The organism is Microbacterium sp. SORGH_AS_0888 (assembly GCF_030818905.1).
Classification (GTDB): domain Bacteria; phylum Actinomycetota; class Actinomycetes; order Actinomycetales; family Microbacteriaceae; genus Microbacterium.
Genome location: NZ_JAUTAZ010000001.1, coordinates 285,902 through 342,330, shown reverse-complemented (window position 1 = coordinate 342,330; position 56,429 = coordinate 285,902). Strand labels below are relative to the sequence as shown.

Annotated in this window: 55 protein-coding genes, 1 pseudogene and 1 riboswitch (2 of these 57 running past the window's edge); of the genes and pseudogenes, 29 read left to right on the top strand and 27 right to left on the bottom strand. The window is 71.3% G+C overall.

Annotation, left to right across the window (positions count from 1 at the left end; all coding sequences use genetic code 11):
* Nucleotides 1–1,291: the 5' portion of an ATP-dependent DNA helicase gene (locus tag QE381_RS01630; RefSeq protein WP_307214892.1), read on the bottom strand. 1,745 nt of this gene lie to the left of the window's left edge; the window shows 1,291 of its 3,036 coding nt (coding positions 1–1,291); it begins with the start codon at nt 1,289–1,291; the stop codon falls past the left edge of the window.
* 124 nt (nt 1,292–1,415) lie between these two features.
* Between QE381_RS01630 and QE381_RS01625 the strand changes: the two genes are divergently transcribed.
* From QE381_RS01625 to QE381_RS01615, 3 genes are all read left to right on the top strand, one after another.
* Nucleotides 1,416–1,640, top strand: a complete 225-nt coding sequence (locus QE381_RS01625) for a DUF3107 domain-containing protein (RefSeq protein ID WP_307214890.1) — start codon at nt 1,416–1,418, stop codon at nt 1,638–1,640.
* A 5-nt stretch (nt 1,641–1,645) separates the two neighbouring features.
* Nucleotides 1,646–1,936 carry a hypothetical protein gene (locus tag QE381_RS01620; RefSeq protein WP_307214889.1) on the top strand — a complete coding sequence of 97 codons (291 nt, stop codon included), beginning with the start codon at nt 1,646–1,648 and terminating at the stop codon, nt 1,934–1,936.
* A 385-nt stretch (nt 1,937–2,321) separates the two neighbouring features.
* Nucleotides 2,322–2,807, top strand: coding sequence for an endonuclease domain-containing protein (locus QE381_RS01615; protein WP_307214888.1), 486 nt, complete (start codon nt 2,322–2,324; stop codon nt 2,805–2,807).
* Nucleotides 2,808–2,894: 87 nt separating this feature from the next.
* Here the strand turns inward: QE381_RS01615 and QE381_RS01610 are convergent, their stop codons facing one another.
* Entirely contained in the window at nt 2,895–3,617 is a 723-nt protein-coding gene (locus QE381_RS01610) for a ferritin-like fold-containing protein (protein WP_307214886.1), read from the bottom strand.
* Between the two features lie 131 nt (nt 3,618–3,748).
* On the opposite strand from QE381_RS01610, the gene QE381_RS01605 reads away from it, so the two are divergent.
* Nucleotides 3,749–5,164, top strand: a complete 1,416-nt coding sequence (locus QE381_RS01605; protein WP_307214884.1) for a DEAD/DEAH box helicase — start codon at nt 3,749–3,751, stop codon at nt 5,162–5,164.
* Nucleotides 5,165–5,244: 80 nt separating this feature from the next.
* Here QE381_RS01605 and QE381_RS01600 read toward each other — a convergent pair whose 3' ends face one another.
* A complete protein-coding gene (locus tag QE381_RS01600) occupies nt 5,245–6,126 on the bottom strand; it encodes a PHP domain-containing protein (protein WP_307214882.1) in 882 nt (293 codons plus the stop codon).
* A 63-nt stretch (nt 6,127–6,189) separates the two neighbouring features.
* Between QE381_RS01600 and QE381_RS01595 the strand changes: the two genes are divergently transcribed.
* Together QE381_RS01595 and QE381_RS01590 are read left to right on the top strand one after the other, a co-directional pair.
* Nucleotides 6,190–7,209 carry an endonuclease/exonuclease/phosphatase family protein gene (locus QE381_RS01595; RefSeq protein ID WP_307214880.1) on the top strand — a complete coding sequence of 340 codons (1,020 nt, stop codon included), beginning with the start codon at nt 6,190–6,192 and terminating at the stop codon, nt 7,207–7,209.
* Between the two features lie 51 nt (nt 7,210–7,260).
* A complete protein-coding gene (locus QE381_RS01590; protein WP_307214878.1) occupies nt 7,261–8,661 on the top strand; it encodes an aminopeptidase P family protein in 1,401 nt (466 codons plus the stop codon).
* Between the two features lie 3 nt (nt 8,662–8,664).
* Here the strand turns inward: QE381_RS01590 and QE381_RS01585 are convergent, their stop codons facing one another.
* On the bottom strand, nt 8,665–9,303 hold the full coding sequence (locus QE381_RS01585; protein WP_307214876.1) for a general stress protein: 639 nt from the start codon (nt 9,301–9,303) through the stop codon (nt 8,665–8,667).
* Between the two features lie 63 nt (nt 9,304–9,366).
* On the opposite strand from QE381_RS01585, the gene QE381_RS01580 reads away from it, so the two are divergent.
* The 3 genes from QE381_RS01580 to QE381_RS01570 are packed head-to-tail and all read left to right on the top strand — an operon-like array spanning nt 9,367 to nt 12,366.
* Complete coding sequence (locus tag QE381_RS01580) at nt 9,367–10,629, top strand: magnesium transporter MgtE N-terminal domain-containing protein (protein ID WP_307214874.1); 1,263 nt, start codon at nt 9,367–9,369, stop codon at nt 10,627–10,629.
* On the top strand, nt 10,629–11,225 hold the full coding sequence (locus QE381_RS01575) for a DUF1003 domain-containing protein (protein WP_307214872.1): 597 nt from the start codon (nt 10,629–10,631) through the stop codon (nt 11,223–11,225). The genes QE381_RS01580 and QE381_RS01575 overlap by 1 nt, the downstream gene beginning before the upstream one ends.
* Nucleotides 11,215–12,366 carry an Mrp/NBP35 family ATP-binding protein gene (locus QE381_RS01570; protein ID WP_307214870.1) on the top strand — a complete coding sequence of 384 codons (1,152 nt, stop codon included), beginning with the start codon at nt 11,215–11,217 and terminating at the stop codon, nt 12,364–12,366. The genes QE381_RS01575 and QE381_RS01570 overlap by 11 nt, the downstream gene beginning before the upstream one ends.
* A 72-nt stretch (nt 12,367–12,438) precedes the next feature.
* Here QE381_RS01570 and QE381_RS01565 read toward each other — a convergent pair whose 3' ends face one another.
* Nucleotides 12,439–12,831 carry a Sec-independent protein translocase TatB gene (locus QE381_RS01565; RefSeq protein ID WP_307214868.1) on the bottom strand — a complete coding sequence of 131 codons (393 nt, stop codon included), beginning with the start codon at nt 12,829–12,831 and terminating at the stop codon, nt 12,439–12,441.
* 72 nt (nt 12,832–12,903) lie between these two features.
* Between QE381_RS01565 and QE381_RS01560 the strand changes: the two genes are divergently transcribed.
* Nucleotides 12,904–13,545, top strand: coding sequence for an O-methyltransferase (locus QE381_RS01560; protein WP_307214867.1), 642 nt, complete (start codon nt 12,904–12,906; stop codon nt 13,543–13,545).
* Between the two features lie 57 nt (nt 13,546–13,602).
* Here the strand turns inward: QE381_RS01560 and QE381_RS01555 are convergent, their stop codons facing one another.
* The 3 genes from QE381_RS01555 to dapE form a co-directional block, all read right to left on the bottom strand.
* A complete protein-coding gene (locus tag QE381_RS01555) occupies nt 13,603–13,773 on the bottom strand; it encodes a DUF3117 domain-containing protein (RefSeq protein WP_124293549.1) in 171 nt (56 codons plus the stop codon).
* Between the two features lie 73 nt (nt 13,774–13,846).
* Nucleotides 13,847–15,076 (bottom strand): hypothetical protein, encoded by a 1,230-nt coding sequence (locus tag QE381_RS01550; protein WP_373426972.1) that lies wholly within the window; start codon nt 15,074–15,076, stop codon nt 13,847–13,849.
* Nucleotides 15,061–16,134, bottom strand: a complete 1,074-nt coding sequence (gene dapE / locus QE381_RS01545) for a succinyl-diaminopimelate desuccinylase (protein WP_307214860.1) — start codon at nt 16,132–16,134, stop codon at nt 15,061–15,063. Before dapE ends, QE381_RS01550 begins: the two co-directional genes overlap by 16 nt.
* A gap of 43 nt (nt 16,135–16,177) precedes the next feature.
* Here dapE and dapD point away from each other — a divergent pair, with 43 nt between their 5' ends.
* Nucleotides 16,178–17,131 (top strand): 2,3,4,5-tetrahydropyridine-2,6-dicarboxylate N-succinyltransferase, encoded by a 954-nt coding sequence (gene dapD, locus QE381_RS01540; RefSeq protein WP_307214858.1) that lies wholly within the window; start codon nt 16,178–16,180, stop codon nt 17,129–17,131.
* A 32-nt stretch (nt 17,132–17,163) separates the two neighbouring features.
* Nucleotides 17,164–17,967: a polyphosphate kinase 2 gene (gene ppk2 / locus QE381_RS01535; RefSeq protein ID WP_307214856.1), complete on the top strand. Its 804-nt coding sequence runs from the start codon at nt 17,164–17,166 to the stop codon at nt 17,965–17,967.
* Nucleotides 17,968–17,981: 14 nt separating this feature from the next.
* Here ppk2 and QE381_RS01530 read toward each other — a convergent pair whose 3' ends face one another.
* The 10 genes and pseudogenes from QE381_RS01530 to QE381_RS01485 form a co-directional block, all read right to left on the bottom strand.
* A complete protein-coding gene (locus tag QE381_RS01530) occupies nt 17,982–19,307 on the bottom strand; it encodes a citrate synthase (RefSeq protein WP_373426889.1) in 1,326 nt (441 codons plus the stop codon).
* A 133-nt stretch (nt 19,308–19,440) separates the two neighbouring features.
* Entirely contained in the window at nt 19,441–20,550 is a 1,110-nt protein-coding gene (dapC, locus tag QE381_RS01525; protein ID WP_307214852.1) for a succinyldiaminopimelate transaminase, read from the bottom strand.
* 1 nt (nt 20,551) lies between these two features.
* Entirely contained in the window at nt 20,552–20,872 is a 321-nt protein-coding gene (fdxA, locus tag QE381_RS01520; protein ID WP_307214850.1) for a ferredoxin, read from the bottom strand.
* Nucleotides 20,873–20,881: 9 nt separating this feature from the next.
* Nucleotides 20,882–21,253, bottom strand: a complete 372-nt coding sequence (locus QE381_RS01515) for a DUF6113 family protein (RefSeq protein WP_307214848.1) — start codon at nt 21,251–21,253, stop codon at nt 20,882–20,884.
* 2 nt (nt 21,254–21,255) lie between these two features.
* Nucleotides 21,256–23,166, bottom strand: coding sequence for a translational GTPase TypA (gene typA / locus QE381_RS01510; RefSeq protein WP_307214846.1), 1,911 nt, complete (start codon nt 23,164–23,166; stop codon nt 21,256–21,258).
* Nucleotides 23,167–23,247: 81 nt separating this feature from the next.
* The gene (locus tag QE381_RS01505) at nt 23,248–23,817 is read right to left on the bottom strand and encodes a PH domain-containing protein (protein ID WP_307214844.1); all 570 of its coding nucleotides are present in this window, start codon (nt 23,815–23,817) and stop codon (nt 23,248–23,250) included.
* A gap of 8 nt (nt 23,818–23,825) precedes the next feature.
* Entirely contained in the window at nt 23,826–25,484 is a 1,659-nt protein-coding gene (locus QE381_RS01500) for an ABC transporter ATP-binding protein (RefSeq protein ID WP_307214842.1), read from the bottom strand.
* Nucleotides 25,481–26,425: an ABC transporter permease gene (locus tag QE381_RS01495; RefSeq protein ID WP_307214840.1), complete on the bottom strand. Its 945-nt coding sequence runs from the start codon at nt 26,423–26,425 to the stop codon at nt 25,481–25,483. The genes QE381_RS01500 and QE381_RS01495 overlap by 4 nt, the downstream gene beginning before the upstream one ends.
* Nucleotides 26,415–27,345 (bottom strand): annotated as a pseudogene (locus QE381_RS01490) (ABC transporter permease). Before QE381_RS01490 ends, QE381_RS01495 begins: the two are co-directional and overlap by 11 nt.
* A gap of 169 nt (nt 27,346–27,514) precedes the next feature.
* Nucleotides 27,515–29,134 (bottom strand): ABC transporter substrate-binding protein, encoded by a 1,620-nt coding sequence (locus tag QE381_RS01485; protein WP_307214838.1) that lies wholly within the window; start codon nt 29,132–29,134, stop codon nt 27,515–27,517.
* A 322-nt stretch (nt 29,135–29,456) separates the two neighbouring features.
* On the opposite strand from QE381_RS01485, the gene QE381_RS01480 reads away from it, so the two are divergent.
* Together QE381_RS01480 and QE381_RS01475 are read left to right on the top strand one after the other, a co-directional pair.
* Nucleotides 29,457–30,263, top strand: a complete 807-nt coding sequence (locus tag QE381_RS01480) for a CPBP family intramembrane glutamic endopeptidase (RefSeq protein ID WP_307214836.1) — start codon at nt 29,457–29,459, stop codon at nt 30,261–30,263.
* A gap of 200 nt (nt 30,264–30,463) precedes the next feature.
* A complete protein-coding gene (locus QE381_RS01475; RefSeq protein ID WP_307214835.1) occupies nt 30,464–31,486 on the top strand; it encodes a hypothetical protein in 1,023 nt (340 codons plus the stop codon).
* A 45-nt stretch (nt 31,487–31,531) separates the two neighbouring features.
* Here QE381_RS01475 and gcvP read toward each other — a convergent pair whose 3' ends face one another.
* From gcvP to QE381_RS01455, 4 genes are all read right to left on the bottom strand, one after another.
* The gene (gene gcvP, locus QE381_RS01470) at nt 31,532–34,393 is read right to left on the bottom strand and encodes an aminomethyl-transferring glycine dehydrogenase (protein WP_307214833.1); all 2,862 of its coding nucleotides are present in this window, start codon (nt 34,391–34,393) and stop codon (nt 31,532–31,534) included.
* Entirely contained in the window at nt 34,390–34,776 is a 387-nt protein-coding gene (gene gcvH, locus QE381_RS01465) for a glycine cleavage system protein GcvH (protein ID WP_307214831.1), read from the bottom strand. The genes gcvP and gcvH overlap by 4 nt, the downstream gene beginning before the upstream one ends.
* Entirely contained in the window at nt 34,773–35,870 is a 1,098-nt protein-coding gene (gcvT, locus tag QE381_RS01460) for a glycine cleavage system aminomethyltransferase GcvT (protein ID WP_307214829.1), read from the bottom strand. Before gcvT ends, gcvH begins: the two co-directional genes overlap by 4 nt.
* Before the next feature lie 143 nt (nt 35,871–36,013).
* A riboswitch (glycine riboswitch) is annotated at nt 36,014–36,110 on the bottom strand.
* A 90-nt stretch (nt 36,111–36,200) separates the two neighbouring features.
* A complete protein-coding gene (locus QE381_RS01455) occupies nt 36,201–37,382 on the bottom strand; it encodes a MarP family serine protease (RefSeq protein WP_307214827.1) in 1,182 nt (393 codons plus the stop codon).
* Nucleotides 37,383–37,486: 104 nt separating this feature from the next.
* Here QE381_RS01455 and QE381_RS01450 point away from each other — a divergent pair, with 104 nt between their 5' ends.
* Genes QE381_RS01450 through QE381_RS01420 form a run of 7 tightly spaced genes read left to right on the top strand, consistent with a single transcriptional unit; the run spans nt 37,487 to nt 44,274 of the window.
* On the top strand, nt 37,487–38,239 hold the full coding sequence (locus tag QE381_RS01450; protein WP_307214826.1) for an NUDIX domain-containing protein: 753 nt from the start codon (nt 37,487–37,489) through the stop codon (nt 38,237–38,239).
* The gene (gene nadA, locus QE381_RS01445; RefSeq protein ID WP_307214824.1) at nt 38,236–39,549 is read left to right on the top strand and encodes a quinolinate synthase NadA; all 1,314 of its coding nucleotides are present in this window, start codon (nt 38,236–38,238) and stop codon (nt 39,547–39,549) included. The genes QE381_RS01450 and nadA overlap by 4 nt, the downstream gene beginning before the upstream one ends.
* A complete protein-coding gene (nadB, locus tag QE381_RS01440; RefSeq protein WP_307214822.1) occupies nt 39,546–41,120 on the top strand; it encodes an L-aspartate oxidase in 1,575 nt (524 codons plus the stop codon). Before nadA ends, nadB begins: the two co-directional genes overlap by 4 nt.
* Entirely contained in the window at nt 41,114–41,980 is an 867-nt protein-coding gene (nadC, locus tag QE381_RS01435; RefSeq protein ID WP_307214821.1) for a carboxylating nicotinate-nucleotide diphosphorylase, read from the top strand. Before nadB ends, nadC begins: the two co-directional genes overlap by 7 nt.
* Nucleotides 41,981–41,984: 4 nt before the next feature.
* The gene (locus tag QE381_RS01430) at nt 41,985–43,127 is read left to right on the top strand and encodes a cysteine desulfurase family protein (RefSeq protein WP_307214820.1); all 1,143 of its coding nucleotides are present in this window, start codon (nt 41,985–41,987) and stop codon (nt 43,125–43,127) included.
* Entirely contained in the window at nt 43,124–44,074 is a 951-nt protein-coding gene (locus QE381_RS01425) for a glycosyltransferase family 2 protein (RefSeq protein WP_307214819.1), read from the top strand. Before QE381_RS01430 ends, QE381_RS01425 begins: the two co-directional genes overlap by 4 nt.
* A gap of 17 nt (nt 44,075–44,091) precedes the next feature.
* Nucleotides 44,092–44,274, top strand: coding sequence for a hypothetical protein (locus QE381_RS01420; RefSeq protein ID WP_307214818.1), 183 nt, complete (start codon nt 44,092–44,094; stop codon nt 44,272–44,274).
* Between the two features lie 24 nt (nt 44,275–44,298).
* On the opposite strand, the gene QE381_RS01415 is transcribed toward QE381_RS01420, so the two are convergent.
* Nucleotides 44,299–44,871 carry a DUF1345 domain-containing protein gene (locus tag QE381_RS01415; protein WP_307214816.1) on the bottom strand — a complete coding sequence of 191 codons (573 nt, stop codon included), beginning with the start codon at nt 44,869–44,871 and terminating at the stop codon, nt 44,299–44,301.
* Between the two features lie 169 nt (nt 44,872–45,040).
* Here QE381_RS01415 and QE381_RS01410 point away from each other — a divergent pair, with 169 nt between their 5' ends.
* The 3 genes from QE381_RS01410 to adhP all read left to right on the top strand — a co-directional run bounded on the left by QE381_RS01410 (nt 45,041) and on the right by adhP (nt 48,458).
* Entirely contained in the window at nt 45,041–46,543 is a 1,503-nt protein-coding gene (locus QE381_RS01410) for a DHA2 family efflux MFS transporter permease subunit (RefSeq protein WP_307214814.1), read from the top strand.
* Between the two features lie 50 nt (nt 46,544–46,593).
* On the top strand, nt 46,594–47,124 hold the full coding sequence (locus tag QE381_RS01405; RefSeq protein ID WP_307214812.1) for a type 1 glutamine amidotransferase domain-containing protein: 531 nt from the start codon (nt 46,594–46,596) through the stop codon (nt 47,122–47,124).
* Nucleotides 47,125–47,447: 323 nt separating this feature from the next.
* A complete protein-coding gene (gene adhP / locus QE381_RS01400; protein ID WP_373426971.1) occupies nt 47,448–48,458 on the top strand; it encodes an alcohol dehydrogenase AdhP in 1,011 nt (336 codons plus the stop codon).
* A 97-nt stretch (nt 48,459–48,555) separates the two neighbouring features.
* Here adhP and QE381_RS01395 read toward each other — a convergent pair whose 3' ends face one another.
* From QE381_RS01395 to QE381_RS01380, 4 genes are read right to left on the bottom strand one after another with little or no spacing between them, the layout of a single operon-like run.
* Entirely contained in the window at nt 48,556–48,924 is a 369-nt protein-coding gene (locus tag QE381_RS01395) for a YchJ family protein (protein ID WP_307214808.1), read from the bottom strand.
* Nucleotides 48,921–50,573 carry a ribosomal protection-like ABC-F family protein gene (gene abc-f, locus QE381_RS01390; protein ID WP_307214806.1) on the bottom strand — a complete coding sequence of 551 codons (1,653 nt, stop codon included), beginning with the start codon at nt 50,571–50,573 and terminating at the stop codon, nt 48,921–48,923. Before abc-f ends, QE381_RS01395 begins: the two co-directional genes overlap by 4 nt.
* Nucleotides 50,570–51,454 (bottom strand): DUF817 domain-containing protein, encoded by an 885-nt coding sequence (locus tag QE381_RS01385; RefSeq protein WP_307214804.1) that lies wholly within the window; start codon nt 51,452–51,454, stop codon nt 50,570–50,572. Before QE381_RS01385 ends, abc-f begins: the two co-directional genes overlap by 4 nt.
* Before the next feature lie 39 nt (nt 51,455–51,493).
* Nucleotides 51,494–52,060 carry an alpha/beta fold hydrolase gene (locus QE381_RS01380; protein WP_307214801.1) on the bottom strand — a complete coding sequence of 189 codons (567 nt, stop codon included), beginning with the start codon at nt 52,058–52,060 and terminating at the stop codon, nt 51,494–51,496.
* Between the two features lie 124 nt (nt 52,061–52,184).
* On the opposite strand from QE381_RS01380, the gene chrA reads away from it, so the two are divergent.
* The 5 genes from chrA to QE381_RS01355 all read left to right on the top strand — a co-directional run.
* Nucleotides 52,185–53,399, top strand: coding sequence for a chromate efflux transporter (chrA, locus tag QE381_RS01375; RefSeq protein ID WP_307214799.1), 1,215 nt, complete (start codon nt 52,185–52,187; stop codon nt 53,397–53,399).
* A gap of 23 nt (nt 53,400–53,422) precedes the next feature.
* Nucleotides 53,423–54,043 carry a TMEM175 family protein gene (locus QE381_RS01370; RefSeq protein WP_307214798.1) on the top strand — a complete coding sequence of 207 codons (621 nt, stop codon included), beginning with the start codon at nt 53,423–53,425 and terminating at the stop codon, nt 54,041–54,043.
* Nucleotides 54,044–54,205: 162 nt separating this feature from the next.
* Nucleotides 54,206–55,129 carry an ABC transporter substrate-binding protein gene (locus tag QE381_RS01365; protein ID WP_307214796.1) on the top strand — a complete coding sequence of 308 codons (924 nt, stop codon included), beginning with the start codon at nt 54,206–54,208 and terminating at the stop codon, nt 55,127–55,129.
* Nucleotides 55,126–56,169 carry an iron chelate uptake ABC transporter family permease subunit gene (locus tag QE381_RS01360; RefSeq protein WP_307214795.1) on the top strand — a complete coding sequence of 348 codons (1,044 nt, stop codon included), beginning with the start codon at nt 55,126–55,128 and terminating at the stop codon, nt 56,167–56,169. Before QE381_RS01365 ends, QE381_RS01360 begins: the two co-directional genes overlap by 4 nt.
* A protein-coding gene (locus QE381_RS01355; protein WP_307214793.1) for an iron chelate uptake ABC transporter family permease subunit crosses the window boundary here: on the top strand, nt 56,166–56,429 show its start. Its footprint extends 789 nt past the window's final position; the window shows 264 of its 1,053 coding nt (coding positions 1–264); the start codon lies at nt 56,166–56,168; the stop codon falls past the right edge of the window. Before QE381_RS01360 ends, QE381_RS01355 begins: the two co-directional genes overlap by 4 nt.

The following is a 56,429-nucleotide window of genomic DNA, read 5'->3' as shown; positions in this document are numbered from 1 at the left end:
CCGCCGCGAGGAGCTCCGCGGGGTCGGCGTCCGCGTGCGGGTCGAGGGCGGCGAGGACGCATCGCACGAGGTCGCGCACCGGCCGCAGCTCGCCGAGGGACTGCGCGGCGCCCGTCGCGCGAGCCGGCACCGACCGCGCGGACAGCTCGGCTTCGAGGGCGGCGACCTGGCGCGTGTCGTGCGCGATCACCGCGCACGAGTCCCAGGGCACGCGGTCGTGCACATGCCGCTCGCGGAGCAGCCGGGCGATGGCGTCGATCTCCTCGGCCGGCGAACGCAGCACGAAGGTCCGCAGCGACCCGTCGTCGTCCACGCCCTCGGGCGCTCGACGGTGCGCGACGACGCCGACCGCACCGATACGCGAGACGATCCGGCGGACGGCATCGCGCTGGAACGGGGTGCCGCGGTGCCCGTCTGCCAGCACGATCCGCGTGCGCCATCGCGCGTCGAGAGCGGCGAAGTTCTCGGGCCGTGCGCCGCGGAACGCACCCGAGCCGATGTCGGGGTCGCCGAACGCCACGACGTCGATGCCGCGATCGGCCAGGGCGCCGAGCAGCTCCACGCCGCCCGCCGTCAGCTCCTGCGCATCGTCCACGAGAACGGTGCGCAGCCCGGGCGGCAGCGGCGCGTGGACGTCGCGCAGGATGCCGGTGGCCTCACGGAGCATGCCGGCGGCATCGCGGTGTGCGCCGCGCATCCGGTCCCTCACCTCCGCGTAGTCGATTGCGAACGAGGCGAGCGCCGCCCAGGCGGGTCGGTCCTCCATCTCGGCGCGACGACGCAGTGCGGCGGGGGTGATCCCGAGCATCGTGCACTCGGCGAGGAACACCCGGAGCTCGGCGCGGAACGCGGGGCTCGAGCGGACCGGGGCGGCCAGCCGCTCCGGCCAGCGGGAGAACCCCGCCGCCTCGTCCTCTGCGTCGCCGCGCAGCAGATCGTGGATCAGCTGGTCCTCGTCGCCGCCCGTCAGCAGCTGCGGAACCGGCTCGCCCCGCCGTACGGCCTCGGCCCGCACGAGCGCGTACGCGAACGACGCGATCGAGCGCGCCCACGGTCCGCTCGTCGCCCGCCCGAGCTCGAGCGCGAGGTCGTCGCGCAGCGCCGTGGCCGTCGGCCGGGACGGCGTGAGCACGAGGGCCGCATCGGTGCCGTGCTCGTCGACGACGCGTCGCAACAGCGCGCGGAGCGCCGTCGTCTTGCCGCTTCCCGGGCCGCCCACGACGACGGCGCACGAGCGCAGCGCCACGACGGCGAGCTGCTCGGGATCGAGGGCGACGGGGGCGACATCCACGATCGGCGACGATACCGCGCGTCTCCGACATGCGGCGTTCGCCCTGAGCGTGCGCGGGTCCGCACCCGTGCCGGGGTGCCGTAGAGTTCCTCGTGGCCCCAAGGCCCCGGAAGGAAGGCACACCGTGGAGATCCGCATCGGCATCGCGAACACCGGCCGCGAACTCGGCTTCGAGACCAGCGAGTCCGCGGACTCCGTGAAGAAGTCGGTCGCCGACGCGCTGGCCGACGGCGCGCCCTTCATCACGTTCAGCGACGACAAGGGCAGCTCCTACCTCGTCCCCACCGCGAGCCTCGCCTACGTCGAGCTCGGCAGCGACCAGACCCGGCGCGTCGGCTTCGTCGCCTGAGCCCCGTGGACATCGTCCTCGCGTTCCTCTTCGGGCTCGCCGTGGGCCTGATCGCGCACTACGCGCTGCCCGGCCGTGCCGCCCGCGGCACGGCTCTGCTCCCCGCCGTGGGAGCCGTCGTCGGGGGCGCGGTGTGGACGCTCATGACGTGGACCGGCGCCACGACGCTGGACCCGTGGATCTGGCTCCTGTCGGCGATCGTGCCCGCGATCGTCGTGGTGCCGCTCGGCGTCGTCCTCACCCGCATCCGCGCGGCACACGACGCGCGTGAGCGCGAGCGCCTGAAGCTCGTCTGACCCGCCGGATCAGGCCGCATCGCAAAGGCAGGCAGGTTCTGCTCTGAAGCAGCCTGCCCTGGCGAGATGGCCTGATGAGGAGCGGGCGCCCGTTCCTCCCCAGGCACGTGGGGTCATGCAGTTGTCCACCGTCCCGACGCGGACGCGGCACGCGAAGCGCTCGCCTGGCTGGTGACCGCGGGATGCGACCCACGCCGCCGCGCCGCGGCATCCGTCAGCGGCCGTGTCACGTGCGTCACCGCCGCGGAGCTGCACGGATTGTGGGTGCCGCACGACCCGGTCGCCGAGCTCCACATCGCCGTCGCCCACAACGCGGCTCGCCTGCCGAGCGAGGGAATGCACCTGCACTGGGGGCAGGGGCTCGGCCCCGGTCGCCCGCAACAGCGTGGACGATCGCATCCTGAACGTGCTGTTCCAGACCGCCGGATGTCTGGGGCGCCGCGAGGCGCTCCCGATCTGGGAGTCGGCTGCCGCGGGCGGGCACGTCGACCCTGCCGAGCTCGTCCGGGTCGCGCGGCGGAGCCGAGAGGCCAGCGCCCTCGCCGCAGCCGCTTCGGCGCTGTCCGGCTCCGGCATCGAGACCGTGTTCGTCATGGGCATGAGCGCCGAGGGCGTCGATGTGCGGCAACAGGTCCGGGTGGACGGGCATCCTCTCGATGGCCTCATCGGCGATCGCCTCGGCATCCAGCTCGACGGCTTCGCCCACCACCGCGCCGCCCAGCGGCGCGGTGACCTCCGCGCCGACGCACGGCTCGTGCTCCGGGGGTTCACGCTCCTCCGCTTCGACTATCACCAGGTGATGTTCGACGGGGACCACGTGCGAGCGACGGTGCTGATGGCGATGGCGCAGGGCCTGCACCGAGCACGCTGACGCGACCGGATCAGGACATCTCGCCGCCGCAGGCGCCTCTCCCCGGCATCCCGCCTGATCTCGCGAGACGGCCTCATGCGGCGGGCGTCAGGACGACAGCCCCATCGCGGTCATGCGCGCCGCGTGCGCGCCCAGGAGCGCCGTGAACACCGGCTCGACGCGCTCGGCCGCGGCCGCCGAGCCCTCCTTGCGCAGCGCCGAGCGGGCGACCAAGAGCGTGTCCCCGACGAGCCGCCGCCCCCACAGGGCCAGGAGCGAGGCCCACTCCGGGTCGGACGCGATCGTCTCGGAGAGGATGCCGACGACCGCCTGCCGGTCGTTGTCGGCGCGAAGGATGCGGGCCACCCGGCGCCCCGTCTCGTCGTACCCTGCGGACAGGGCGAGGTAGAAGTCGTCGAGCATGCCCGCCGTGATGTGCACGGACAGCAGCGTCTCCTGGGGCCGCACGCCGTGCGTCGCATCACGGAAAGCATCGAGAGGCTCTCGGAAGGGCAGCATGACCTGCGTCGGATCGCCGCCGCGCTCACGGATGAGGGCGACGAGCTCGCGATGCTTGAGCAGCGCCGCGCCCGCCGCGCGCGAGATCGCCTCCTTCTGCACGAGCTGCGGCGTCGTCGCGATCAGCTCGCTGAGGGTCTCGAAGTAGCCCAGCTGGAGGTAGGCCGCCTGACCGAGGAAGGTGTCGACGTCCGGCGCGAGCTCCTCGAAGGAGACGCGCGGCATCGTCGCGAGCTCCTCGCGCGACCGCAGCCGCAGCGCTCTGCCCGCCGGCCGGTCTCGGCCCAGCAACCGTTCCACCCACTGCCACACGCGGTACAGCCTAGGGCTCGGGTATCGTGGAGCACGCCCCGGCACGGATCCGGGGCCACCGCGCCTGGGGCTGAGGAAGGGCGTGGACCGACTCGCGGCCATCGCCGCCGACAACCAGACAGGTGCATATTGTGACGACCTTCGCCGAACTCGGCGTCGACCAGGACATCGTCGACGTCCTCGCAGGAAAGGGCATCATCGATGCCTTCCCGATCCAGGAGCAGACGATCCCGCTGTCCCTCCCCGGACAGGACATCATCGGCCAGGCAAAGACGGGAACGGGCAAGACCTTCGGGTTCGGCATCCCGGTCGTGCAGCGGCTGGGCCCCACCCCGGAGCCCGGCGTGAAGGCGCTGATCGTGGTCCCCACCCGCGAGCTCGCGGTCCAGGTCTACGAGGACATGGACCTGCTCGCCCAGGGGCGCCCGACGAGCGTCGTCGCCATCTACGGCGGCAAGGCGTACGAGGGCCAGATCGAGCAGCTGCAGGCGGGCGCGCAGATCGTCGTCGGCACTCCGGGACGCCTCATCGACCTCGCCGGACAGCGGCTGCTCGACCTCTCGCACGCGACGGAGGTCGTGCTCGACGAGGCCGACAAGATGCTCGACCTCGGGTTCCTGCCCGACATCGAGAAGATCTTCGCGAAGGTTCCCCCGGTCCGCCACACCCAGCTGTTCAGCGCCACCATGCCGGGCCCGATCGTCGCGCTCGCACGCCGGTTCATGTCGAACCCGATCCACATCCGCGCGAACGACCCCGACGAGGGCCTCACGCAGGCGAACATCAAGCACCTCGTCTACCGCGCCCACTCGCTCGACAAGGACGAGGTCGTCGCCCGGATCCTGCAGGCGGAGGGCCGCGGCAAGACCGTCGTGTTCACACGTACCAAGCGCGCCGCTCAGAAGCTCGTCGACGAGCTCAACGACCGCGGCTTCAACGCGGGCGCCGTCCACGGCGACATGAGCCAGGAGGCGCGTGAACGGTCGATGGCGGCCTTCAAGGCCGGCAAGCGCGACGTTCTGATCGCCACGGATGTCGCGGCCCGCGGCATCGACGTCGACGACGTCACACACGTCATCAACCACACGATCCCGGACGACGAGAAGACCTATCTCCACCGCGCCGGGCGCACGGGTCGCGCGGGAAAGACAGGCATCGCGGTCACGTTCGTGGACTGGGACGACCTGCACAAATGGGCTCTCATCAACCGTGCGCTCGAGTTCGGGCAGCCCGAGCCCGTCGAGACCTACTCGTCCAGCCCGCACCTCTACGCCGATCTCGGCATCCCCGAAGGCACCAAGGGACGACTGACGAAGGCCCCGCAGACCGCGGCCGTCGCCACGACGGACGCGGCGGCGCGCGCGCCCCGCCGCCGTCGCCGCGGCTCGAGCGAACAGCCCGCGGCCTCCGCCCCTGCGGAGCGCACGGAAGGCGCCGGCACGCATGACGGCGGCGGCGCCCAGCATCAGGACGGCAAGCCCGCCCCGGCACGACGCCGGCGCCGGCGGCGGTCGAGCGCGGGCGGCGCCCCCGCCGCGGGTGCGTGACCCCCGCGCGATAACGGCTGCGGAGCGCGTTCAGCCGAGGGCAGAGGCCCTCCCCCGAGCTGCCCTCGCAAGCGCCCCCGTCACGGATAGACGGGGGCGCTTCCGCGTCCCGCCTCGATGATGCGGGCGATCATGTCGTCGGTCGTCGTGTTCTCGCCCGGCACGTTCGGCTTTCCGAGACCGTGGTAGTCGCTCGACCCGGTGACGATGAGGTCGTGGCGGCGCGCCATCTCGGCGAGCACACGACGGCCTTCCGCGGTGTTCTCACGATGCCCGATCTCGACTCCGCGGAGGCCGCGCTCGATGAGCCGTTCGAACACGGCGGGCGGCATCATCCGGTCACGCCCTGCGGTCGCCGGGTGCGCGACGACGGGCACACCGCCGGCGGCGGCGACGAGCTCGACCGCGCGCTCCGCCTCGGGGGCGTAATGCGGCTCGTAGTACGGCTCTCGCGGATGCAGGATGCCGGCGAACGCCGCCGTCCGATCGGCGGCGAGCCCGCGCGCGACGAGGGCGTCGGCGATGTGGGGCCTGCCCACCGTGGCGTCCCCGCTCGTCTGCGCCAGGACATCGTCCCAGGTGAGGTCGTAGTCGCGCGAGATGTTCGCGACGATGCGCTCGGCGCGGCCGAGACGTGCGGACCGGATGCGGTCCATCTCCGCCCGCAGCGCGGCGTCCTCCGGGTCGAAGAGATAGGCGAGCAGGTGCACGCTGCGCCACTCGTGGCGCGCGGAGAGCTCCATGCCGGGAATGAGGGTGACCCCGAGTGCCACAGCGGCGGCCGCTGCCTCCGCCCATCCCGCGGTCGTGTCGTGGTCGGTCAGCGAGAGCGTGCGCACGCCGTGTCGGTGCGCCGCCGCAACCACCTGCTCGGGCGGTTCCGTGCCGTCGGAGCAGAGCGAGTGGAGGTGAAGGTCCCCCGGGCCGTCGAACCGCCGTCTCTCGCCCGCACCGCCATCCACCTTCCGAGCGTACCGCGGGCCCTCGCCCGCCGGTTTCCCAGGCGCACTGCCTAGGCTCGACGAGTGCTTCGCCTGCTCGGGACCCTCGTGACCGTGGTGGCGGCGATCGCGGCGGCCGTCCTCACCTGGCCGGGCTTCTTCCGCGTCGGGCAGGTCTTCCCGGTCACCCAGGTCATCGCGTTCCGCGGCGTGGTGACGGCGGCGTTCGGCCTGCTCCTGCTGCTGTGCCTGCTGCTGGCCGCGGTCCGCCGTCTCCGCCGCTTCCTCCTGTCCCTCGCCTTCGTGATGGCCGTCGCGGTCGTCGCCAACCTGGTGGTGCTCGCCGGCCGCGGGCTCGGCAACGCGACCCTGCCGGACAAGACGGACGGCAGCATCCGGGTGATGACCTGGAACACCGCCGGCGACGCGACCTCCGCACAGACCATCGCGCAGACCGCCGTCGCCATGCGCGCCGACGTCGTGAGCCTGCCGGAGACGACGATCGACACCGGTGCCGCCGTCGCGGTCGCGATGCGCGAGCTCGGCCAGCCGATGTGGGCGTACCACACCGAGTACGGCGTCGACGGCTGGGCCGCCGACTCGACGACGCTGCTCATCTCGCCGGGAATGGGCGACTACGCCGTCGTCGCCTCCGCGCAGGACGGCACGAGCAACACCTCGACCGTGCCCTCCGTCGTCGCGATGCCCACGAACGGCTCGGGCCCGATCATCGTGGCGGCGCACGCGGTCGCTCCACGCCAGTCGGCGATGGCGGACTGGCGCCACGATCTGCGCTGGCTCGCGGACCAGTGCGCGGCGGACGACGTCATCATGGCGGGCGACTTCAACGCCACGCTCGACCACATGGCGGGACTCGGAACCGATGGGGGCACGCTCGGACGCTGCACGGATGCGGCCGCGACCAGCGGAACCGGCGCCGTCGGCACCTGGCCGACCTCTCTGCCCGCGCTCGCGGGCGCACCGGTCGACCACGTGCTGACGACATCCGCGTGGCGGAGCACGGGGTCGGTCGTGCTGTCCTCGCTCGACGGCTCCGGCAGCGACCACCGGCCGCTCGTCGTCCAGCTCGACCGCACCGGCTGAGCGACCTCGGGCTTCTGGTGGGACACTGGAGGCGGACAGACAGGAGTCACCATGAGCGACACCACGACGCAGGCGGAGAAGGATGCGGCGACCACGACGAACCGCAGACAGCCCTTCCCCCAGGGTTTCCTCGACACGATCTCGAACGGCTGGGCACCACGGCCCGACGAGGCCGTCGCACCCCGGGAGCAGGCGGCGTACACAGCCCGGCGCCGCGCCGCCGTCTCCGCGGCGTTCCCCGGTCGGCGGCTGGTCGTCCCGGCCGGCGAGCTGAAGGTGCGCAGCAACGACACCGACTATCCGTTCCGTGCTCACTCCGCCTTCTCCCACCTCACGGGATGGGCGGCCGACAGCGAGCCGGGCGCCGTGCTGGTGTTCGACCCGACCTCCGACGGACACGTCGTGACGCTCTACTTCCGCGAGCGGGCCGACCGCACGACGCCGGAGTTCTACGCCGACGCCACGATCGGCGAGTTCTGGATCGGGCCGCGCCCCTCGCGCGCTGCCGTCGCGATCGATCTCGGTCTGGACACCGCGCACATCGACTCCTTCTCGGCGGGACCGGACGATCTGGTCGTCGGCGAGGACGCCGAGCTCACCCGCTTCGTCTCGGAGCTCCGGCTCGTGAAGGACGAGTACGAGATCTCCGAGCTGCGCCACGCCGTCGCCGTCACCGCGGACGGTTTCGACGACATCGTCGCGAACCTCGACCGGATCGTCGCGCATCCGCGCGGCGAACGCCTCGTCGAGGGCGTCTTCCGTACCCGCGCGCGCAGCGACGGCAACGGCGAGGGCTACGACACGATCGCCGCGGCGGGTGCGCACGCCTGCTACCTGCACTGGACCCGCAACGACGGCCCCGTCGCGGGCGGCGACCTGATCCTCATCGATGCGGGCGCCGAGGTCGACAGCCTCTACACCGCAGACGTGACACGCACGATCCCGGTCTCCGGCACGTTCTCCGAGGTGCAGCGACGGGTCTACGAGACCGTCCGCGAGGCCGCCGACGCGGGTTTCGCCGCGGCACGTCCCGGCGCGCGGTTCCGCGAGATCCACGAGGCCGCCATGGGAGTCATCGCCCGCCGCACGGCCGAGTGGGGACTCCTGCCGGTCACGGCCGAGGAAGCCCTCGACGCCGACCGCGGCGGTCAGCACCGGCGCTACATGGTGCACGGCACCAGCCACCACCTCGGCATCGACGTGCACGACTGCGCCCAGGCCCGACGCGAGATGTACTACGACGGCATCCTCGAGCCGGGCATGGTCTTCACGATCGAGCCCGGCCTGTACTTCCAAGCCGACGACCTGACGGTTCCGGAGGAGCTGCGGGGCATCGGCGTCCGCATCGAGGACGACGTGCTCATGACCGCCGACGGGCCCGTGAACCTGTCCGCCGGCATCCCGCGGACCGCCGACGAGGTCGAGGCCTGGGTGAGGCGTCGACGCGGCTGATCGCTAGGCGCGGTCCGCCGAGCCCGGAGTCTCATCCGGCTCGGCGGCCGACGTCTCAGGCGTCTGCGGAGCAGACTTCGGCGGCGACGCGGGCTGCGGCGGCGCGATCCGCTCGCCGTATCTCGGCGGCTCGGAGCTCGCCGGCTGCTCCGGCGCACGCGGCGGCTCGGGCGCCCGCACCCCCAGCGCGTCGCGCGCCCGCTGGACGCTGCTCGCGGAGACTTTCACGTCGTATCGCTCCGCCGCGATCTGCATGACCGAGGCGTAGTCGCGCCGGCGCCGCACGAGCGCGTAGGAGACGAGGCTCAGCAGCATGCCCACCGCGATCCCGAGCAGCAGCACGCCGACGAACACCTGGATCGGCACGTTCGGCGTGCCGAGGACCACGACGAACGAGAACAGGATGCCGAGAACGACGCCGTTCACGGCACCCGATCGAGCGGCCGCGGCATAGCCCAGGCGTCCCGTCACCCGCTCCACGGAACGGAGTCCCTGGCCCACGATCGCGATCTCGCGAGCCGGGACGTCCCCGGCGATGAGCGCGGACACGGCCTTCTGCGCACCCTCATAGGTGCTGAACGAGGCCACCGTCGCACCGCTCTCCGCCGCCGCGGGGGAGAACGGACCGCCCATCATGCTCATGGATCCATCCTGCCACGCCGTTCCTATGGTCTCCCGGAACGGGCACCGGTCTACGCTTGACGGGTGAGCACACAACGGGTCTTCGTCGCACGTCTGGCCGGATGCGCCGTCTTCGACCCGTCGGGTGATCGGCTGGGCAAGGTTCGCGACGTCGTGGTGATCTATCGCCCGGACGGCGCGCCGCGCGTGGTCGGGCTCGTGGTCGAGATCCCCGGACGACGCCACGTGTTCGTGTCCATCGGGCGGGTGACCTCGATCGACACCGGTCAGGTCATCACGACCGGGCTCATCAACGTGCGCCGCTTCCAGCAGCGCGGCGGCGAGGTGCGCGTGCTCGCCGAGCTGGTCGGCCGCAAGGTGACCTTCACGGACGGCTCCGGCACCGCGGTGATCGAGGACGTCGCGATCGAGCGCAACAGACTGGGCGAGTGGGATGTCGGGCAGCTGTTCCTGCGCAAGCCCAAGACCAGCGCCTCGCCCTTCGCGAAGGGGCCGACGACGTTCGCCCACTGGAACGACGTGCACGAGCGCCAGCAGCCGGGCGAGTCGCAGTCTGCCGAGCACCTGGTGGCCAGCTACGCGGACCTGCGGCCGGCCGACCTCGCCAACACGCTGCTGGACCTTCCCGAGGAACGGCTCATCGAGGTGGCGGAAGAGCTGCCGGACGACCGCCTCGCCGATGCGCTCGAGGAGATGCCCGAGGACGAGCAGGTGCACATCCTCGAGGCGCTCGGCGACGAGCGGGCCGCCGACATCCTCGACCACATGGAGCCCGACGACGCGGCCGACCTCCTCGGGCAGCTCCCCGAGGAGCGTCTGGAGGAGCTCCTGGACCTCATGGAGCCCGAGGAGGCGGAGGACGTCCGCACCCTGCTCCAGTACGGCCCCGACACGGCGGGCGGACTGATGACGACCGAGCCGATCGTGCTGTCGGCCGACGCCACGGTCGCGGAGGCGCTCGCGCTGATCCGGCGGCACGAGCTGCATCCGGCTCTCGCCGCGGCCGTGTTCATCACGCTGCCGCCGTACGAGACGCCCACCGGACGTCTTCTCGGCGTCGTGCACTTCCAGCGGATGCTGCGCTATCCGCCGCACGAGCGGCTCGGCGCGATCATCGACGACACCCTGGAGCCGGTCCCCGTGACGGCGCCCGCCACCGAGGTCGCGCGTCTGCTCGCCAGCTACAACCTCGTCTCGCTGCCGGTCGTCGACCCGGCCCAGCGGCTGGTGGGAGCCGTCAGCATCGACGACGTGCTCGACTACCTGCTGCCGCAGGACTGGCGCTCCGGCGACGAGCAGGCCCCGACCGCCTCGGGGGTGCGCTGATGGCACGCTCCACCCGCACGGCATCCCTCGACGCCCCGCTCGGGCGCGGCACCCGGATCGGGCGCGCACCGCAGCCCTCGCGCGACAGGTTCGGGCGTGCGACCGAGTGGATCGCGCGCGCGATGGGGACGCCGTGGTTCCTCGTGGCGCTCACGATGTTCTGCGTCGCATGGATCGCCTGGAACACGATGGCCCCGGACACGCTCCGCTTCGACGCCGCCGCCAACGGCTTCACCGCGCTCACGCTCATGCTCTCGCTCCAGGCGTCCTACGCCGCGCCCCTGATCCTGCTCGCGCAGAACCGTCAGGACGACCGCGACCGCGTGCAGATCGAACAGGACCGGCAACGCGCCGAGCGCAACCTCGCCGACACCGAGTACCTCGCGCGCGAGATCGTGGCGCTGCGGATCGCCCTCAACGAGCTGTCGGGCGAGGTCGTCACCCGCGAGACGCTGCGCGACGAGCTGCGCGCCCTCGTGGAGGACTTCGACGCGCGCGCCTCCGGAGAGTCGGCCGACGAGACCGCGGAGCGTGAGGAGCGACGCCGCAAGGCCGAGCGACGGGAGAAGGCCGAGCGGGACGCGCGTGACCGCTGAGGAGACCCTCGCCGAGCGCGTGGGCAGCGCGGTGGGCGCCGTCTCGGATCCCGAGCTGCGACGTCCGCTGGCCGAGCTCGGCATGATCGGCCGGGTCGGCGTCGAGGGATCGTCCGCTCGGGTCGAGGTGCGGCTCACGATCGTCGGCTGCCCGGCCTCCGACAGGATCGAGCGCGAGGTGCGGGAAGCCGCATCCGCCGTCCCCGGCATCGAGGCCGTCGAGGTCGAGCTCGGCGTCATGACGCCAGCGGAGCGCACGGCGCTCACGGAGCGGCTGCGCGCGGGCCGACCGCGCGGCATCCCCTTCACCGCCGACTCGCTCACACGGGTCGTCGCGGTCACGAGCGGCAAGGGCGGCGTCGGCAAGTCGACGGTCACGGCGGGACTCGCGGTCGCACTCGCGCAGCGCGGCCTGTCGATCGGCCTGGTGGACGCCGATGTGCACGGGTTCTCGATCCCGGGGCTCCTCGGCCTCACCGACGCCGCGGGACGCACGGTGCGACCGACGCGGATCGACGATCTGATCGTGCCCCCCGTCGCGCACGGCGTGAAGACCGTGTCGATCGGCATGTTCCTGCCGGAGGGCGAGGAACGCGCCGCCGTCGCCTGGCGGGGGCCGATGCTCCATCGCACGGTCGCGCAGTTCCTCACGGATGTGCACTTCGGCGATCTCGACGTCCTGCTGCTGGACATGCCGCCCGGCACGGGGGATGTCGCCATCTCGGTCGGACAGCTACTCCCCCACGCCGAGGTGCTGGTGGTCACGACGCCGCAGGCAGCGGCCGCCGACGTCGCCGTGCGCAGCGGCCTGGTCGCCCGCCAGACGGGTCAGCGGATCATCGGCGTCGTGGAGAACATGGCACCGCTCACCCTTCCGGACGGCACCGTGCTCGACCTGTTCGGCACGGGCGGCGGGGACGCCGTCGCCGCCCGGCTGTCGGCCGACGCCGCGGAGGACGTCCCGCTGCTCGCGTCGATCCCGCTCTCCCCCGCCCTCCGGGCCGCCGGCGACGCGGGCGAGCCCGTCGTGGTCTCGGCACCCGACGATCCCGCCGCTCGGGCGATCACCGCCCTCGCCGCCGCCGTCGCCACGGCCGGCCGCGGCCTCTCGGGCCGGCCGCTCGGCGTCCGCCCGGTCTGAGACCGGCGCCGAGCCGTCACTTTCCGCGCGAAAACGGCGTGCGGAAGCGCCGTTTGTGACGGTTCGCGCGGGTCAGGTGGCCTCGGTGTCGTACGGCGGGAGCTCGCCGGAGGCGGGGTCGTGACGCGTCGCGGTGGTGGAGGACGCGGGGGACGCGGGAGCGGCGACGGTCGCTGCGAGCCCGGCCGCCCGCACGGTCGCGGTGGGCGGGTCATCGAGCAGGGCCTCGCGGATGATGCGCCGCGGGTCGTACTGCCGCGGGTCGAGCTTGCGCCAGTCGACCTCGTCGAACTCCGGCCCCATCTCCTCCTGCACGCGGGTCTTCGCGCCCTTGAGGAAGTCGCGCGCCCGCGTCGTGAAACGCGCGAGCGTCTCCGCGTATCGGGGCAGGCGCTCCGGTCCGATGAGGAAGGCGGCGATCACTCCGATCACCAGCAGCTTCTCGATCGTCAGGCCGAAGAACATGCACTCAGGTTACCCGCCGCGCCTGCGACATCCGGCCCCGACGGCGCCTTAGGCTGAACGCGGAGGAAACCCATGGGTGCATATGACGCGAACGCTCGATTCGCTCTCGAGGCGACGAGCGAGCCGGAGGCGATCGCCCGCGCCCGCACGCACGCGCTGGAGCTCGGCGCCGACCCCATCAGCGCACCGATCGGCGCGCAGTGCGCGGTCATCGCGGCCGCCTCCAGTGCGCTCAACATCGTCGAGATCGGCACGGGAGCGGGCGTCTCCGGCCTCTGGCTCATGCACGGCGCGCCGCGGGCGATCCTCACGACGATCGACAAGGAGCCGGAGCACCTCGCCGCGGCTCGTCAGGCCTTCGCCGACGCGCGTATCCCTCCGGCACGCGCGCGGTTCATCACGGGCCGTGCCGCCGACGTCCTCCCCCGTATGAACGAAGCGGCATACGACGTCGTTCTGGTGGATGCGGACCCCGACGGCGTGATCGAGTACGTCGAGCACGGGCTGCGCCTCGTCCGGCCGGGCGGCACCGTGCTCGTCCCGCGAGTGCTCGCCGGCGGCGCCGTCGCCGATCCCGTACGGCGCGACCCCGTGACGACCGCCTACCGCTCGCTCATCCAGGAGACGCAGGCCTCCCCGGCCGTCATCGGCGCGCTCTCGATCGTCGCCGAGGGCCTGCTGCAGCTGACCACGATCGCGGACACCGGGCTCTGAGAACGAGAAAGGCCGGGAATCCCCGCGGGAACCCGGCCTTTCGCAGGCTGTATCGGCTCAGGCGCCGACGACCTCGCCCAGCACGTCGTAGAGCTCCTTCGCCTCGGCGTCGTTGACCGAGACCACGAGTCGGCCACCGCCCTCGAGCGGTACGCGAACGATGATGAGGCGCCCCTCCTTCACAGCCTCCATCGGCCCGTCTCCGGTTCTCGGCTTCATGGCTGCCATCGTGGCTCCTTTTCGTCGATGTTCTGATACTGAGTTTATCCTGAGCACCGCGCCACAACGAACCGGCAGGTTACTAAGGGATCTGCCAGAACGTGTTTCCCAGCGCGTACATGTTGTAGATCCACCACCACTGGCCCGCGAGACAGACGACCAGGACGCCCGCACGCCACCACGTGCTCCGGGGAACGGCGAACGCCCCCCACAGCGGGGACACCGGGAGGAGCAGTCGGAAGATGCTCGACTGCGGGAAGAACACGGCGAGCAGGTAGAGCAGGTAGCTCGCCGACCAGAGCCTGACCTCGACGCCGAGACGGCGCACGTGCGGCTCGAGGACCAGGATCAGCGCGACCGCCGCCACGAGCAGCCCGAGCGACACGTAGCCGACCGTCGCGCTGGCCCCCCACCACCGGAACCAGAAGGCGGCCGCGGTCACGAAACCCTCGACCGGGAAGAACTCGCCCGAGGAGCTCGGGATCCAGTTGCGGCGCCAGGCCAGCTCCGTCGCGAGATAGGCGTTCGGATCCCCCGTGACCCAGCCCGCGATCAGCTGCCAGGCGAATCCTACGGCCACCGCGATCGCGCCGAGGGCCAGGATGTGGACGATCTCGCTCCGCGGCAATGGCTCCTCGCGGCGCCGGAACCATCGCCAGATGCCGAACAGCCCGAGGAACAGCGCGAACGCGAGCACGCCGGGCCTGGTCGCCCCCATGAGCGGGACCAGCAGGTAGAGCCAGCCGTACCGGCGCACCTGCACGAGCCGGAGCGCCAGGAACAGCCAGAGCAGGAACAGCGACTCGGCGTACCCCACCTGGAACATCGCCGCCAGCGGTCCCGCGCAGAAGAAGACGACGGCCCACATCGCGGCGGGTCCGTCCAGCCGGTGCCGCATCATCCGATACAGGACGAGGGCGGAGAGGTAGCCCGCCACGAGCGAGATGATCACCGCTCCCGCACCCCAGCCGCCCACGAGCCAGCCCAGGCCCCGCGCGAGCACGCCGTAGAGCGGCATGAATGCCCACTGGTTCTCGGCGACCTGTCCGGACGCCGTCAGCGGCAGCTGGCTCGGGTACCCGTTCATCGCCGCGAACCAGTACCAGGCCGCATCCCACCCCACGACGAGATCGCCGATCGTCGCGTGCGCGCCGAAACGCGACCTCGGCCCGGAGAGCGCCGCCGCCATCACGAGGAAGACGGTCGTGACGGCGCGCGCGGCGACATACAGGATGCCGATGCGCACCGCCACGGGAAGGCGCGCCCAGCCGACGCGCTGGGCCGGCGGCGCGGCCGTCACGCGCTCAGCCAGGTGCGGAGGCTGCGCTCGACGTCCTCGATCTGGGCGAACGGAACGCGCTCCTGGTCATGGTGCGCGAGGCTCGGATCGCCCGGACCGTAGTTGACGGCCGGCACGCCCAGCGCGGAGAACCGGGCGACGTCGGTCCACCCGTACTTCGGTCGCGGCTCGGCGCCGACCGAGGACAGGAACTCCTGCGCGAGGGGGGCGTCCAGACCCGGACGCGCGCCGGCCGCCGCATCCACGAGCTCCACCTCGAACCCCGCGAGGAGGTTGCGCACATGCGCCTCCGCGTCCGCGACGCTCCGGCTCGGCGCGAAGCGGTAGTTCACCTCGACCTCGCAGAGGTCGGGAATGACGTTGCCCGCCACGCCGCCCGTCACGCGCACCGCGTTCAGCGACTCCCGGTACACGAGGCCGTCGACCGCGATCTCGCGCGGCCGGTACTCGGCGAGCCGGTCGAGGATCGGCGCCGCGGCATGGATCGCGTTCTCACCCATCCACGCCCGGGCGCTGTGCGCCCGCACGCCGTGTGTGCGCACGACCATGCGGAGCGTGCCGTTGCAGCCGCCTTCGACCTGGCCGTTCGAGGGCTCGCCGAGGATCGCGAAGTCCGCGGCGAAGAGGTCCGGCCGCGCGCGGGCGAGACGCGTCAGCCCGTTGCGCTCGGAGTCGACCTCCTCGTTGTCGTACCAGAGCCACGTGACGTCGACGCGCGGGGCGACCAGCTCCGCGGCGAGCTTCAGCTGAACCGCGGTTCCGCCCTTCATGTCGACCGTGCCGCGTCCCCAGAGATACGGCTGACCGTCGATCTCGACATCCCGGGTGGGGAGGTTCGCGTTGATCGGCACCGTGTCGATGTGCCCGGCGATCGCGACGCGCCGGCTGCGTCCGAGATCGGTCCGGGCCACGATCGTGTTGCCGTGACGAGAAACCTCGAGGTGTCCGAGCGGTGAGACCGCGTCGAAGATCGCGTCCGCGAGCGATGCCTCATCGCCGGAGACGCTCGGGATGTCGCAGATCGCTCGCGTGAGGTCGACGGAGGAGACGGTCAGATCCAGCGCGGGCATGGTCCGAGTCTACCGAGCAGCATCCCTTCGATAGCCTTGAGGGATGAGCGATGAGCGGACGGTATGGGGCATCGGACTGTCGACGACGAGCGAGAACGGCACGGTGCTGGACACCTGGTTCCCCGAGGTCCGGCTCGGCGTCCCCGACGACGGCGATGCGGCAGCGGCCGCCGCGACGTGGGGCGGGTTCGCCGAGCCCGACGAGCGGCGAGCCGTGGAGGTGTCGCTCGTCACCCTCGCGATCGACCTGGACTCCGCGCCCGCCTCGACCCCGGACGCCTACCTGCGCCTCCACGCGCTCTCGCACCGCGTCGCCAGGCCGAACGAGGTCAACCTCGACGGCGTCTTCGGGTATCTGCCGATCGTGGCCTGGACGACGGCCGGCCCCATGCACCCGGACGACGCGTCGCGGCTTCGCCCGCTGCTGCAGCGCGCCGGCGTCCAGGTGCACAGCCTCGACAAGTTCCCGCGCCTGCTCGACTATGTCACCCCGCCCGGCGTCCGGATCGCCGATGCCTCGCGGGTACGCCTGGGCGCCTATCTCTCGCCCGGCACGACCGTGATGCACGAGGGCTTCGTCAACTTCAACGCCGGCACCCTCGGCGCGTCCATGGTCGAGGGGCGCATCTCGCAGGGCGTCGTCGTCGGCGACGGCAGCGACATCGGCGGCGGCGCATCCATCATGGGCACGCTCTCCGGAGGCGGCACGCACCGTGTCTCGATCGGGGCGCGCACGCTCCTCGGCGCCAACGCCGGGATCGGGATCTCGCTGGGCGACGACTGCGTCGTCGAGGCGGGCCTGTACGTCACGGCCGGCACGAAGGTCGCGCTCGCGGACGAGCCGGCGGATGCCGCGGGCGCCCGGCCGGTCATCAAGGCACGCGAGCTCTCCGGTCGCGACGGAATCCTGTTCCGACGCAACTCGGTCACGGGCGCGGTGGAGGCCGTGCGCCGGGCCGGCGTCGGCGTGACCCTCAACGAGGCGCTGCACGCCTGACGGCGTCGTGAGGCCTGCCGTATGCTCGGGAGATGACGGCTCGGCTCGGCAAGAAGATCTACGAACGCGCCCTCGCGGACCTGCAGTCTCAGCTCGTCGACATGCAGGCGTGGGTGCAGTCGACCGGTGCCCGTGTGGTCGTGATCTTCGAGGGCCGCGACGCCGCGGGCAAGGGATCCACGATCAAGCGTGTCAGCGAGTACCTGAACCCGCGGGTGACGCGCATCGTCGCGCTGCCCACCCCCACGGACCGTGAGAAGAGCCAGTGGTACTTCCAGCGCTACGTGCCCCATCTGCCGGCGGCCGGCGAGATCGTGCTGATGGACCGGTCCTGGTACAACCGCGCCGGTGTCGAGCGCGTCATGGGCTACTGCACGGCGGCCGAGTACCACCGCTTCCTCCACCAGGCACCGATCTTCGAGCGGATGCTCGTGGAGGACGGCATCCTGCTGCTGAAGTACTGGTTCAGCGTCTCCGACGCCGAGCAGGAGCGGCGCTTCCGTTCGCGTGCGGCCGACCCCATGCGGCGATGGAAGCTGAGCCCGAACGACGTCCTGTCCATCACCAAGTGGGAGGACTACTCTCGCGCGAAGGACACGATGTTCGTGCACACCGACATCCCGGAGGCTCCCTGGTTCGAGGTCGACAACGAGGACAAGCGCCGTGGTCGGGTCAACATGATCCATCACCTGCTCGGCCGCATCCCCTGGGAGCCGGTTCCGCGCGAAGAGGTCGTGATCCCCCCGCGGCCGCCCTCCGGCGGATACGAGCGCCCGCCGCGCGACGAGCTCTCGATCGTCCCCGACTACGCGGCAACGCTCGAGCGGCGCGGCTGAGGCGCGACGGCGGCTCAGACGGTGCCGGGATAGTGCCGCTCGGGAGCTCCGATGTAGAGCTGCTGCGGGCGACCGATCTTGCTCTGCGGATCGGTGACCGACTCGCGCCACTGCGCGAGCCAGCCGGGCAGCCGGCCGATCGCGAACAGCACCGTGAACATGCGCGTGGGAAAGCCCATGGCCTTGTAGATGACGCCCGTGTAGAAGTCGACGTTCGGGTAGAGCCGGCGCTCCTTGAAGTAGTCGTCCTCGAGCGCGATCTGCTCGAGCTCCTTGGCGAGGTCGAGCAGCGGGTCGCTGACGCCCAGCGCCTCGAGCACCTCGTCCGCCGACTCCTTCACGAGCTTCGCACGCGGGTCGTAGTTCTTGTAGACCCGGTGACCGAAGCCCATGAGCTTGACGCCGTCCTCCTTGTTCTTGACCCGCTCGACGAAGCGCTGCACGCTCTCGCCGGAGTCGCGGATCTGGCCGAGCATCGTGAGCACGGCCTCGTTGGCGCCGCCGTGCAGCGGGCCGTAGAGCGCGTTGATGCCCGCCGAGATGGACGAGAACTGGTTGGCGCCGGTGGAGCCCACCAGCCGGACGGTCGACGTGGACGCGTTCTGCTCGTGGTCCTCGTGCAGGATCAGCAGCCGCTCGAGAGCCCGGGACATGACGGGGTCCACGTCGTAGATCTCGCTCAGCACGCCGAAGTTCAGCTTCAGGAAGTTGTCGACGAAGCTCAGCGAGTTGTCCGGGTAGAGGAACGCCTGCCCGATGCTCTTCTTGTGCGCGTAGGCGGCGATCACGGGGAGCTTGGCGAGCATCCGGATCGTGTTCAGCTCGACGTGCTCGGGGTTGTGGGGGTCGGACTCGTTCTCGTAGTAGGTCGAGAGCGCCGACACGGCCGACGACAGGACAGACATGGGGTGCGCGGTGTGCGGCAACGCCGAGAAGAAGCGCTTGAGATCCTCGTGCAGCAGCGTGTGGCGGCGGATGCGGTTGTCGAACTCCTCGAGCTCGCTCGCGGACGGCAGCTCGCCGTAGATGAGGAGCCAGGCGACCTCGAGGTAGGTCGAGTTCTTCGCGAGCTCCTCGATCGGGTACCCGCGGTAGCGGAGGATGCCGGCGTCACCGTCGATGAACGTGATCGCGGACTTCGTCGCAGCCGTGTTGACGAACCCGTAGTCCAGCGCGGTGTGACCGGTCTGACGGGTCAGACTCGCGATGTCGATGCTGGGCGCACCGTCGGTGGCCTCCAGCACCGGGAACTCGGCTGTGCGGCCGTTCACCGTCAGAGTTGCTTTCTGCTGCTGCGAGTCCGCTCCGCTCACGGCGCCTCCTTGCGATCGATGGGTCATCGAGGTGCTTCGATCGCCGGTCGGCGATACGGCACGGCCCGCCCCTGTCGGCGCAGCCGTGCTGTTACAGCCTAGCCGTCAGAGAGGACCAGTCAGACATCGTGCAAAGGATGCCGACGGTGCTGGAGGATACCTACGAAAGCTCGGCGAGCCGTTCGGCCGCCGCGTCGATCCGCTCATCGGTGGCCGTGAGCGAGAACCGCACGTGATGCGGATGGAACCGACCGTAGAAGTGGCCGGGGCCGGCGAGGATGCCGACATCCGCGAGGCGCCCGAGGCTCTCCCACGCGTCCTCGTCCCGCGTCGCCCAGAGGTACAGGCCCGCTTCGCTGCCGTCCACGCGGAAGCCGGCCGCCGTCACGGCGGGCAGGAGGACCGCCCGTCGTGCGCGGTAGCGCTCGCGCTGCTCGGCCACGTGCGCGTCGTCGCCGAGCGCCACGGTCATCGCCGCCTGCACCGGCGCCGGGAGCATGAGTCCCAGATGCTTGCGGGCCGTGAGCAGGCGTGCCACGAGATCGGGGTCGCCCGCGAGGAACGCCGCACGGTAGCCGGCGAGGTTGGACTGCTTGCTCAGGGAGTAGACCGAGAGAAGGCCGGTGAGATCACCGTCGCTGACCGCGGGATCCAGCACGGACGGGATCGGATGCGTGTCCCACGGCGCCTCCCAGCCGAGCTCCGCGTAGCACTCGTCGCCGGCCAGCACGGCCCCGAGCTCCGCGGCGCGGGCGCGGGCGCTACCCAGCGCCGCGACATCCCACACCCTGCCGTCGGGGTTGCCGGGCGAGTTCACCCAGGCGAGGCGGGTGCCCTCCGGCCACTCCGCGGGGTCATCGGCGGCGAACGGCTCGGCGCCGACCAGGCGCGCGCCGACCTCGTAGGTCGGATAGGCCGCGCGCGGGTGGACGACGACATCGCCGGGACCCAGCCCCAGCAGCAGCGGAAGCAGCGCGACCAGCTCCTTCGAGCCGACCGTGGGCAGCACGTGCGCAGGGGTCAGCCCCGGCACTCCCCGACGCCGGGCGTACCACGCCACGATGGCCTCGCGCAGCGGCGCCGTGCCCGCCGTCTGCGGGTAGGCGTGTGCATCGGTCGCCGCACGCAGCGCCTCCCTCACCACCGCGGGTGTCGCATCCACCGGCGACCCGATCGAGAGATCGACGATCCCGCCAGGGTGTCGCCGGGCGCGCTCCGCGTAGGGGGCGACGGCATCCCACGGGTAGTCGGCGAGGTCCGCGACGCTCATCTCACTCGCCCTGGGGCGGAAGCTGCGCGACGATCGGGTGGTCCTTGTGGATCACACCGACCTTCGCGGCACCGCCGGGCGAGCCGATGTCATCGAAGAACTCGACGTTGGCCTTGTAGTAGTCCTGCCACTCCTCGGGCAGGTCGTCCTCATAGTAGATCGCCTCGACGGGGCACACCGGCTCGCACGCACCGCAGTCGACGCACTCGTCGGGGTGGATGTAGAGCGAGCGTTCGCCCTCATAGATGCAGTCGACGGGGCACTCGTCGATGCAGGCACGATCCTTGACATCGACGCACGGTAGGGCGATCACATACGTCACCCCACGAGTCTACCGGCGCGCCTGCCCCCGGATGCGCCGCAGGTCGGGCCACGCGACCACCAGCGCGGTCACGAGAGGAACAGCGACCATCCAGATGTTGACGGTGACCTCATGGGAGGCGACGAACAGCTTCGACCCGCCCTCCGAGGTCAGCGACAGCACCCACGTCGCGATCATCATGCCGAGCCCGCTCGCCAAGGCCGCCCAGCGGTCGTGGGTGAGCGCGCGCAGCGCGAACACGAGCGCTGCGGCGCCCACGACGGAGAGCACGAGGCCGATCGGAAGCCCCCAGAGGGCGGAGGCCTGGCCCACGGAGCCGGCCGCGCCGTACACGAGACCGACCGCCAGTGCGACCGCCCAGGCGCCGATGCGGTTGAGCATGCTCAGGCGTTCGCGTCCTGGCGCTTGAGCCGGGCGGCGGCCCGGCCGCGCTCGGTCGCGTCGAGCACGACCTTGCGGATGCGCACCTTCTCCGGAGTCACCTCGACGCATTCGTCGTCGCGCGCGAACTCCAGGCTCTCCTCGAGGGTGAGGACGCGCGGCGGCGTCATCGACTCGAAGTTGTCGGCCGTGGAGGAGCGCATGTTGGTGAGCTTCTTCTCCTTGGTGATGTTCACATCCATGTCGTCGGCGCGCGAGTTCTCGCCGATCACCATGCCCTCGTAGACCTCCTCGGTCGGCTGCACGAAGAACGACATGCGCTCCTGCAGGGCGATCATCGCGAAGGGCGTGACCACGCCCTGCCGGTCCGCGACGATCGAGCCGTTCTGGCGCGTCGTGATCTGACCCGCCCAGGGCTCGTAGCCGTGCGAGATCGCGTTGGCGATGCCGGTGCCGCGGGTCGTGGTCAGGAACTCGCTCCGGAAGCCGATGAGGCCTCGCGAGGGGACGACGAACTCCATGCGCACCCAGCCGGTGCCATGGTTGGTCATGTTCTCCATGCGACCCTTGCGGTTGGCCAGCAGCTGCGTGATGGCGCCGAGGTGCTCCTCCGGCGTGTCGATCGTCAGGTGCTCGAAGGGCTCGTAGGTCTTCCCGTCGATCTTCTTGGTCACCACCTGGGGCTTGCCGACCGTGAGCTCGAATCCCTCGCGCCGCATGTTCTCGACGAGGATCGCGAGCGCGAGCTCACCGCGACCCTGCACCTCCCACGCGTCGGGACGGCCGATGTCGACCACCTTGAGCGACACGTTTCCGATGAGCTCGCGGTCGAGGCGGTCCTTCACCATGCGGGCGGTCAGCTTGTGGCCCTTGACCTTGCCCATCAGCGGCGACGTGTTGGTGCCGATCGTCATCGAGATCGCCGGGTCGTCGACCGTGATCGCGGGCAGCGGTCGCACGTCCTCGGGGTCGGCGATCGTCTCGCCGATCGTGATGTTCTCGAAGCCCGCGATCGCGACGATGTCACCGGGGCCCGCCTCCTCGGCGGGATAGCGCTCGAGCGCGCGCGTCTTCAGCAGCTCCGTGACGCGGGCGTTGCTCGTGGTGCCGTCCGAGCGCACCCAGGCGACCGTCTGGCCCTTCTTAAGGGTGCCGTTGAAGATCCGGAGGAGCGCGAGGCGGCCGAGGAACGGGCTCGAGTCGAGGTTGGTGACCCACGCCTGCAGCGGGGCCTCGTCGTCGTACGCGGGCGCCGGGACGTGCTCGAGGATCGCCTCGAACAGCGGCTCGAGGTCGTCGTTGTCCGGGAGCGTGCCGTCAGCGGGGCGGTTGCGGGATGCCGCCCCCGCACGACCGGACGCGTAGACGACCGGAACGTCCAGCAGCGCATCGACATCGAGGTCGGGCACATCGTCGACGAGGTCGGAGGCCAGGCCCAGCAGCAGGTCGTGGGCCTCCTCCTCGACCTCGGCGATACGCGCGTCGGGGCGGTCCGTCTTGTTGACGAGGAGGATGACGGGGAGCTTTGCCTCGAGCGCCTTCCGGAGCACGAAGCGCGTCTGCGGCAGCGGCCCCTCACTCGCGTCGACGAGCAGCACGACGCCGTCGACCATCGAGAGTCCGCGCTCGACCTCGCCGCCGAAGTCGGCGTGGCCGGGCGTGTCGATCACGTTGATCGTCACCGGCGTCTCGGTGTGGATGCCGTTGTAGGTGATCGCCGTGTTCTTGGCGAGGATCGTGATCCCCTTCTCACGCTCGAGGTCGTTCGAGTCCATCGCGCGCTCCTCGACGTGAGCGTGCTCGCCGAACGAGCCGGTCTGGCGGAGCATCGCGTCCACGAGCGTCGTCTTGCCGTGATCGACGTGCGCCACGATCGCGACGTTGCGGAGGTCCGAGCGGAGCGCATGCGCCATGAAAGGTCCTAACAGAGGGAGGGGTAAAAGGAGGTCTGCATCGGTCCCTGAACGAGGTCGAAGGGTCCGGCACCGGCCATTCTACCGGGCGTAGGCGATGAGAACGGCGGCGACGGCCCAGACGACGAGCACCGCGAGCGCGACGAGCGCCGGCAGATCCCAGGATCGGGCGATCGTGCCGGTGCCGGAGACCGCCCCGGCACGCTCCCATTCCTCGACGATCCGGTCGGCCTGATCGACGCCGGTCGTGTCGACCACCGGAGCCTCGTCCTCGTCGCGAGGTCGCAGGGCCGGGAGCCGTCCGCCGTGCGCGGATCGACGCGGACGGCCCCGCACCGGACCGCCGAAGCAGTTCACCCGGCGTCCGTCGAGCAGCCTCACGACGATCTGATAGGCCATCGTGATGTCGGCGACCTGTCCCCACGACGCGCGCGTGACCCGGAGGAGGTTGCGCACCTCGATGCCGTCGGCATCCGTCACCACGGCCGACGCGAACAAGACCACGTAGACGCCCCAGAGAAGGAGCAGCACCCACGGCGCGAGCAGTGCGGTCTCGCGCCATCCCGAGCGCAGCAGAGCGTCGCCGAGGAGCAGGACGGCGACGGCCGCTGCCACGATGAGCCACACCGTGGCAGCGACCGGCCGGTACACGGTGCGACTCAGGCGGTGCCTCCGAGCGGGATCGAGGCGCCCGGGATCGCGTCGAGGAGCCGGCGTGTGTACTCCTGGGCCGGGCGGGTGAAGATCTCGTCGACCGTGCCCTGCTCGACCACGCGACCCCGCTCCATGACGCAGACCGTGTCGGCTACGACGCGGACCACGGCGAGGTCGTGCGTGATGAACAGATAGCTGAGGTCGAGCTCGGTCTGCAGCTCCGCCAGCAGCTGGAGGATCTGGTCCTGCACGAGCACGTCCAACGCCGAGACCGCCTCGTCGAGCACGACGATGTCGGGCTTGAGCGCGAGCGCACGCGCGATCGCGACACGCTGGCGCTGGCCGCCCGAGAGCTCGTTCGGGTAGCGCGTGAAGAGCTCCTGGGGCAGTGAGACCTGGTCGAGCAGCTCGCGGACCCGCTGCCGACGGGATGCGGCGTCCCCGACGCGGTGGATCTCCAGCGGCTCGGCGATCGTGTTGCCGATGTTGCGCAGCGGGTCGAGCGAGCCGTAGGGGTCCTGGAACACCGGCTGCATCCGGCGACGCAGCGCGAACGTGTCGGCCGCCGAGATCTTCGCGACGTCGGTGCCGTCGATCTCGATCGACCCGGAGGTCGGCTCCTCGAGCTTGAGGACCATCTTCGCGACGGTCGACTTGCCCGACCCGGACTCCCCCACGAGCGCCAGGGTCTTGCCGCGCGGGATCTCGAAGGAGACCGCGTCCACCGCACGGAAGGGCTCGCTGCGGAACCCGCCCTGACGGATGCGGTAGTCCTTCGTGAGGTCGGTCACCCGGATGGCCGGCGCGATCTCGGCGATGTCCTCGCTCGTCTCGATGCCGCGCCGCTCCACGACCGCCTGGATGCGCTGCGAGGCGATCGAGGGGGCCGCCGCCACGAGGCGCTGCGTGTAGGGATGCTGCGGGCTCTGGAGGATCTCGCGGCTGGGACCGGACTCGACGATCTCGCCGTGCTGCATGACCACGATCGTGTCCGCGCGCTCGGCGGCGAGTCCCAGATCGTGCGTGATGAGCAGAACGGAGGTCCCCTTCTCCCGCGTCAGCTCGGCCATGTGGTCGAGGATCACGCGCTGAACGGTGACGTCGAGAGCGCTGGTGGGCTCGTCGGCGATCAGCAGGGTGGGGTCGGCCGCGAGGCCGATGCCGATGAGCGCGCGCTGCCGCATCCCGCCGGAGAACTGGTGCGGGTACTGGTGCAGGCGCTTGGCGGCGTCGGAGAGACCCGCCTGCTGCAGCACCTCGATCGCGCGTGCGGTGACCGCCTGGCGTCCCTGGGCGATGCCGTTGGCGCGGATCGCCTCCTTCACCTGGAAGCCGATCGACCACACCGGGTTGAGGTTCGACATCGGGTCCTGCGGCACGTAGCCGATGTCGCGACCGCGGACGCGTTCCATCTGGCTCTTGCTGAGCGAGGTCAGCTCACGTCCGCCGAGGGTGATCGAGCCCGACGTGACGTGTCCCGTTCCCGGCAGCAGGTTCACGATGGCGGAGGCCGTCGTCGACTTGCCGGAGCCCGACTCCCCCACGATCGCGAGCGTCTGGCCCGCGTAGAGGTCGAGACTCACTCCGTGCAGCACCTCACGGCTGCCCTTCTGCGTGTCGAAGGCGACCTTGAGGTCGCGGATGCGCAGCAGCGGATCGGTCATCGGCGAGCCCTCGCTCTCGGGTCGAGGGCGTCTCGGATGAGCTCGCCCAGCAGGATGAACGCCAGGACCGTGACGGTCAGCGCGATCGACGGGTACACGAGTGCCATCGGAGCGACCTTCAACGACTCCTGTGCGTCCGAGATGTCGCGACCCCACGACATGACGCCGGGGATGCCGACCCCGAGGAAGGTGAGCGTCGCCTCGGCCACGATCGCGGCCGCGAGGCTCAGGGTCGAGATGACCAGCAGCGGGGCGATCGCGTTCGGCACGACGTGCGAGAGCAGCGTCCGGAACCTCGAGAGCCCGAGCGCCTGCGAGGCCGTCACGAAGTCGGCCTGCCGCACCCGCAGCACCTCGGCGCGCACGACGCGCGCCGTCGAGGCCCACGAGAACCCGCCGATCGCGAGTGCGAGCGTGAAGACGTTCCGCGCGTCGCTGAACACGCTCATCACGACGACGGCCGCGAGGATGTAGGGGATAGAGAAGAAGATGTCGCCCACGCGCGAGAGCACCGAGTCGAGCCAGCCGCCGTAGAAGCCGGCGTAGGCGCCCATGATCAGGCCGATCACCGAGCCGATGAGCGTCGCGAGCAGTCCGACCGAGAGGGAGGTACGAGCTCCCCAGACGATTCGCGAGAAGATGTCGCAGCCCTGGAACGTGAAGCCCAGGGGGTGTCCCGCCGCGGGTCCGCCGTTGCTGTTCGCGAGGTCGCACTGGTCGTTCGGCGGCACCTGCGTGAAGAGGGTCGGCCAGACGGCCATCAGCAGGACGACGAGGACGACGCCGACCGAGATCCAGAACGTGGGACGCCGGCGGAGGTCGCGCCAGGCGTCACGCCAGAGGCTCGACGGCTTCTCGTCGACGCGGACGGCGTCGACGGTGACGGCGGCGTCGCGCACCGGCGCGACGTAGTGATCGGGGACGGGGGCATTACTTGACATAGCGGATCCTCGGGTCCAGGAAGCCGTAGAGCAGGTCGATGACGAGGTTGACCAGCACGTAGATGATGACGAAGACCGTCACGAAGGAGACGATCGTCGGTCCCTCGTGTTGCAGCGTGGCCTTGAAGAGCGTGTTGCCGACGCCCGGGATGTTGAAGATCGCCTCCGTCACGGTCGCACCCACGAGCAGCACGCCGAAGTTGGTCGCGGAGTTCGTGATGACCGGGATGAGCGAGTTGCGGAGAACGTGCACCGGGATGACGCGGCGACGCGAGAGGCCCTTGCTGTAGGCCGTGCGCACCCAGTCCTGGTTCAGCGTGTCGATGACCGAGCCGCGCATGAGGCGCATGCTCGTGGCGAAGAGGCTGAACCCGAGGACGAGCGCCGGGAGTATGAGACCGCCCCAGTCGTTGTTGGGCCCCGACCGTCGGCTTGAACCATCCGAGCTGGACGGCGAGGAAGTACTGCGCCACGAAACACATGACGAAGATCGGTGTCGCGAGGAAGATGAGCGAGATGACGAGGGCCGTGTTGTCGAAGATCTTGCCCTTGCGGAGGGCCGAGATCGTGCCGACGACGATCGCGAGACTGAACTCGATCACGATCGCCATGATCGCCAGTCGCCCGGTGACCGGCAGCGTCCGGGCGAGCACATCGTTGACGGACTGACCGGAGAAGGTCGTGCCCATGTTCCCCTGGAGGATGCCCATGAGGTAGTAGAAGTACTGGACGATGAAGGGCTGGTCCAGGTGGTATTGCGCCTCGAGTGCGTCGATCACGCTCTGCGGAGGCTGCTTGTCGCCGAACAGGGCCAGGATCGGGTTTCCCGGCATCGCGAACACGAGGAAATAGATGAGCAGGGTCGACCCCAAGAACACGGGGATGACCTGCAGGATGCGCCTGAGGATGTATGCGAGCACCCTCACTCCTTCCGGATAAGACGGAGAACGGCGCGGCACCGGGACGGCGACGCGATGACCTCTCCTGAGAATCGTGCCCTGTCGATCGCTCGAACGCGAGCACCAACACAGACCGCGAGGCGGTGACGAGAGATCGTCACCGCCTCGCGGCTGCGATCACGCCGGGTGATTAGCCCTTGGTGATCTCGTAGTACAGCGGAACCGAGTTCCAGCCGAACGTCACGTTCGAGACCGTGTCCGCGTAGCCGCCGTTCACGTTCGAGTACCAGAGGGGAACGGCCGGGAGGTCCTTGAAGAGGATCTCCTGTGCCTTGTCGTAGTCCGCCGTCGCGTCCGAGGCGTTGGATGCCGCAGCACCCTTGGCCAGGAGGGCGTCGACATCCGGGTTCGAGTAGCCGCCGTCGTTCGAGGAGGCGCCGGTCGCATACAGCGGCTGCAGGAAGTTGTACATGCCGGGGTAGTCGGCCTGCCAACCCGTACGGAACGCCGTCTGGATCGTGTGCCCCGAGATCGCGGTCCGGAAGGACGCGAAGTCGACGTAGGGCGCGCCCGAGGCGTCGATCCCCAGGGTGTTCTTGATCGAGTTGCTGACCGCGTCGACCCAGGACTGGTGCCCGCCGTCGGAGTTGTAGCCGATCTGGAAGCTACCCGACCACGGCGAGATCGCGTCGGCCTGCGCCCACAGCTTCTTCGCCTCGTCGGGGTTGTAGGTCAGCACGTCGCTGCCCGGCAGGGAGCCGGACCAGCCGCTGATCACCGGGGAGGTGAAGTCCTTGGCCGGGGTGCGCGTTCCGCTGAAGATCGTCTTCGTGATCGAGTCACGGTCGATCGCCATCGAGATCGCCTGACGACGCAGCTGACCCTCCTGGCCGGAGAAGTGAGCGAGCGACTCGGGGATCGTGAACGACTGGAAGATCGCGGCCGGCTGGTTGACGGCCTTGTCGCCGAGCTCGCTCTGGTAGGTCGCGAGCGAGGCGCTCGGGATCGCGTCGAGGACGTCGAGGTTGCCGGACTGGAGGTCGGAGTACGCGCCGTCGAGGGAGCTGTAGAAGACGATCTTCAGCCCGCCGTTGTGGGCGGCACGTCCACCGGTGTACGAGTCGTTCTTGACGAGGTCGATCTCGACGTCGTGCTTCCACGCGCCGTCGCCGTCGAGCTTGTAGGGGCCGTTGCCGATCGGGTTCTCACCGAAGGCCTTCATGTCGTCGAACGCCTTGGCGGGCAGCGGGTAGTACGCCGAGTAGCCGAGGCGGTTCACGAAGTCGGTCGCGATCGGGCTGGACAGCGCGATCTTGAACGTCGTGTCGTCGACCTTGGTGAGGCCGGTCAGGTCGCTGTCGGCGTCCTCGCTGAAGCCGACGATGTCAGCGAACCAGGAGGCGTTCTTCTGAGCGTTGGACTTCTTGGCGCCGTAGTTCCATGCGTTGATGAAGCTGTCGGAGGTGACGTCCTCGCCGTCGCTGAACTTCTGGTCGGACTTGAGCTTGACCGTGATGGTGGACGGGTCGTCGACCGTGATCGAGTCGGCCATGTCGTTCTGCGTGGCGCCGGTGCCGTCGTAGTAGGTCAGGCCGGCGAAGATCGAGTCGATGATCTTGCCGCCGCCGGTCTCGTTCGTGTTCGTCGGGACCAGCGGGTTCTCCGGCTCGGAGCCGTTGACCGAGATGATCGCCGACGAGTTGCCGCTGGCCGACGACGACGAGCTGCCGCCGCCCGCACAGCCGGCGAGGGCGAGTGCGCTCGCGCCCAGCAGCGCGATGCTCGCGAGCGCGATCTTGGTGCGCTTCACTATTGCCTCCTATACACAGGGTTGTACGGCTCAACCGCAGGACAGGCTGAGCCGTGAATACGAGAACCCTAAGCAGCGGGCGCACAATGATCAAATGCGCCTTGCGAATGATGACAGAACTCTCATCTGTGGTTACACTCGCACCGCATTGTGCACATCCGCATCCGTTCGACCGGGAAAGCCCGGGTCACGGGCACGATTCGGAGTCTCATCCATCTTGAGCCTCCATCCCAGAACATCGACGGCGTGGGCGCCCGGCACAGACAACTGATGCACAAACGAAACATGATGGTTACGCACCGGAATGTGCGACGCTGATCCGATGCGAAGCGCCGTCATCCGCGCCTGGGATCCGCCGTCCGCCGAGGGCGGCCTCCGTGCGCGCTACATCTGGGAGCTCGTGCTCGTTCTCGCCCTCACGGTGGGTCGCTCCGCGCTGTACTCCGTCCTCTCGTTCGTGCGCACGCTCGAGGAGGCGATCGCCACGCAGACCTCGGTGGGGGCGCAGAGCACGCAGCTGAACCCCCCGGCCGACAGCGCGGCGTTCTGGGACGCGCTCTACCAGTTCCTCGCCGTGTTCTTCGCGCTCACGACGGTGGCGCTGGTCGTGTACCTGCTGTGGGAGCCCGGCGCGAACGCGCTGCGACGCATCGGGCTGGACTTCCGCGGATTCGGCGGCGACGTGGGACGAGGACTGCTCCTCGTCGCCGTCATCGGCGTCCCGGGGCTCGCGCTGTACGTGGCCGGGCGGCTCCTCGGCCTCACTCTCGAGGTGTCCGCATCCCCGCTGGACGCGGCGTGGTACACGGTGCCGATCCTCGTGCTGTCGGCGCTGCGCGCGGGCCTCACGGAGGAGATCATCTTCCTGGGCTACTTCTTCGACCGGCTGCGGCGGCTCGGGTGGGGCTGGTGGACGATCATCCTCGCGATGGCCGGGCTGCGGGCCGCCTACCACGCGTATCAGGGCTTCGGCTCGATCGTGGGAAACTTCGCGATGGGCGTCGTGTTCGGCTGGTGCTACCGCCGGTGGGGCCGCGTCATGCCGCTCGTGATCGCGCACACCGTGATCGACATCTTCGCCTTCGTCGGATACCCCCTCGCCGTCGCCCTGTTCCCCGCCGTCTTCTAACCCCCTCCCTCCGAGCCCCGCCCCTACCGCGAGACCAGTCCCGCACGCCGAGACCGGTGGTTTTCTCGCCGGTCTCGGCGCCCCGGACTGGTCTCGCGGTCAGAGCACCGTGTCCTCCCCAGGGTGCGGGCCGGGGGCTCGCGTCCACATCCGGGGGATGTCGGATGCCGGCGCCCCGGACCGTCGGCCACCGTGGGGCGATGACACACTCGCTCAGCGTCCCCGCCGTCCTCCCCTCGCCCGTCCCGCTGTTGCGCGCGAGCGAGATCCCGCATCCGGAGCTCGCGCTCGCGCGCGGCGAGCTCGCCCACGTGCGCCGCGGCGTCTACGCACCGCACGAGCAGTGGGCGGGCCTTCCGCCCTGGGAGCGCTACCTGGCGCGGGTGCACGCGGTCGCGATCTGCATACCCGACGTCGTGTTCTGCGCCGAGTCCGCTGCCGCGCTGCGCGGGCTGCCCGTGTTCGGACACCCCCGCGAGGTCCACGTCCTCCGAGACGACGGCGCCGACGCCGGCGTGACCGGCGACCTGCGCATCCACACCGCATCCGGCCCGCGCGAGATCGCCGACCTCGGCGGCTACGCGGTGACGGACGATGGCGACACCGCGGTCGACCTCGCGCGGCATCGGCATCCCGCGATCGGCCTCGCCGTCGCCGACGCGGCGCTGCGACGGGACCCCGCGCTCTCGGTCGAGAATCTCGTCGCTCGCAACGAGGCACGGGCCTCGAGCCGCGGACGACGCCGCGCCCGCTGGTCGCTCCACCGGGCGAACGGGGATGCCGAGACCACCCTCGAGTCGATCAGTCGGGCGGCGATCGCATGGCTGGGGTTCCCCGAGCCCGAGCTCCAGCGGTGGTTCACGGCGTGCGACGGCCACCGCGACCGGGCCGACATGTGGTGGCCGACCGAGCAGGTGATCGGCGAGGCCGACGGCGACCTGAAGTACGACGGCCGGTTCGGCGATCCCGTGGCGGCGATGCGCGAGCGGCGCCGTCGCGACGCCCGCCTGCGCGACCACGTCCGCAGCGTCGCGCACTGGGCCTGGGACGAGGTGACCGAGTTCACCCGGCTGCGGAGCATCCTGCTCGGCGCGGGGCTCCGCCGCATCCAGCCCGAAGACACCGCTCGGCTCCTCGAGCTCCGTCGCCTGCTCGCCCCGCTCTCGCCATCCCCGTCCCCATACCCGCGAGACCAGTCCGCGCCGCCGAGACCGGCGGTTTAACCACCGGTCTCGGCGCGCGGGACTGGTCTCGCGGTCAGGACGCGGTCAGGGGCAGGCGCAGAAGAGGTTGCGGTCGCCGTAGGCGTTGTCGATCCGGCGCACGGGCGGCCAGTACTTGCTCCGCACGAGCGCGGGCACCGGATAGACCGCCTGCTCACGGGAGTACGGATGCGTCCACTCGCCGACCGCGATCGAGGCCGCCGTGTGCGGCGCGTTCACGAGCGGGTTGTCCTCGGCCGGCCACTCGCCGGCCGCGACCCGGTCGGCCTCGGCCCGGATCGCGATCATGGCCTCGACGAAGCGCTCGATCTCGCCGAGGTCCTCCGACTCCGTCGGCTCGACCATGAGCGTGCCGGCGACCGGGAACGACATCGTCGGCGCGTGGAACCCGTAGTCGATCAGCCGCTTGGCCACGTCGTCCACCGTGATGCCTGTGGCCTCCCGCAGCGGACGCAGATCGAGGATGCACTCGTGCGCCACGAGACCGCCCTCGCCCGCGTACAGGACCGGGAAGTGCTCGCGCAGCCGTGCGGCGACGTAGTTGGCCGCGAGCACCGCCGCCCCTGTCGCCGCGCGCAGTCCCTCGGCTCCCAGCATCCGGATGTACGCCCACGAGATCGGCAGGATGGACGCGGATCCGTAAGGCGCCGCCGCGACGGGACCGCCCTCGAACACGAAGCCCCGGGCCGAGAGTGCCCCGTGGCCCGCACGCGGCGAGAACGGGTGCGAGGGCAGATACGGCGCCAGGTGCGCCTTGGCGGCGACCGGTCCGACCCCGGGCCCTCCCCCGCCGTGCGGGATCGCGAACGTCTTGTGCAGGTTCAGATGCGACACGTCGCCGCCGATGTCGCCGAAGCGCGCGACCCCGAGCAGCGCGTTGAGGTTCGCGCCGTCGATGTACACCTGACCTCCCGCATCGTGCACGGCCTGCGCGATCGTCGCGATGTCGCGCTCGTAGACGCCGTGGGTCGAGGGGAACGTGATCATGAGCGCCGCCAGCTCGGTCGCGTGCGCCGCGACCTTGGCCCGCAGGTCCTCGAGGTCGACGTCGCCGTGCGCATCGCAGGCGACGACCTCGACCCGCATCCCCGCGAGGACGGCGGAGGCCGCATTGGTCCCGTGCGCCGACGACGGGATGAGGCAGACCCGCCGCTCCGGCTCGCCGTTCGCCTCGTGGTACCCGCGGATCGCGAGCAGCCCCGCGAGCTCGCCCTGCGAGCCGGCGTTCGGCTGCAGGGACACCGCGTCGTAGCCCGTGACCTCGGCGAGCCATGTCTCGAGCTGCTCGATGAGCGCCAGCGACCCCCGGACATCCGTTTCGGGGGCGAAGGGGTGCACGCGGGCGAACTCCGGCCACGACGACGCCGCCATCTCGGTCGCGGCGTTGAGCTTCATCGTGCACGACCCGAGCGGGATCATCCCGCGGTCCAGTGCGTAGTCGCGATCCGCGAGCGTCTTGAGGTAGCGCATCATCGCGGTCTCCGAGCGATGCGTGTGGAAGACCGGATGCCGCAGGTACTCGTCGACGCGGAGAAGCCCCTCGGGCACCCCGTCCAGGGGCGTCACCTCCGAGAACGCGAGCCCCTCCGGGCCGAAGGCCGGCAGCCCGAACGCCTCGGCGACGGCGGCCAGGTCCCTCGCATCGGTCGTCTCGTCCACCGCGACGCCCACCGTCGCGTCATCGATCCATGCGAGCTGGTAGCCGGCCTCGCGAGCCCGATCGATCACGTTCCGCGCCGGTCCCGGCGTCACGACACGGATCGTGTCGAAGAACGCCTCGTGACGGACCGCGAGCCCGAAGGAGCGAAGCGCGGCCGCGAGCGCCTGGGCCTTGCGTGCGACGTCGGTCGCGATGCGCCGCAGCCCGTCAGGCCCGTGGTAGACGGCATACATGGCCGCCATCACGGCGAGCAGCACCTGCGCCGTGCAGATGTTGGAGGTCGCCTTCTCGCGCCGGATGTGCTGCTCGCGCGTCTGGAGCGCGAGTCGGTAGGCGTTCTCGCCGTCGGCGTCGCGCGAGACGCCGACGAGCCGGCCGGGGAGCTGCCGCTCCAGCCCTGAGCGCACCGCGATGTACCCGGCGTGCGGCCCGCCGAAGCCCATCGGCACGCCGAAGCGCTGCGTCGTCCCGACCGCCACGTCGGCACCGAGCGAGCCGGGTGAGCGCAGGAGCGTGAGGGCGAGGAGGTCCGCGGCGACGACGACGAGCCCGCCCGCCGCCTGGACCGCGCCGATCGCCGGCGCCGGATCGGCGATCCGCCCGGACGCGCCCGGATACTGCAGGAAAGCACCGAATGCGGCCGGGAGCTCCGCGGGATCGTCGAAGGCCGCCTCGCGCACCTCGATGCCGATCGCGCGCCCGCGGTGGTGCAGCAGCGCTCGGGTCTGCGGCAGCGCGTCCGCGTCGACGAGGAACACGTCCGAGTCCGTGCGGGCGGCGCGGCGAGCCAGCAGCATCCCCTCCACCGCGGCCGTGCCCTCGTCGAGCAGCGAGGCGTTGGCGGTGGGCAGGCCCGTCAGATCGGCGACCATGGTCTGGAACGTGACGAGAGCCTCGAGCCGGCCCTGCGAGATCTCCGGCTGGTAGGGCGTGTAGGCGGTGTACCACGAGGGGTTCTCGAACACGTTCCGCTGGATCACCGCGGGTGTCACGGTGTCGTAGTAGCCGAGGCCGATCATGGCGCGTGCGGGCCGGTTCTGGGAGGCGAGCACGCGCAGCTCGTCGAGAGCCTCGCGCTCGCTCGCGGGCGGCAGGAGCTCGCTCGTCTCCCGCGACGGACGACGCAGGGATGCCGGCACGGCGGCGTCCAGGAGGGCGTCGAGGTCGGCGTAGCCCAGGGTGGCGAGCATACGGCGCTGGGCGTCCGCATCCGTGCCGATGTGACGGGCGGCGAACGCGCCCGTCATGACGCCGCGCCGGTGAGGGTCGTGTAGGCCGCCCGGTCGAGAAGACCGGCCGGCAGCTCGCCGTCGATCTCGACGCGGACGAGCCAGCCCGCGCCGAAGGGGTCGGCGTTGACGAGCGACGGGTCGGAGTCGACCTCGCCGTTGACCTCCAGCACGCGCCCGCTGACGGGGGCGTACAGCTCCCCCACGGACTTCGTGGACTCGATCTCACCGCACACCTGTCCGGCGGTGACGCGCCCCGCGACGGCGGGGAGCTCGACGTAGACGACGTCGCCGAGCTGCGTCGCGGCGTAGTCGGTGATCCCGAAGGTCACGACGGCGCCGTCGACGGCGACCCACTCGTGCTCGGGCGTGTAGCGCAGGGTGTCCAGGTCGACGGTCATTTCTTCCTCCGGTAAAAGGGCAGTGCGGTGACGGTGGCGGGCAGGTGGACGCCGCGGATGTCGATTCCGACCCTCGTGCCGGGTGCGGCGGACGCCGGCTCGAGGTAGGCCATCGCGATCGGATGGCCGAGCGTGGGGCTGAGCGCGCCGCTCGTGACCTCGCCGACGACGGCGCCGTCGAGATCGCGCACGGCATAGCCGGCACGGCCGGCGCGCCGACCGTCGGAGACGAGGCCCACGAGCACCGGGGCGTGCGGGTCCGCCGCGGCCGCGTCGCCGCCGACCACGTGCGCCAGGCCCGCCTGTGACGCACGTACGGCGCGGGTGAGCTCGTGGCCGTAGAGGGGCATCCCGGCCTCGAGGCGCAGTGTGTCGCGTGCAGCGAGTCCCGCGGGGACGAGTCCGAGCGGGGTGCCCGCGGCGAGGATGCCGTCCCAGAGGTCTTCGGCACGTGTGACGGGAACGAGCAGTTCGAAGCCGTCCTCGCCCGTGTAGCCCGTGCGGGCGATGAGCACGCGCGCGTCGAGGAAGGTCGCTCGCGCGCTGCGGAACGACCGGAGCTCGCCGAGGGCCCCCTCGACGGCCAGCCCCGTCACGAGGGAGAGGATCTGGGCCGCCCGCGGCCCCTGCAGAGCCACGAGCGCCATCCGATCGGAGACGTCTTCGACGTCGGCGTCCGGTGCGGACGGGACCGAGGCGAGCGCTCGTCCCACGGCGTCGCGGTTGCCGGCGTTCGCGATCACGAGGTAGTCGTCGGCGCCGGTCCGGTACAGGATGACGTCGTCGACGATGCCTCCGTCGTCGGCGAGCACCAGGGCGTAGCGCGCGAGGTGCTCGCCCATGCCCCCGGCGCGGCCGCCGAGCACGCGGTCGAGGAGGCCGACGGCTCCCGCCCCCGTGACGCGGAACTCCGCCATGTGCGAGACGTCGAACAGGCCGGCGGCCTCGCGCACGGCCCGATGCTCCGCGAGCTCGGATCCGTAGCGCAACGGCAGCTGCCAGCCGCCGAAATCGGTGAAGACGGCGCCGAGCGCTTCGTGCCGCGCGAACAGCACGGTGCGTCCCGGCGGGTGGGTGGAGCGGGGTTCTGACATGAGTTCTCCCGGATCGGGTGGGCGCGTGAGCGCCCGCTGAACTCCCCCTCTGTCATGGGCCTGAGAGCTTCGCTGCCGGTCGTGGGTGACGATCGGCGGCTTTCACCGTCGGCGGATCCCGCAGGATCGCTTTCCAGAGTGGCCCGACCGCGGCGGTACGCGTACCTGAGAGATTGGCGGGGAGGCTTGCTCCTTCGGTGCTCGGCGCGACGTCTGCCGAGGCTCTCCCGCAACGGTCACAGGGCCGGTGTGGACTTGTGGCGCCAGCATAGCGGTCGGATGTCGCGACACGCCCTTCGGCTCCGAGGTCGGCGTGGCGTCCCGCCCGCGTCAGCGCGCGCAGGCCCCCGTCGCGACGGGCGACGCAAGGCCGGCGGCCTGCGCGGCGACGGGCTGGAGCTCGTTCACCGTCATGGCGTAACCGACCTGCGAGCCGTCGTCGGCGCGGGCGAAGACGACACCGGCGACCTCGCCGGCCGCCGTGAGCAGCGGCCCGCCGGAGTTGCCCGGCTCGACGGTGGCCTGGAGCGCGTAGATCTCGCGGGGCGCGGTGCCGCTGTCGTAGATGTCCGGCACCTGAGCGACGCCGACCGAGCGCACGACCGCCTCGCGGCTCGTGAACGGCCCGCCGTAGGGGTACCCGTCGAACACGGCGGCCGCACCGCGGGACAGCACATCCGACAGCGCGAGCGGGGGCGCGCCGTGCACGTCGACGGCGATGACGGCGAGGTCGTCGACCGGATCGAAGTAGACGACCTTGCCGTCCGCCGCAGCGCGTCCGGGCAGCTCCACGACCGGGTCGTCGACGCCCGCCACGACATGCGCGTTCGTCACGACGCGGTCGGGCGCCACGACGAAGCCGCTCCCGGTGAGGTTCTGCCCGCACGACGGGGCGGCGCCCGAGACGCGGGCGACCGACTGAGCGGCGGCGTCGAGCGCAGGGTCCTGGAGATCGACCGGTGGCGCCGTCTCGGGCGCGGGCCCGAGCTCGATGAGCTGCCCGAGCCTGGGCAGGCCGTCCGTGAGCACGGCCTGACGCACCTGGGCGATCGCGGCGGTGACCGGCGTGGGGGTGATCGACTCGATCGTGCCCAGCACCCGCGACGAGGCGACGGCCGCGGACACGGTCGGGATCCCCGCGACGGCGACGCTCTGTGCGACGAGTGAGATCGACAGCGCCGTCAGGACGAGGCTCAGCGCGGCGCCGAGGATGCGATCGAGGGGCTTCAGATGGAGCCGGTCGGTGCGGCGCCGCACGGCCGCTCCGATCGCCGATCCCACGGCCGTGCCGACGACGAGGAGCGCGGCACCCGTGGCGAGCACGACCGTGCCCCGCCATTCGGGCGACGGGACGAGCGGCCCGACGACGGGCATCAGCCACCACGCGGCGATACCGCCGGCGACGAGTCCGATGAGCGCGCCGAGGCTCGCGATGAGGCCGCGCGCGGCGCCACCGACGACCGCCAGCACGAGGAGCGCCACCAGGACGACATCGATCACGATCGCGAGCATGCCTCCCCTTTCCGCCCGCCAGCGTAGAGGGAACCGCTGACAGGGTGCTGGAGTTGCGGTTCGAGTCACCCTGACATTAAGATCGACACCGAGTTAGAGTCACCATGACCAGAACCAGTGCACCCGCCTCGACGACCCGCGACGCGACCGACGCCGCGCGAGTCGCCGTCTCCACGGTCATCTTCAGCCTCCGGCGTGATCCCGGCGACGACTGCCCCCGGCTCGTCCTTCCGCTCGTGCGCCGCACGCGTGACCCGTTCAAAGACCTGTGGGCCCTTCCCGGCGGGTGGCTCGATGCCGCGGAGGGTCTGGAGGACGCCGCCTCGCGCACGCTCGAGGAGACCACGGCGCTCACGCCCAGCTACCTCGAGCAGCTCTATGCGTTCGGCGACGTCGACCGCTCCCCCACCCGCGTCGTCTCGATCGTGTACTGGGCGCTCCTGCGGGCAGAGGAGGTCGACAGCCAGGTGGCCAGCCACGCCGCCGCGGGGACCGCGCCGGAGAACGTGCGCTGGTTCGCCGCATCCGACCTGCCGCCCCTCGCGTTCGACCACGATCAGATCGTCGGCTACGCGCTGTGGCGGCTGCGCAACAAGGCCGGCTACAGCCGGATCGCGCACGGGCTGCTCGCCGAGGACTTCACCCTGAGCGAGCTCCGCGAGGTCTACGAGGCGATCCTGGACCGGCGGCTGGACCCGGCGAACTTCCGACGCCAGGCCGAGGCATCCGGAACCCTCATCCCCACCGACCGCTTCCGCACCGGCAGTCATCGGCCGGCACGGCTGTACCGATACGACCAGGATGTCGAGCTCGCCGATCGCGGCCCGCTCGGCGTCCGAGAATCGAGGACGAGATGACCACGACACCCCTCACGCTCCAGCCCGGGCCGATCGATCCCTCCGTTGACCACGAGATCCAGGCGATCGTCGCCGGCGCGACGGGCGGCACGACCTGCACGACCGATCTCGCCGCCGGGCCGTGGATCTTCGACACGCGTGCCGGGTACGGTCCCGGCGCGTCCATGGGCGACGTCATCCCCACGGGATCCCCGCGCCAGGGCGCGCTGCCGCAGGAGTACCGCGACGCGGCCGACGACGAGCTGCACGCCCGCATCCGGGCCGCGAAGCAGACGCTGGGCGACCGTGTCGTGGTGCTCGGGCACTTCTACCAGCGCGACGAGGTCGTGCGACACGCCGACTACGTGGGCGACTCGTTCCAGCTCGCCAACGCCGCGCTCGAGCACCCGGACGCGGAGGCGATCGTGTTCTGCGGCGTGCACTTCATGGCCGAGACCGCCGACCTCCTCTCCGGTCCCGAGCAGGCCGTCATCCTCCCGAACCTCGCGGCCGGCTGCTCGATGGCCGACATGGCCGACATCGACCAGGTCGAGGAGTGCTGGGAACAGCTGGCCGAGCTGTACGGCGACCTGGACGCCCCGGACGCCGAGGGCCTGCTTCCGGTGATCCCCGTGACGTACATGAACTCCTCGGCCGCGATCAAGGGCTTCGTCGGCCGCCACCAGGGCATCGTCTGCACCTCCTCGAACGCGCGCACGGTGCTGGAGTGGGCGTTCGCCCGCGGGCGGCGGGTCCTCTTCTTCCCCGATCAGCACCTCGGCCGAAACACCGCGAAGTCGATGGGCGTGCCGCTCGAGCAGATGCCGATGTGGAACCCGAACCGGCCCCTCGGCGGCTCCGACGAGCGAACCCTGGCGGACGCGCGCGTGATCCTCTGGCACGGCTTCTGCTCCGTCCACCGGCGCTTCACCGTGGAGCAGATCGACAAGGCCCGCGCCGAGCACCCCGGCGTACGGGTCATCGTCCACCCGGAGTGCCCGATGGCGGTCGTCGACGCCGCCGACGAGGCCGGCTCGACCGACTACATCCGCAAGGCGATCGCGGCGGCCACCGAGCCCACCGCGTTCGCGATCGGGACCGAGATCAACCTCGTGCAGCGGCTCGCCGCCCAGTACCCCCAGCACGAGATCTTCTGCCTCGACCCGGTGGTCTGCCCGTGCTCGACGATGTACCGCATCCACCCCGGCTACCTCGCCTGGGTGCTGGAGTCGCTCGTGGCCGGCGAGGTCGTGAACCGCATCACGGTGCCGGACGACGTGGCGGCGCCGGCGCGGCTGGCGCTCGAGCGGATGCTGGCGGCCCGGCCGTGAGCGCCGCGGACCGCACCCCGGTCACGGCCGTCGTCGTCGGCAGCGGCATCGCGGGCCTCGTCACGGCGCTCCACGCCGCGGCCGCCGGCGCCGCGGTGACGCTTGTCACGAAGGATGTGCTGGAGAGTGCGAACACCCGCTACGCGCAGGGCGGCATCGCCGCCGTGATGTTCGCCGAGGACAGCGCCGAGGCCCATCTCGCCGACACGCTGGCGGCGTCGGCGGGGCTCGCGGACCCCGAGGCGGTGCACGTGCTCGTCGACGAGGGACCGGACCGCATCCGCGAGCTCGTCGCGCTCGGTGTCGCGTTCGACCGCACGCCCGAGGGCGCGTTCCGTCGCGGGCTCGAGGCCGCGCACTCGTTCCCGCGCGTCCTGCACGCGGGCGGCGATGCGACGGGCGCCGCGATCGAGCAGGCGCTCGTCGCGGCGGTCCGTGCGAGTGCCGTCCGGGTCATCGAGCATGCCTTCCTGCTCGACGTCGTCGTCGCCGACGGCCGTGCGCGCGGGGTCGAGCTCCTGGTGGACGGCCGGCGGATGCGGCTGCGCACAGACGCGGTCGTTCTCGCCACCGGCGGGGCCGGGCAGCTGTACGCCCACACGACCAACCCCGTGGTCGCGACCGCCGACGGCATCGCCGCGGCGCTCCGGGCGGGAGCGGCGGTCGCGGATCTCGAGTTCGTGCAGTTCCACCCGACCGTGCTCGCCGCGGGCGAGCCGTTCCTCGTGTCCGAGGCCGTTCGGGGCGAGGGCGCCGTGCTCGTCGATGACAGCGGACGCCGTTTCGCGTTCGACGCCCACCCCGACGGCGAGCTCGCGCCTCGCGATGTCGTGGCTCGTGCGATCTCCCGGACGATCGCACGTCAGGGCGGCCGCCCCGCGCTGCTGGACGCGACGGCGTTGGGCGGCGCCGACACCTCCGGGTTCCTCGCCGAGCGCTTCCCGACGATCGACGCGGCGGTGCGCGAGCGGGGTCTCGACTGGGCGGACGCCCCCATCCCCGTCACGCCCGCCGCGCACTACCTGATGGGCGGCGTCACGACGGACCTGCACGGCCGGACCACGGTCCCGGGCCTCTACGCCGTCGGCGAGACGGCGCGAACCGGCGTGCACGGCGCGAACCGCCTCGCGTCGAACTCGCTTCTGGAGGGCGCGGTCTTCGGCGCGCGGACCGGTGACGTCCTGGCCGCCGACGCCGCACGCAGCGCCTGGCCGGTCGCGGTCGCGATGCCGACCGCGCCGAGCGACACCGTCCGGCCGGTGCCGGCGCGGCATGCGACGGCGTTCTCCCGCAGCGCGCTGCAGCAGCTCATGTGGGAGTTCGTGGGGCTGGAACGGGATGCGACGGGTCTGCGTCGGGCCGCCGACACCCTCACGCGCTGGTCGGCGGAGCACCGCGAGCCGCGCACGATCGCCGACTTCGAGGACGAGAACCTGCTTCGGGTGGCCCGAGAGGTCGTGGCGGCCGCGGAGCGCCGGACCGGCTCGGTCGGCGCGCACTTCCGCGCCGACGACCCGGGCACGGGAGGAAGCGCGCCGGCGGAGCCGACCGCGGCGGTGGTCGCATGCTGACCCGGGCCGTGATCGATCGCACCGTCGCAGCCGCCCTCGCGGAGGACGCCCCCTGGGGCGACCTCACGAGCGAGTCGCTCATCCCCGCGCACGCCGTCGCCCGCGCCGAGCTCGTCGCGCGCGAGCCCGGAGTGCTCGCCGGTGCCGAGGTGTTCGAGGCGGCCTTCCGGCTGACCGATCCCGCCGTGCGTGTCGAGCTCCGTGCGGGCGACGGCGATCGCTTCGACACCGGCGACGTCCTGGCGACGGTCGAGGGACCGGCCCGGGGGGTGCTCTCAGCCGAGCGGGTGGCGCTGAACTTCGTCCAGCGCATGAGCGGCACGGCGACCCTCACCTCGCGGTTCGTGGCCGAGGTGGCCCATACCGGCGCACGCATCGCCGACACCCGGAAGACCACGCCGGGCCTGCGCGCGTTCGAACGTCACGCGGTCGTGGCCGGTGGCGGACACAACCACCGTTTCTCGCTGTCCGATGCCGTCATGGCCAAGGACAACCACCTCGCGGTGCTGACGGCCTCGGGCCTGTCGGTCACGCAGGCCCTGCAGACCGCGATCGCGCGGCTCCCCCACACGACGCACGTGGAGGTCGAGGTCGATCGGCTGGACCAGATCGAGCCGGTGCTGGCAGCCGGGATCGGCACGATCATGCTCGACAACTTCTCGATCGACGATCTCGCGCGCGGCGTCGAGCAGGTCGCCGGCCGTGCGATCGTCGACGCGTCCGGCGGGGTCACCCTGGAGACCGTTCGCCGGATCGCCGAGACGGGTGTCGACGTCATCTCCGTCGGCGCCCTCACGCACGGCGCGCGCGCTCTCGACCTCGGACTGGACATGGCCGTCGGGCTCCCCGACCCGGTGTGACGACGTGACGACGATCTACCTCGACAACGCGGCGACCACGCCCGTGCGCCGCGAGGCTCTCGAGGCGATGATCCCGTTCCTGACGCACGCGTTCGGCAATCCGTCCAGCCACCACGAGGTGGGCGAGCAGGCGGCACGGGCGCTGGCGGACGCGCGGGCTCGCGTGGCAGCCGTGCTCGGGATGCGCGCGGGCGATGTCGTCTTCACGGCCGGCGGCACCGAGGCCAACAACCTGGCGATCAAGGGCATCGCGATCGCCGCGGCGCTCGATCGCGGCGCCCGACACGTGGTCACGACGCCCATCGAGCACGAGTCCGTGCTCGCGAGCGTCGACTACCTCCGGCGCGTGCACGGGTTCGCCGTCGATCTGCTGCCGGTCGACGCGGTGGGGCGCGTCGACCCCGCCGACCTTCAGGCCGTGCTCCGCGACGACACGGCCGTCACGACGATCGGCTACGCGAACAACGAGGTCGGCACCGTGCAGGATGTCGCGGGGCTCGCCGCGGTCGCGACGGCCGCGAGCGTGCCGCTCCACCTGGATGCCGTGCAGGCGGCGGGATGGCTGCCGCTGTCGGGCACGGGGGCCGACGCGATCTCGCTCGCGGGCCACAAGGTGGGCGCGCCCAAGGGAACGGGCGTCCTCGCGGTGCGCGGCCGCATCCCGCTGGAGCCGCTGCTGCACGGCGGCGGGCAGGAGCGCGGCCGGCGCAGCGGGACCGAGAACGTGGCCGGCGCGGTCGCGCTCGCCGTCGCGCTGGAGCTCGCGGAGACGGAGCGGGCCGCCGGCGCCGCACGCGCCGCCGCGTTGCGGGACGAGTTCATCGGCGAGGTCCTGCGGCGCGTGCCGACGGCACGCCTGACGGGCGACCCCCGGCACCGGCTTCCCGCGACGGCGAGCTTCACGTTCGCGGACACGAGCGGCGAGGCCGTCCTGCTCGAGCTCGAGCGCCGGGGCGTGACGACCTCGAGCGGCTCGGCGTGCGCGGCCGGCAGCGACGAGCCGTCGCACGTCCTGCTCGCGATGGGGGTCCCCCCGGAGACGGCTCAGACGGCCGTGCGGGTGACGCTCGGCCATGAGCCGGTGGACCCGCGTGCGCTGGCGGACCTGGTCGCCGCCGCGGTGGCCGCCGTACAATCGGGCGGGTGAACCCCGTCGTCACGATCGTGGTCCCCGGCCACGACGTCGCGCCCTACGCGCCCGACGCCCTCGCCTCGCTGCGTGCCCAGACCTTCCCGGCATGGACGGCGGTGCTGGTCGACGACGGCTCCTCGGACGGCACGTCGGAGCTGTTCGCCGCCGCCGCGGCGGCGGATCCCCGGTTCCGCGTCGTCCGCCATCCGGCACGACGGGGGCTGGGATCGGCGCGCAACACCGGGGTCTCGCTCGTCGACACGCCCTTCCTGGGATTCCTCGACGCGGACGACGTGCTCCTCCCCGATGCCCTGACGCGGCTCACGGCGACACTGGACGCGTCCGGGAGCGACTTCGTCGCCGGCGCCTATGTCCGCCTCGCGGCCGACGACGCGGGCGCGTACTCACCCGGCCCGGTGCAGCCGTGGGTGCAGGCCGCGACCGACCCGGCACGGCTGTCCGTCACGATCGACGAGCACCCGGAGGCGTCGGGCAACGTGGTCGCGTGGTCGAAGCTCGTGCGGACGGACTTCTGGCGGCGTGCACGGCTGCGCTTCCCGGAGGGTCGGCTGTACGAGGACCAGGTGCTCGCGCAGCTCATGTACTGCCGTGCGCGGCGGTTCGACGTCGTCCCCGATGTCGTCGTGCACTGGCGGGTGCGTGCGGAGGGGACCTCCATCACGCAGCAGGAGGACCGGCTCGACGTCCTCCGCGACTGCCTCGACGCCATGCGCGAGGGACTCGCCATCCTCGATGCCGCCGACCACCCGCTGGCCGCTGGGGCCCGTGTGCGTCTCCTCTTGCGCATGGATGTGCCGCGGCTCGCACGGATCGCCGCGGGCCACCCCGAGGACGAGTACCGCAGGATGCTCGGGACCTTCGCCCGGATGCTCGCCGAGCACCCGCAGGCCGACCCCGCGGATCTGTCCTCGCCGCTCGTGTCGGCGGCCCGGCTGTGGTGAGCCGATATCGTGGTGGGGTGACCAATGACGCAACCCCCGACCGGATCCGCAACGACGCGCTGGACGAGCTCAAGAAGGAGATCGCCGAGAAAGGCGTGGAGAGCCTCGTCACGCCCGACGAGGTCGTTCTCGAGCACTTGAGCGACCCGGTTCCCACCGACGCGATCGGCTCCGAGGACTGGGACCACCCCGAGAAGTGAGGCGCGGGCGCCGCGCCCGCCGGATCACAGGCCCGCGACGAGGTTGATGACCGTGGCGAGGATCACCGCGCCGAACAGGTACGCCAGCAGCGTCTGACCAATGACGAGGCGGCGGATCGCATTGGACGTGATGTTCGTGTCCGACACCTGATACGCGACGCCGAGCCCGAACGAGACATAGGCGAAGTCCGTGTACATGGGGGGCTCCGGCTGATTGAAGTCGATCCCGCCGATCGGATCCGCGTAGTAGACGGCGGCGAGCCGCAGCATGTAGTCCACCTGGATGAGCGCCCACGACCCGGCCACGCTCAGCAGGGCCACGGCCGCCAGCACGAAGGACTCGGTGCGCACCGTGCCGGAGCTCTGGAGCAGCACCACGCCGACGGCGGCGAGGCTCGCGACCGACCCCATCACCGCGACGAACCGGGCGATCGGCCGTCCCGGATCCTCCGCGCGTGCATGCTCCTGGGTCTGGGCCGCGTCCATGGGCCACACGACCCGCAGGATCCACACGACCTGGACGATCGCGAACACGCCCCAGCCCGCGAGCAGTCCGGCGGCGATTCCGAGCGGCGGCGTCGCGACGGCGCCGGCCACGACGCGCGATCAGCGTGCGCAGCAGGACGGGCGAGCGTCGCGAGGAGGCGGTCACCCTCGCATGATCGCACCGATTGCCCACTCGGACGGGGAATGCGCGGCCGGCCGCGGTCGTTGACACCCCCGTTCGCCGGTTTCGGCGCCTTCCCCCTTCATCGAGGAGACGACGATGGCTCACGCCGCCCCCACGACCGGATCGCTTCCGACATCACCGCCGACGGATGCGGTCGCACGAGGTGACAACCGCGTGATCTGGCTGCTGCTGGCGGCCGCGTTCGTCGCGATCCTCAACGAGACGACGATGGGCGTCGCGATCCCGCACCTCATCGTCGATCTCGGCATCACGGCGGTCGACGCGCAGTGGCTGACGACCGCATTCATGCTCACGATGGCGGTGGTCATCCCGACCACCGGGTTCCTGCTGCAGCGGTTCGGCACGCGCGCATCCTTCATCGCGGCGATGTCGCTGTTCTCGGCGGGGACCCTGGTCGCGCTGCTCTCCCCCGGCTTCCCCCTGCTGGTCGTCGCGCGCGTGATCCAGGCCTCCGGCACCGCGATCATGATGCCGCTGCTCATGACCACGCTCATGACCATCGTCCCACCGCACGCTCGGGGGCGCATGATGGGCAGGGTGAGCGTGGTCATGGCGCTCGCCCCCGCGATCGGTCCGACCATGGCGGGGCTCGTGCTCGACACGCTCGGCTGGCGCTGGATCTTCGCGATCGTGCTGCCGATCGCGCTCGTGTCCCTCGCCGTCGGCGCGCGGTGGATCCACGACGTGGGCGAGCGCAGCCACGCCCGCATCGACGTGCTGTCGATCGTGCTGTCGGCGTTCGGCTTCGGCGGGATCGTGTTCGGGCTCAGCCAGATCGGCGCGGGCGCGCACGGCGGCGACGCCGCGGCATCCTCCGCCTCCCTCGCGACCACGACGCTCATCGCGTCGCTGTCGGTCGGCGTCGCCGCCCTCGCGCTCTTCGTCTGGCGTCAGGTGGTGCTGCAGCGCACCGGCTCCGCACTGCTCGATCTCCGCGTCTTCCGCATTCCCACCTTCGCACTGTCGGTGGCGCAGTTCGCGGTGCTGTCGCTCGCGTTCTTCGGCACGATCACGGTCCTCCCGTTGTTCCTGCAGAACGCCGTCGGCCTCTCGGCGCTCGACACCGGCCTCGTCGTCCTGCCGGGCGCGCTGGCGATGGGTCTCGCGGGCCCCTTCATCGGCCGGATCTACGACCGCTGGGGCACGCGGGTCCTGCTGGTGCCGGCGGCGCTGCTGACGGTCGCGCTGCTGTGGGTGTTCGCCTCGCTCACCGAGACCACTCCCGTGTGGGAGCTCGTCGTCATCCAGACCCTCCTCTCGCTCGGGCTGGCACTGGCGTTCACGCCCCTGTTCACGGCCTCGCTCGGATCACTCCCGGTGTCGCTGTACTCGCACGGCAGCGCGGTCGTGTCCACGGTTCAGCAGGTCGCGGGCGCCGCGGGCATCGCCGTGATGATCACGATCATGAACGCGGGCTTCGTCTCGGCGCAGGCCGCCGGCGCGGCGACTCCGGTGTCCTGGGCGGAGGGCGCGCGCACGGCGTTCCTGTTCGCCGCGATCGCGGCGATCCCGACGATCGTCGGCGCGTTCCTCATCCGCAAGCCGGCCGACGGCGTCGAGGTCCCGCCGGGCCACTGAGCGTGTCAACCCCCGCGACGACGGCCGGGGCGCGCCGTACCGTGGTCGGCATGACAGAGCTCACCGACAAGCGGATCGCCTTCCTCGCAACCGATGGCTACGAGGACTCGGAGCTGACGTCGCCGTGGAACGCGGTCACGCTCGCCGGCGGCGATCCCGTCATGGTCGCACCGAGCGGCGACCGCATCGAGGGCAAGAACGGGCACCTGCACCGTGTGGATCTGTCCGCGCGCGATGCGCGAGCCGAGGACTTCGATGCGCTCGTGCTCCCGGGCGGGGTGGTGAACGCCGATCACCTGCGCATGGACGAGGACGCCGTCGCGTTCGCTCGCGCGTTCTTCGACGAGGGGAAGCCCGTCGCGGCGATCTGCCATGCGGCGTGGACCCTCGTCGAGGCGGATGTCGTCGCGGGCCGGACGCTGACGAGCTACCCGAGCCTCGCGACGGACCTGCGCAACGCCGGGGCGACGTGGGTGGACCAGGAGGTCGTCGTCGACGGCGACCTGATCAGCAGTCGGACGCCGGACGATCTCCCCGCCTTCAACGCGGCGCTCGTCGACGGTGTGGCCGCGAAGGGCTGAGCGGATCAGCCGAGGCTGCAGGAACCGCCGCAGCACGAGGGCGGGGCGTCGCCGTCGTCGGCGATCGGGAGGAGCGTCAGCGGCGTCGCGGCGGGGGCAGCGACATCCGAGGGTGTAGCGGACATGCTGTCCATCGTACGTCCGCTGCGAGCGAGCGGCGCGGCATTGTCACGGCGCCGCGGCAACCGGATGCAACATCGTGCGGCGTAGCGTCGGCGACGAGACGGCGAACGTCCGTCGGAATCCCTAAGGAGTGATGGTCGATGTCGACACACACGCAGACACGTTCCTCGCAGGCTCGCGGTGAGGTGCCCTCGGGCACGATGCGCGCGGCCGTCGTGGTCGCCCACGACAAGCCGCTCGTGGTCACCGACGTCCCGATCCCGCAGCCCGGTCCGGGGCAGGCCCTCGTGAAGGTCATCACGAGCGGCGTGTGCCACACCGACCTGCACGCCGCACGGGGCGACTGGCCCGTCGCCCCGAAGGCGGACCTCATCCCCGGTCACGAGGGCTACGGCGAGGTCATCGCCCTCGGCGAGGGCGTGACGACCCTCTCGGTCGGCGACCGCGTCGGCAACGCCTGGCTCTGGAGCGCCTGCGGCGTGTGCGAGTTCTGCCGGACGGGCTGGGAGACGCTGTGTCCCGAGCAGCAGAACGGCGGCTACTCGGTCGACGGCAGCTTCGGCGAGTACATGCTCGTCGACGAGAAGTTCGCCGCCCGCATCCCCGAGGGCGCCGACCCGGTCGAGGTCGCGCCGGTCCTCTGCGCCGGTGTCACGGTCTACAAGGGGTTGAAGATGACGGGTGTGCGGCCCGGGGAATGGGTCGTCATCTCCGGCGTCGGTGGACTCGGTCACATCGCGGTGCAGTACGCCCGCGCCATGGGGATGCGCGTCGCGGCGGTCGACATCGCGCCGGACAAGCTCGAGCTCGCGCGCAAGCACGGCGCAGAGGTGACGGTGGACGCGTCCCGGCAGGACCCGGCCGCCGCGATCCAGGAGCAGACCGGCGGCGCGCACGGTGTGCTGGTCACGGCCGTGCACCCGAAGGCGTTCGGCCAGGCTCTCGGCATGGCCCGCCGCGGCGCGACCATCGTGTTCAACGGTCTGCCTCCGGGGGACTTCCCCGCGAACATCTTCGACATCGTGCTGCGGGCGATCACGATCCGCGGCTCGATCGTCGGCACGCGCCAGGACATGATCGAGGCGCTCGACTTCTACGCCCGTGGTGAGATCCACCCGACCGTATCGGTCGAGAGCATCGACGACATCAACGACATCTTCGAGCGCATGGAGCACGGCAAGATCGATGGCCGCATCGTCATGAAGTACTGATCGCGCACCGTCGCCGCGGTCGCAGGTCGTCGTCCGAGGCGACGACCTGCGACCGCGCGGCATCCGGTGCGCGGACGCGTGGTCCGCTGCGCCGTCCTCACGGCTGCGTGTCGCGCATCTCGCCGTCGACGTAGAGCCAGCGCCCGTGTTCGCGGACGAACCGCGACCGTTCGTGCAGAACCTCCATGCCCTCGCGGCCGATGAACGTGGCACGGAACTCCACGACCCCCTCGACGTCCTGCGGCCCGCCCGCGACCGTGTCGACGATCTGCAGTCCGCGCCACCGCGGGTTGTCCGAGAGGTCGAGGCGCGCCGGCCGGGTCGAGGGGTGCCACGTGTGCAGGAGCCAGGCCGCGTCCCCGTCGCGGAAGGCCGCGAAGCGCGAGCGCATGAGCGCGACCGCGGTCTCCGGCTCGGGCGTCACGGGCGGCGAGCCGGAATCCTGCCCGTCCACGTCCGTGCTCACCGCTCCGTGACCCGGCCGTCCACGACGTGCCACTGGCGGTCGGTCCGGACTGCGGAGAGCATCCGCCGGTCGTGGGTCACGAGCAGGAGGGTGCCCTCATACGACTCCAGTGCCTGCTCGAGCTGTTCGATCGCCGGCAGGTCGAGGTGGTTGGTCGGCTCGTCCAGCACCAGCACGTTCACACCGCGCGCCTGCAGGAGAGCGAGCGCCGCCCGGGTCCGCTCGCCGGGCGAGAGCCCCGAGACCGAACGCGTGACGTGATCGGCCTTGAGACCGAACTTCGCGAGGAGCGTGCGCACCTCGCCCGAGGCGAGCTCCGGGACGAGCTCCTCGAACGCGGCCGCGAGGGGCAGGTCGCCGGCGAACGCGGAGCGAGCCTGATCGATCTCCCCGATCTGCACACTGGCTCCGAGGCTCGCCGTGCCCTCGTCCGGACGCTGCCGGCCCAGCAGAGCGCGAAGGAGCGTCGACTTGCCCGCACCGTTGGGCCCGGTGATGCCGATGCGCTCGCCTGCCTCGACCTGCAGCGAAACCGGGCCGAGAGTGAAGGACCCCTGCCTCAGCACAGCGCCCGACAGGGTGGAGACGATCGTGCTCGACCGGGGAGCGGCGCCGATCGTGAACTGCAGCTGCCACTCCTTGCGCGGCTCGTCTACCTCCTCCAAGCGCGCGATACGGCTCTCCATCTGCCGAACCTTCTGCGCCTGCTTCTCGCTCGACTCCATGGACGCCTTGCGCCGGATCTTGTCGTTGTCGGGAGCCTTGCGCATCGCATTGCGCACCCCCTGGCTCGACCACTCACGCTGCGTACGCGCCCGCGCCACCAGATCGGCCTTCTTCTCCGCGAACTCGTCGTAGCGCTCGCGCGCGTGCCGCCGCAGCGTCGCCCGCTCCTCGAGGTAGGCGTCGTATCCTCCGCCGTAGACGCGGTTGGTCTGCTGGACGAGATCGAGCTCGAGCACCCGCGTGACGCAGCGCGCGAGGAACTCCCTGTCGTGGCTCACCAGCACCGCTCCCCCGCGCAGCCCCTGGACGAACGTTTCGAGCCTCTCGAGGCCGTCGAGGTCCAGGTCGTTGGTGGGCTCGTCGAGCAGCACGATGTCGAAGCGACTGAGCAAGAGGGCCGCCAGTCCGACCCGCGCGGCCTGACCTCCCGAGAGCGAGGTCATCTCGGCTCCCGCGTCCGCCGTGAGCCCCAGCTCCGCCATGACGACCGGCATCCGCTCGTCGAGGTCGGCCGCCCCGGTCGCGAGCCAGCGCTCCAGCGCCGCGGAGTAGACCTCGGCCGGATCGGTGCCCGGCGTGGCGAGCGACGGGTCGCCGAGGGCGGCGGCGGCCGCGTCCATCTCGCTCGTCGCCTGGGCGCAACCGGTGCGACGGGCGACGTAGGCCGCGACGGTCTCCCCCGGCACACGCTCGTGCTCCTGCGGCAGCCATCCCACGAAGGCGTCCGGCGGCGAGAGCGACACGGTGCCCGCGAGCGGGGTCTCCGCGCCGCCCAGCAGACGAAGGAGCGTGGACTTTCCCGCGCCGTTGGCCCCGACGACCCCGACCACGTCGCCCGGCGCCACGGTCAGATCGAGGTGCTCGAACAGCACGCGGTGCCCGTAGCCGCCGGCGAGGTCTTGGGCGACGAGCGTTGCGGTCATGCCTCCATCGTGCCATCGCGGCGCGCCACCACGGTCCGCGGTGGCCGCGGCGGGAAGACGAGCGTCACCAGCACGACCGAGATGATCATGAGCAGCAGCCACGAGCTGAGCTTCGAGGGCGCGACCGGCTCCCATCCGTCGGCCTGGTTCGGATAGAGCCATGCGCCCGCCCAGGTCGCGATGTTCTCCGCGAGGTAGATCACCGCGGCGACGCCGGCGAACGCCGCGACCACGGGCAGTCGGAGCCGGGAACGCCACACCCGCGCGTGCATGACAGCGGGTGCCCAGAGCGCGACGACTCCGAGCAGCAGGACCCACCGCGCATCCCACCAGACGTGGTGGAGGAAGAAGTTCGCGTAGACGGCGACGGCGAGCAGCACGGTCGCCCAGACGGGCGGGTAGCGCGTGAACCGGATGTCGAAGAGGCGGTAGACCCGCACGAGGTAGGAGCCGACGGCGGCGTACATGAACCCGCTGAACAGCGGGACCCCGGCGATCCGCAGCACCCCCGCCGGGTCGTACGACCAGGAGCCGACGTCGGTCTTGAAGACCTCCATCACGGTGCCGGTGACGTGGAAGATCAGGACGACCCACAGCTCACGTCGGGTCTCCAGCCCACCCGCGACCATGCCGATCTGGATGAGGACGGCGGCGATCGTGAGTGCGTCGTTGCGCGCCAGCGGCACCGAGTCCGGATACCACAGACGAGCGGCGACGATCACCGCGAGCATGAGCGCGCCGAAGGCGCACGCCCACGCCTGCTTGACGAAGAAGACGGCGATCTCGACGAGCACGGCACGAGGCCCCCGACGCGGTGCCCGTCGAAGGAGGCGCCGGGCGCGGTCGTCAAGCCGGCGTTCGAGTCCGGTGAGGTTCCGCACGCGCCGAGGCTACGGGGCGCGCGCTGGGAGAAGACCGGGTCAGTCCCAGTCGAGGTAGTCCTCGATCGCCCACGAGGTCGCACCCACGTGCGTGGCGGGGAACAGGTGCTCGCCGCCGTCGACGGTCACGACGCTCACGAGGCCGGGAGCCGAGGCCCGCAGTGCCTCGCCGTTGGCCGGGGGCGTGACGGTGTCCTCGGCACCCTGGACCACCAGCACCGGGATGCCGTCGGCCAGGACCGCGGGCCCGTCGGCGCCGGCCTCGACGCCGAGCAGCAGCAGACCGTTCGCCCGCTCGTGGTGCGCATGCGTGAGCACGCGGGCGACGGTTCCGCCGAACCCGTGTCCGCCGATCCAGCCGTCCGCCACGCCGGCCTGCTCCAGCACGGCGACGACGTCCTCCGCGAGCTCCTGCGGCGACGCATCCCTGTTCCCCCAGCCGATGCGCACGACGCGGAAGTCCTCCGAGGCGAGCGAGTGCGCGAGAGGTCCCAGGTATCCGATCTCCAGCCCGCGGTCGGGCAGCAGCACGACGACGGGCCCGTCGCCCTCGATGACGTAGGGGATCGCGCGTCGTTCGGGCTCGAAGACGAGGGGTTCGGCCATCTCGGGTGGTCCTTTCGCGGTGCCGGGAATGATTCCAGTCTCGCTGGCTCGGCGAGCTCGTGCGAATCGGCGCCCGGGCACGTGTGTTCACCCGCCGTTCTCCCCGCCGCACGAGGATGTCCCGATGGAGAGACACCCGTCGTCGGAGCGCAGGCCGGGATCGGCGGGAGAGGTCTTCCGCGTCTTCCTGAAGCTCGGGGCGACCTCGTTCGGGGGGCCGATCGCGCACCTGGGCCACTTCCGCTCCGAGCTCGTAGTGCGGCGCGGCTGGCTGGACGACCGCGAGTACGGCGATCTCGTGGCACTGTGCCAGTTCCTGCCCGGCCCCGCCTCGAGCCAGGTCGGCTTCGCCATCGGGCTGCACCGTGCGGGACTCTTCGGAGGCCTGGCCGCCTTCGCGGCCTTCACCCTCCCTTCGGCGGCCTTGATGGTCGCCTTCGCCTCCGGCGCGTCGCTGTTCACCGGCCCGGCGGGCTCCGGCATCCTCATCGGGCTGCAGATCGTCGCGGTCGCGATCGTCGCGCAGGCCGTGCTGGGCATGACCCGGACGCTCTCCCCCGATCTCCGGCGCGCGTCCATCGCGGCGCTCGCCGCGCTCACGACGCTGCTCCTGGCGGGCTCCGCGGGGCAGCTCATCGCGATCGTGGGAGGCGCCGCCGCGGGACTCGTCCTGTGTCGATCGGATGCCACCGGTCCCGGACCTGCCCTGCGGGTGGCGGTCGGGCGCGCCACCGGCATCCTCGCGTGGGTCGTCCTTCTGGCGCTCCTCGCGTGCGCTCCCCTGCTCGCTGCCGCGACGGGCTCGGGAGCCGTCGCGCTCTTCGACGCGTTCTTCCGCTCGGGTGCGCTGGTCTTCGGAGGCGGACACGTCGTCCTCCCCCTCCTGCAGTCGGCCGTCGTCGATCCGGGCTGGGTGAGCGACCAGGACTTCCTCGCCGGCTACGGCGCGGCGCAAGCGCTGCCGGGCCCGCTCTTCACGTTCTCGGCCTACCTCGGAGCGCTCTCGTCGACGGGGCCCGGCGGCCTGCTCGGCGCGGGCATCGCGCTCGTCGCGATCTTCCTCCCGGGACTCCTCCTGCTGTCGGGCGTGCTGCCGTTCTGGAACGGCATCCGGCGGCGGGCGGCGGCGCAGGCGGTCATGCGCGGCGCGAACGCGGCGGTCGTGGGCATCCTCGCGGCGGCGCTCTACTCGCCCCTGTTCACGACGGCGGTCCGGGGCCCGGCATCCTTCGCACTGGCGCTCGTGTGCTTCGTGCTCCTGGTGGCGTGGCGGCTTCCCCCGTGGATCGTCGTGCTCGCCGGTGCCGGCGGGGGCGTGCTGCTCGCCCACCTCGGGTGAGGGCCGGCTGAGAGGATGGGCTCATGTCAGCCATGAGGACCGAGCGCGGGCTCGATCGTCTCGTCAACTTCTCGGACGCGACGGTGGCCATCGCGATCACCCTGTTGATCCTGCCGCTGGTGGACGACGCCGCCGCAGCCACACGTGAAGGGATCCTTCCGTGGCTGGCGGACAACGCCTGGGAGTTCGTGGCGTTCGGCCTGTCGTTCCTGTTGATCGCGCGCTTCTGGGCCGCCCATCACCGGACCTTCGAGTCGGTCGCCACGTACGACGCCCGGCTCGTACAGGTCAACTTTGTCTGGCTCGCTGCGATCGTGGTGATGCCGTTCAACACCAACCTGCTCGCGGCGACCGCGAACGCGCAGCCGACCGCCTATGCGCTGTACATCGGGAACCTCATGGCGGTCTCCCTCTCGATGCAGCTCATGGAACGCCATCTCTCCCGCGTGCCGGAGTTGGTGAGCGGCGAGGTCCCCCTGCAGCGCGATCTCCTCAACGGCTGGGTCACGCTCGGGCTGATGGCCGCCGCGCTGGCGCTCGCGGCCACGGTGCCGATCGTGGGGATGTGGTGGCTGCTGCTGCTCGTGCTCACGCGGCCCCTCGTGCTTCTCATCCGTCGCCGAGGACGCTCTGCGTCGGTGTGACCCGCCGCACGGCCTCTGCGATCGGTGCGACCTCGGTCGCGTTCTGCACAGATGACCGAGGGTGCGCCTCTCACGGAGGATGCCGTCGCGCGCAAAGGTTAGGCTAGGCATACCTTGCTCACATCCGCCCGGGGTGCACGCTCCCCCGGGGAAAGGCCCGCCATGCGAACCCTTCCTTCCCGTCGCGCCCGTCTCCTGCTCCCGGCCGCGCTGATCACGGCCCTCGCGCTCAGCGGATGCGCTCCGACCGCGCAGACCGAGCCCGCCGCGGATGCCAGCACCCACCCCGTGACGCACGCGCGGGGCACGAGCGAGGTCCCGACGAATCCCGCTCGCGTCGTCACACTCGAGCCCGTCGAGCTCGACACCGCCGTCGCACTGGGGGTGACGCCGGTGGGCGCCGCCGTCGCGAGCAACGTCGCGGGAATCCCCGCATACCTCGGCGTCGAAGGGGTCACCCCGGTCGGGACCGTCCCCGAACCCGACCTGGAGGCGATCGCGGCCCTGAAGCCCGACCTGATCCTCGGCACCGAGTCCCGCCACGCGAAGCTCTACGACCAGCTCAACGCGATCGCCCCGACGGTGTTCATGCAGACGCAGGCCGATCCGTGGCAGCAGAACGTGCGCCTGATCGGTGAGGCGCTCGGCAAGGAGGCGCAGACCCAGGAGCTCCTGGATGCGTTCACCGCACGGTGCGACGAGATCAAGCAGGCCCATCCGGTGTCGGGCAAGACCGCGAACATGATCCGGCCGCGAGACGAGACGACCCTCAGCCTGTACGGTCCGACATCCTTCGCCGGGAGCGCGCTGGAATGCGTCGGGCTCACCATCCCGCCGCAGGACTGGCAGGACGGCCTGCAGGCCGACATCTCACCCGAGAACGTGCTCTCGGCACGTGCGGACTACGTCTTCGTGACCACCACGAAGCCCGGGGACGCGTCGACGCTGCCCGCCGCCATAGCCAGCAACGCGAGCGCCTTCCCCTCCCTCACCCTCGTGGACACCAGCTACTGGGTGTCGGGGGTGGGCCCGAAGGGCGGCTCGCTCGTGCTCGACGACATCGAGCGCGTCCTCGCCGCGAAGTGACGACGCTCCCCTCCGCGGTGCCGCGCGTGCGCTCACCCGCGCGGCGCCGCGGTCGGGTCGCACTGGGGGTGCTGGGTCTGGCCGCCGTGCTGCCGCTCGCGGTCGTGCTGTCGCTGACGATCGGGTCGAACCCGCTCTCGCCGGGATCCGTGCTCGAGGTGCTGCGGGGCGGGGGCGCGCCCGATGCGCGCTACATCGTGGCCGAGCTGCGGATCCCGCGTACCATCGCAGGACTCGTGGTCGGCGCCGCGCTCGGCGCCGCCGGCGCGCTGATCCAGGCGTTCACGCGCAACCCGCTCGCGGATCCCGGCATCCTGGGCGTCAACGCGGGAGCGGCGTTCGCCGTGGCCCTGGGCGTCGGCGTGTTCGGCCTGCGCGAGATCTCCGCCTTCGTCTGGCTGGCCTTCGCCGGGGCCCTCGCCGTCACGGTCGCCGTGTACCTGATCGGATCCGCGGGCCGCGCGGCGGACCCCATCCGCCTGACGCTCGCGGGGGTGGCGCTCGGCGCCGTCTTCGCCGGGATGACCACGGGGATGACGCTGAGCAACCCCGACGCATTCGACCAGATGCGCTCGTGGAATGCGGGCTCGCTGCTCGGCCGGGGGCTCGACGTGCTGCTGCCCGTCCTGCCGTTCCTCGCCGTCGGGATCGCGCTCGCGCTCGCACTCGCCCCCGGGCTCAACGCCCTCGCCCTCGGTGACGACGTCGCGCGCGCCCAGGGCGCCAACGTGACCGGCATCCGGATCGGCGTGATCGCCGCCGTGACCCTCCTCGCCGGGGCGGCGACGGCGCTGGCCGGTCCGATCGCGTTCGTGGGGCTCATGGTGCCGCACGTCGCGCGGTGGCTGTTCGGGGTCGACCAGCGCCGGATCCTCGTCGTCTCGCTGCTGCTCGCACCTGCCGTCGTGCTGCTCTCGGACGTCCTGGGACGGGTGCTGATCGCACCGGCCGAGATCCCCGTCGGCATCGTCACGGCCTTCGTCGGCGCGCCCGTGCTCATCGCGCTCGCCCGGCGCCGCTCCGCGAGCGCGCCGTCATGATCCCGATGCCGCTCGCGGTCGGCTACCGACGGAGTCTGCTCCGGGTCGGCCCCGTGTCCGTGTCCGTGCGCTCCCGCAGCATCGTGGTCGGCGCGGTCTCCGCGGCGTGCATCGTCGTCTTTGCGCTGGGCGCGCTCGCGCTGGGCACCTACGCGCTCTCGCCGGCCGAGGTCGTGTCGGCGTTGCTCGGCGGCGGGAGCCCCCTCGACCGGACGGTCGTGTACGAGTGGCGCCTGCCCCGTGCGCTCGCGGCCATCGTC

Excerpts from the sequence above, each read along its gene's own strand:
- QE381_RS01590 (WP_307214878.1), top strand. The coding sequence starts at position 7,261 with ATGAGCGACACCACGACGCAGGCGGAGAAGGATGCGGCGACCACGACG.
- QE381_RS01585 (WP_307214876.1), bottom strand. The coding sequence starts at position 9,303 with ATGAGCATGATGGGCGGTCCGTTCTCCCCCGCGGCGGCGGAGAGCGGT.
- QE381_RS01575 (WP_307214872.1), top strand. The coding sequence starts at position 10,629 with ATGGCACGCTCCACCCGCACGGCATCCCTCGACGCCCCGCTCGGGCGC.
- QE381_RS01565 (WP_307214868.1), bottom strand. The coding sequence starts at position 12,831 with ATGTTCTTCGGCCTGACGATCGAGAAGCTGCTGGTGATCGGAGTGATC.
- QE381_RS01560 (WP_307214867.1), top strand. The coding sequence starts at position 12,904 with ATGGGTGCATATGACGCGAACGCTCGATTCGCTCTCGAGGCGACGAGC.
- QE381_RS01555 (WP_124293549.1), bottom strand. The coding sequence starts at position 13,773 with ATGGCAGCCATGAAGCCGAGAACCGGAGACGGGCCGATGGAGGCTGTG.
- dapE (WP_307214860.1), bottom strand. The coding sequence starts at position 16,134 with ATGCCCGCGCTGGATCTGACCGTCTCCTCCGTCGACCTCACGCGAGCG.
- dapD (WP_307214858.1), top strand. The coding sequence starts at position 16,178 with ATGAGCGATGAGCGGACGGTATGGGGCATCGGACTGTCGACGACGAGC.
- ppk2 (WP_307214856.1), top strand. The coding sequence starts at position 17,164 with ATGACGGCTCGGCTCGGCAAGAAGATCTACGAACGCGCCCTCGCGGAC.
- QE381_RS01530 (WP_373426889.1), bottom strand. The coding sequence starts at position 19,307 with ATGACCCATCGATCGCAAGGAGGCGCCGTGAGCGGAGCGGACTCGCAG.
- dapC (WP_307214852.1), bottom strand. The coding sequence starts at position 20,550 with ATGAGCGTCGCGGACCTCGCCGACTACCCGTGGGATGCCGTCGCCCCC.
- QE381_RS01515 (WP_307214848.1), bottom strand. The coding sequence starts at position 21,253 with ATGCTCAACCGCATCGGCGCCTGGGCGGTCGCACTGGCGGTCGGTCTC.
- typA (WP_307214846.1), bottom strand. The coding sequence starts at position 23,166 with ATGGCGCATGCGCTCCGCTCGGACCTCCGCAACGTCGCGATCGTGGCG.
- QE381_RS01500 (WP_307214842.1), bottom strand. The coding sequence starts at position 25,484 with ATGACCGATCCGCTGCTGCGCATCCGCGACCTCAAGGTCGCCTTCGAC.
- QE381_RS01495 (WP_307214840.1), bottom strand. The coding sequence starts at position 26,425 with ATGTCAAGTAATGCCCCCGTCCCCGATCACTACGTCGCGCCGGTGCGC.
- QE381_RS01480 (WP_307214836.1), top strand. The coding sequence starts at position 29,457 with ATGCGAAGCGCCGTCATCCGCGCCTGGGATCCGCCGTCCGCCGAGGGC.
- QE381_RS01475 (WP_307214835.1), top strand. The coding sequence starts at position 30,464 with ATGACACACTCGCTCAGCGTCCCCGCCGTCCTCCCCTCGCCCGTCCCG.
- gcvP (WP_307214833.1), bottom strand. The coding sequence starts at position 34,393 with ATGACGGGCGCGTTCGCCGCCCGTCACATCGGCACGGATGCGGACGCC.
- gcvH (WP_307214831.1), bottom strand. The coding sequence starts at position 34,776 with ATGACCGTCGACCTGGACACCCTGCGCTACACGCCCGAGCACGAGTGG.
- gcvT (WP_307214829.1), bottom strand. The coding sequence starts at position 35,870 with ATGTCAGAACCCCGCTCCACCCACCCGCCGGGACGCACCGTGCTGTTC.
- QE381_RS01455 (WP_307214827.1), bottom strand. The coding sequence starts at position 37,382 with ATGCTCGCGATCGTGATCGATGTCGTCCTGGTGGCGCTCCTCGTGCTG.
- QE381_RS01450 (WP_307214826.1), top strand. The coding sequence starts at position 37,487 with ATGACCAGAACCAGTGCACCCGCCTCGACGACCCGCGACGCGACCGAC.
- nadA (WP_307214824.1), top strand. The coding sequence starts at position 38,236 with ATGACCACGACACCCCTCACGCTCCAGCCCGGGCCGATCGATCCCTCC.
- nadC (WP_307214821.1), top strand. The coding sequence starts at position 41,114 with ATGCTGACCCGGGCCGTGATCGATCGCACCGTCGCAGCCGCCCTCGCG.
- QE381_RS01410 (WP_307214814.1), top strand. The coding sequence starts at position 45,041 with ATGGCTCACGCCGCCCCCACGACCGGATCGCTTCCGACATCACCGCCG.
- QE381_RS01405 (WP_307214812.1), top strand. The coding sequence starts at position 46,594 with ATGACAGAGCTCACCGACAAGCGGATCGCCTTCCTCGCAACCGATGGC.
- adhP (WP_373426971.1), top strand. The coding sequence starts at position 47,448 with ATGCGCGCGGCCGTCGTGGTCGCCCACGACAAGCCGCTCGTGGTCACC.
- abc-f (WP_307214806.1), bottom strand. The coding sequence starts at position 50,573 with ATGACCGCAACGCTCGTCGCCCAAGACCTCGCCGGCGGCTACGGGCAC.
- QE381_RS01380 (WP_307214801.1), bottom strand. The coding sequence starts at position 52,060 with ATGGCCGAACCCCTCGTCTTCGAGCCCGAACGACGCGCGATCCCCTAC.
- chrA (WP_307214799.1), top strand. The coding sequence starts at position 52,185 with ATGGAGAGACACCCGTCGTCGGAGCGCAGGCCGGGATCGGCGGGAGAG.
- QE381_RS01370 (WP_307214798.1), top strand. The coding sequence starts at position 53,423 with ATGTCAGCCATGAGGACCGAGCGCGGGCTCGATCGTCTCGTCAACTTC.
- QE381_RS01365 (WP_307214796.1), top strand. The coding sequence starts at position 54,206 with ATGCGAACCCTTCCTTCCCGTCGCGCCCGTCTCCTGCTCCCGGCCGCG.